Source organism: Photobacterium alginatilyticum (assembly GCF_009910675.1).
In the GTDB taxonomy this organism is placed as follows: Bacteria; Pseudomonadota; Gammaproteobacteria; order Enterobacterales; family Vibrionaceae; genus Photobacterium; species Photobacterium alginatilyticum.
Window position 1 is genome coordinate 1 of record NZ_RSEJ01000023.1, and the last position, 57671, is coordinate 57671.

General features: G+C 44.9%; 51 protein-coding genes and 1 pseudogene (1 of these 52 running past the window's edge). 24 read left to right on the forward strand and 28 right to left on the reverse strand.

Annotated elements, in window-relative coordinates:
• Positions 1-178 precede the first annotated feature (178 nt).
• Together EIZ48_RS19625 and EIZ48_RS19630 are read left to right on the forward strand one after the other, a co-directional pair.
• Positions 179-616, forward strand: a pseudogene (locus tag EIZ48_RS19625) (DUF4842 domain-containing protein); the annotation flags it as partial.
• A gap of 16 nt (positions 617-632) precedes the next feature.
• Positions 633-1067, forward strand: coding sequence for a hypothetical protein (locus tag EIZ48_RS19630; protein ID WP_160655110.1), 435 nt, complete (start codon positions 633-635; stop codon positions 1065-1067).
• Between the two features lie 74 nt (positions 1068-1141).
• On the opposite strand, the gene EIZ48_RS19635 is transcribed toward EIZ48_RS19630, so the two are convergent.
• The 5 genes from EIZ48_RS19635 to EIZ48_RS19655 form a co-directional block, all read right to left on the reverse strand.
• A complete protein-coding gene (locus tag EIZ48_RS19635; RefSeq protein ID WP_160655113.1) occupies positions 1142-3520 on the reverse strand; it encodes a helicase-related protein in 2379 nt (792 codons plus the stop codon).
• Positions 3521-3650: 130 nt separating this feature from the next.
• The gene (locus EIZ48_RS19640; RefSeq protein ID WP_160655116.1) at positions 3651-4991 is read right to left on the reverse strand and encodes a phospholipase effector Tle1 domain-containing protein; all 1341 of its coding nucleotides are present in this window, start codon (positions 4989-4991) and stop codon (positions 3651-3653) included.
• A 28-nt stretch (positions 4992-5019) separates the two neighbouring features.
• Complete coding sequence (locus tag EIZ48_RS19645) at positions 5020-5763, reverse strand: SH3 domain-containing protein (RefSeq protein ID WP_160655119.1); 744 nt, start codon at positions 5761-5763, stop codon at positions 5020-5022.
• Positions 5764-5926: 163 nt separating this feature from the next.
• A complete protein-coding gene (locus tag EIZ48_RS19650; protein ID WP_160655121.1) occupies positions 5927-8095 on the reverse strand; it encodes an EAL domain-containing protein in 2169 nt (722 codons plus the stop codon).
• A gap of 8 nt (positions 8096-8103) precedes the next feature.
• Entirely contained in the window at positions 8104-9120 is a 1017-nt protein-coding gene (locus tag EIZ48_RS19655) for a phosphate/phosphite/phosphonate ABC transporter substrate-binding protein (protein WP_160655124.1), read from the reverse strand.
• Between the two features lie 405 nt (positions 9121-9525).
• On the opposite strand from EIZ48_RS19655, the gene EIZ48_RS19660 reads away from it, so the two are divergent.
• The 5 genes from EIZ48_RS19660 (at position 9526) to EIZ48_RS19680 (ending at position 14867) form a co-directional block, all read left to right on the forward strand.
• Positions 9526-11214 carry an NAD-dependent malic enzyme gene (locus EIZ48_RS19660; protein ID WP_075768129.1) on the forward strand — a complete coding sequence of 563 codons (1689 nt, stop codon included), beginning with the start codon at positions 9526-9528 and terminating at the stop codon, positions 11212-11214.
• Positions 11215-11636: 422 nt separating this feature from the next.
• Positions 11637-11999, forward strand: coding sequence for a hypothetical protein (locus EIZ48_RS19665; RefSeq protein WP_160655127.1), 363 nt, complete (start codon positions 11637-11639; stop codon positions 11997-11999).
• A 10-nt stretch (positions 12000-12009) separates the two neighbouring features.
• Positions 12010-12819: a DUF2145 domain-containing protein gene (locus EIZ48_RS19670; protein ID WP_160655130.1), complete on the forward strand. Its 810-nt coding sequence runs from the start codon at positions 12010-12012 to the stop codon at positions 12817-12819.
• A 154-nt stretch (positions 12820-12973) separates the two neighbouring features.
• On the forward strand, positions 12974-13912 hold the full coding sequence (locus tag EIZ48_RS19675; protein WP_160655133.1) for an RDD family protein: 939 nt from the start codon (positions 12974-12976) through the stop codon (positions 13910-13912).
• A 232-nt stretch (positions 13913-14144) separates the two neighbouring features.
• Positions 14145-14867, forward strand: a complete 723-nt coding sequence (locus EIZ48_RS19680; RefSeq protein ID WP_160655136.1) for a SanA/YdcF family protein — start codon at positions 14145-14147, stop codon at positions 14865-14867.
• Positions 14868-14964: 97 nt separating this feature from the next.
• On the opposite strand, the gene EIZ48_RS29770 is transcribed toward EIZ48_RS19680, so the two are convergent.
• On the reverse strand, positions 14965-15090 hold the full coding sequence (locus EIZ48_RS29770) for a hypothetical protein (protein ID WP_275690381.1): 126 nt from the start codon (positions 15088-15090) through the stop codon (positions 14965-14967).
• Positions 15091-15627: 537 nt separating this feature from the next.
• On the opposite strand from EIZ48_RS29770, the gene EIZ48_RS19685 reads away from it, so the two are divergent.
• The gene (locus tag EIZ48_RS19685; protein ID WP_160655139.1) at positions 15628-16998 is read left to right on the forward strand and encodes an SLC13 family permease; all 1371 of its coding nucleotides are present in this window, start codon (positions 15628-15630) and stop codon (positions 16996-16998) included.
• A gap of 84 nt (positions 16999-17082) precedes the next feature.
• Here the strand turns inward: EIZ48_RS19685 and EIZ48_RS19690 are convergent, their stop codons facing one another.
• Positions 17083-18072, reverse strand: coding sequence for a Gfo/Idh/MocA family protein (locus EIZ48_RS19690; RefSeq protein WP_160655361.1), 990 nt, complete (start codon positions 18070-18072; stop codon positions 17083-17085).
• Between the two features lie 316 nt (positions 18073-18388).
• Between EIZ48_RS19690 and EIZ48_RS19695 the strand changes: the two genes are divergently transcribed.
• Positions 18389-19471, forward strand: coding sequence for a ketoacyl-ACP synthase III (locus EIZ48_RS19695; protein WP_160655365.1), 1083 nt, complete (start codon positions 18389-18391; stop codon positions 19469-19471).
• 76 nt (positions 19472-19547) lie between these two features.
• Here the strand turns inward: EIZ48_RS19695 and EIZ48_RS19700 are convergent, their stop codons facing one another.
• The 9 genes from EIZ48_RS19700 to EIZ48_RS19740 all read right to left on the reverse strand — a co-directional run bounded on the left by EIZ48_RS19700 (position 19548) and on the right by EIZ48_RS19740 (position 29797).
• Positions 19548-20141, reverse strand: a complete 594-nt coding sequence (locus EIZ48_RS19700) for a DNA-3-methyladenine glycosylase I (protein WP_160655141.1) — start codon at positions 20139-20141, stop codon at positions 19548-19550.
• A gap of 68 nt (positions 20142-20209) precedes the next feature.
• Entirely contained in the window at positions 20210-21508 is a 1299-nt protein-coding gene (locus tag EIZ48_RS19705) for a diguanylate cyclase (RefSeq protein ID WP_160655144.1), read from the reverse strand.
• 297 nt (positions 21509-21805) lie between these two features.
• Positions 21806-23074, reverse strand: coding sequence for a DEAD/DEAH box helicase (locus tag EIZ48_RS19710; protein WP_160655147.1), 1269 nt, complete (start codon positions 23072-23074; stop codon positions 21806-21808).
• 113 nt (positions 23075-23187) lie between these two features.
• On the reverse strand, positions 23188-24096 hold the full coding sequence (gene nagK, locus EIZ48_RS19715; RefSeq protein WP_160655150.1) for an N-acetylglucosamine kinase: 909 nt from the start codon (positions 24094-24096) through the stop codon (positions 23188-23190).
• Positions 24097-24300: 204 nt separating this feature from the next.
• Positions 24301-25017: a tRNA-uridine aminocarboxypropyltransferase gene (locus tag EIZ48_RS19720; RefSeq protein WP_160655153.1), complete on the reverse strand. Its 717-nt coding sequence runs from the start codon at positions 25015-25017 to the stop codon at positions 24301-24303.
• 75 nt (positions 25018-25092) lie between these two features.
• On the reverse strand, positions 25093-27147 hold the full coding sequence (locus tag EIZ48_RS19725) for a methyl-accepting chemotaxis protein (protein WP_160655156.1): 2055 nt from the start codon (positions 27145-27147) through the stop codon (positions 25093-25095).
• A 258-nt stretch (positions 27148-27405) separates the two neighbouring features.
• Positions 27406-27753 (reverse strand): DUF3802 family protein, encoded by a 348-nt coding sequence (locus EIZ48_RS19730; protein ID WP_075768142.1) that lies wholly within the window; start codon positions 27751-27753, stop codon positions 27406-27408.
• A gap of 128 nt (positions 27754-27881) precedes the next feature.
• Positions 27882-28880: a GGDEF domain-containing protein gene (locus EIZ48_RS19735; RefSeq protein ID WP_160655159.1), complete on the reverse strand. Its 999-nt coding sequence runs from the start codon at positions 28878-28880 to the stop codon at positions 27882-27884.
• Positions 28877-29797, reverse strand: a complete 921-nt coding sequence (locus EIZ48_RS19740) for a response regulator (RefSeq protein ID WP_192928651.1) — start codon at positions 29795-29797, stop codon at positions 28877-28879. The genes EIZ48_RS19735 and EIZ48_RS19740 overlap by 4 nt, the downstream gene beginning before the upstream one ends.
• A 466-nt stretch (positions 29798-30263) precedes the next feature.
• Between EIZ48_RS19740 and EIZ48_RS19745 the strand changes: the two genes are divergently transcribed.
• The 3 genes from EIZ48_RS19745 to EIZ48_RS19755 all read left to right on the forward strand — a co-directional run bounded on the left by EIZ48_RS19745 (position 30264) and on the right by EIZ48_RS19755 (position 32700).
• Positions 30264-30623 carry a glutaredoxin family protein gene (locus EIZ48_RS19745; protein WP_160655165.1) on the forward strand — a complete coding sequence of 120 codons (360 nt, stop codon included), beginning with the start codon at positions 30264-30266 and terminating at the stop codon, positions 30621-30623.
• A 183-nt stretch (positions 30624-30806) separates the two neighbouring features.
• A complete protein-coding gene (locus EIZ48_RS19750) occupies positions 30807-31487 on the forward strand; it encodes a DUF3334 family protein (RefSeq protein ID WP_160655167.1) in 681 nt (226 codons plus the stop codon).
• Positions 31488-31623: 136 nt separating this feature from the next.
• Positions 31624-32700 (forward strand): ParB/Srx family N-terminal domain-containing protein, encoded by a 1077-nt coding sequence (locus EIZ48_RS19755; protein WP_160655170.1) that lies wholly within the window; start codon positions 31624-31626, stop codon positions 32698-32700.
• A 42-nt stretch (positions 32701-32742) separates the two neighbouring features.
• On the opposite strand, the gene EIZ48_RS19760 is transcribed toward EIZ48_RS19755, so the two are convergent.
• Positions 32743-33639 (reverse strand): LysR substrate-binding domain-containing protein, encoded by an 897-nt coding sequence (locus tag EIZ48_RS19760; RefSeq protein ID WP_160655173.1) that lies wholly within the window; start codon positions 33637-33639, stop codon positions 32743-32745.
• Positions 33640-33746: 107 nt separating this feature from the next.
• Between EIZ48_RS19760 and EIZ48_RS19765 the strand changes: the two genes are divergently transcribed.
• Positions 33747-34358, forward strand: coding sequence for a LysE family translocator (locus EIZ48_RS19765; RefSeq protein ID WP_160655176.1), 612 nt, complete (start codon positions 33747-33749; stop codon positions 34356-34358).
• Between the two features lie 55 nt (positions 34359-34413).
• Here the strand turns inward: EIZ48_RS19765 and EIZ48_RS19770 are convergent, their stop codons facing one another.
• The 6 genes from EIZ48_RS19770 to EIZ48_RS19795 all read right to left on the reverse strand — a co-directional run bounded on the left by EIZ48_RS19770 (position 34414) and on the right by EIZ48_RS19795 (position 38023).
• Entirely contained in the window at positions 34414-34656 is a 243-nt protein-coding gene (locus EIZ48_RS19770) for a hypothetical protein (protein ID WP_160655179.1), read from the reverse strand.
• Positions 34657-34721: 65 nt separating this feature from the next.
• On the reverse strand, positions 34722-35201 hold the full coding sequence (locus tag EIZ48_RS19775) for a GNAT family N-acetyltransferase (protein ID WP_160655182.1): 480 nt from the start codon (positions 35199-35201) through the stop codon (positions 34722-34724).
• Between the two features lie 210 nt (positions 35202-35411).
• The gene (locus EIZ48_RS19780; protein WP_160655185.1) at positions 35412-35744 is read right to left on the reverse strand and encodes a YnfA family protein; all 333 of its coding nucleotides are present in this window, start codon (positions 35742-35744) and stop codon (positions 35412-35414) included.
• A gap of 46 nt (positions 35745-35790) precedes the next feature.
• Entirely contained in the window at positions 35791-36558 is a 768-nt protein-coding gene (locus tag EIZ48_RS19785) for a class I SAM-dependent methyltransferase (RefSeq protein WP_160655188.1), read from the reverse strand.
• Between the two features lie 169 nt (positions 36559-36727).
• Positions 36728-37144 carry a GNAT family N-acetyltransferase gene (locus EIZ48_RS19790; RefSeq protein WP_160655191.1) on the reverse strand — a complete coding sequence of 139 codons (417 nt, stop codon included), beginning with the start codon at positions 37142-37144 and terminating at the stop codon, positions 36728-36730.
• A 75-nt stretch (positions 37145-37219) separates the two neighbouring features.
• Positions 37220-38023 carry a GNAT family N-acetyltransferase gene (locus EIZ48_RS19795; protein ID WP_160655194.1) on the reverse strand — a complete coding sequence of 268 codons (804 nt, stop codon included), beginning with the start codon at positions 38021-38023 and terminating at the stop codon, positions 37220-37222.
• A 188-nt stretch (positions 38024-38211) separates the two neighbouring features.
• Here EIZ48_RS19795 and EIZ48_RS19800 point away from each other — a divergent pair, with 188 nt between their 5' ends.
• On the forward strand, positions 38212-38982 hold the full coding sequence (locus EIZ48_RS19800; protein WP_160655196.1) for a phosphotransferase enzyme family protein: 771 nt from the start codon (positions 38212-38214) through the stop codon (positions 38980-38982).
• Between the two features lie 52 nt (positions 38983-39034).
• On the forward strand, positions 39035-39550 hold the full coding sequence (locus tag EIZ48_RS19805) for a ClbS/DfsB family four-helix bundle protein (protein ID WP_160655199.1): 516 nt from the start codon (positions 39035-39037) through the stop codon (positions 39548-39550).
• Positions 39551-39748: 198 nt separating this feature from the next.
• Here EIZ48_RS19805 and EIZ48_RS19810 read toward each other — a convergent pair whose 3' ends face one another.
• Together EIZ48_RS19810 and EIZ48_RS19815 are read right to left on the reverse strand one after the other, a co-directional pair.
• Positions 39749-40204, reverse strand: coding sequence for a YaiI/YqxD family protein (locus tag EIZ48_RS19810; protein ID WP_160655202.1), 456 nt, complete (start codon positions 40202-40204; stop codon positions 39749-39751).
• 143 nt (positions 40205-40347) lie between these two features.
• A complete protein-coding gene (locus EIZ48_RS19815; RefSeq protein ID WP_160655205.1) occupies positions 40348-41943 on the reverse strand; it encodes an ABC-F family ATPase in 1596 nt (531 codons plus the stop codon).
• Positions 41944-42270: 327 nt separating this feature from the next.
• Here EIZ48_RS19815 and EIZ48_RS19820 point away from each other — a divergent pair, with 327 nt between their 5' ends.
• Entirely contained in the window at positions 42271-43095 is an 825-nt protein-coding gene (locus EIZ48_RS19820) for a sulfotransferase domain-containing protein (RefSeq protein ID WP_160655208.1), read from the forward strand.
• Positions 43096-43137: 42 nt separating this feature from the next.
• Here EIZ48_RS19820 and EIZ48_RS19825 read toward each other — a convergent pair whose 3' ends face one another.
• Entirely contained in the window at positions 43138-44286 is a 1149-nt protein-coding gene (locus EIZ48_RS19825) for a glycosyltransferase (protein WP_160655211.1), read from the reverse strand.
• 322 nt (positions 44287-44608) lie between these two features.
• On the opposite strand from EIZ48_RS19825, the gene EIZ48_RS19830 reads away from it, so the two are divergent.
• The gene (locus EIZ48_RS19830; RefSeq protein WP_160655214.1) at positions 44609-45562 is read left to right on the forward strand and encodes a glycosyltransferase family 2 protein; all 954 of its coding nucleotides are present in this window, start codon (positions 44609-44611) and stop codon (positions 45560-45562) included.
• A gap of 76 nt (positions 45563-45638) precedes the next feature.
• Positions 45639-47057, forward strand: coding sequence for a lipopolysaccharide biosynthesis protein (locus EIZ48_RS19835; protein WP_160655217.1), 1419 nt, complete (start codon positions 45639-45641; stop codon positions 47055-47057).
• Positions 47058-47123: 66 nt separating this feature from the next.
• On the opposite strand, the gene tdh is transcribed toward EIZ48_RS19835, so the two are convergent.
• Both tdh and EIZ48_RS19845 read right to left on the reverse strand, forming a co-directional pair.
• Entirely contained in the window at positions 47124-48155 is a 1032-nt protein-coding gene (gene tdh / locus EIZ48_RS19840; RefSeq protein ID WP_160655220.1) for an L-threonine 3-dehydrogenase, read from the reverse strand.
• Positions 48156-48278: 123 nt separating this feature from the next.
• Positions 48279-49472: a glycine C-acetyltransferase gene (locus tag EIZ48_RS19845; RefSeq protein WP_160655223.1), complete on the reverse strand. Its 1194-nt coding sequence runs from the start codon at positions 49470-49472 to the stop codon at positions 48279-48281.
• Positions 49473-49662: 190 nt separating this feature from the next.
• Here EIZ48_RS19845 and EIZ48_RS19850 point away from each other — a divergent pair, with 190 nt between their 5' ends.
• From EIZ48_RS19850 to EIZ48_RS19875, 6 genes are all read left to right on the forward strand, one after another.
• Entirely contained in the window at positions 49663-50586 is a 924-nt protein-coding gene (locus EIZ48_RS19850; protein ID WP_160655228.1) for a LysR family transcriptional regulator, read from the forward strand.
• Positions 50587-50790: 204 nt separating this feature from the next.
• On the forward strand, positions 50791-51234 hold the full coding sequence (locus EIZ48_RS19855; protein WP_160655231.1) for a DUF4174 domain-containing protein: 444 nt from the start codon (positions 50791-50793) through the stop codon (positions 51232-51234).
• Between the two features lie 156 nt (positions 51235-51390).
• Positions 51391-53241, forward strand: a complete 1851-nt coding sequence (gene malZ, locus EIZ48_RS19860; protein WP_160655368.1) for a maltodextrin glucosidase — start codon at positions 51391-51393, stop codon at positions 53239-53241.
• A 144-nt stretch (positions 53242-53385) separates the two neighbouring features.
• On the forward strand, positions 53386-54483 hold the full coding sequence (locus EIZ48_RS19865; protein ID WP_160655234.1) for an anhydro-N-acetylmuramic acid kinase: 1098 nt from the start codon (positions 53386-53388) through the stop codon (positions 54481-54483).
• Between the two features lie 186 nt (positions 54484-54669).
• Positions 54670-56379 (forward strand): GGDEF domain-containing protein, encoded by a 1710-nt coding sequence (locus EIZ48_RS19870; protein ID WP_160655237.1) that lies wholly within the window; start codon positions 54670-54672, stop codon positions 56377-56379.
• A 328-nt stretch (positions 56380-56707) separates the two neighbouring features.
• On the forward strand, positions 56708-57671 hold the 5' portion of the coding sequence (locus EIZ48_RS19875) for a glyceraldehyde-3-phosphate dehydrogenase (protein ID WP_160655240.1). The gene runs 476 nt beyond the window's last position; 964 of the gene's 1440 nt are visible here — the first part of the coding sequence; it begins with the start codon at positions 56708-56710; its stop codon lies off the right edge, out of view.

Below are 57671 nucleotides of genomic sequence, written 5' to 3' on the forward strand. Positions count from 1 at the left end.
ACAAAAACTGGAGTCTTTCCTTATGATTGATCATTTCAACTTCCTTATTGATACTTTCAAGTAGAATAAGCATATTGATTGAATGCGATTCATGCTAGTTTTTGCAAGTGTTATTTCTATATGAACAAGAAAGTGCAAGGTGACACTTTGATGTTGTACCGCAGATGCTGCCGACCAGTTTAGCTTTGTCGTCAGCGTACCATTTAACTCATCTATTGCAGCTGGCCCCGACATGCCGCTGAACCCTTTCCTTTTTGCTCCGGAAGGACGCTTCCACGGCGATAACTTCAACGTTGAATTCCCCGGTCGCGAGCTCGAAATCCACCTAAAGGGCGATTCACTGACCTCTCTCGCTTCTGATCGGTTCTTTTCAACGGCAAACGATACATCAGTCTATGACCCGAGCAACTGTCCAGGCCCTGACTGTGACAGCTTCCGCGGAGAGAACGGAACACCCTGGGGATTACTCATAGATTCTAACTGGTCTCATCCTGCTGAAAGAATTGATGTACTAGAGGCATACCCAAATCTGGCTGATTTTGCCCGCTCAGGCGGCGAGACAAACAGCAACTGGCACCAGCGTACTAACGCTATCGTCAGCAAACTTTTTGAATAATGTCTAAGAGGAAAAGATGATAAATAAATTGTGTATTTCCCTCGGCCTCGCCTTTGCTCTCACAAGCTGCGGTGGTGGCGGTGACTCTGGTGGTAGCAGCGGTGGAGGCGGGAGCGAGAACCGGGTGACCTTTGATCAAATTGTCATCCCTGAAGGATTCAACCTAAGAACCTCTTACCCGGTCATGCTCGACATATCACTCGGATCCAATGAGCTTATGTTCCTCAATGTTTATGGCAGCTACAAGCACGCAAGAAACGGAGAAGTTGTAGCTGATACCAGTAGCCGGATTATCGCCGGCGAGCTCAAAGACGGGCAATTCAAAGGGAGGTTTACAGCCACCTCAGGCTTAGACAGTGTACTCGTAGAAGCATGGTTTAGAGACGGAACTCGTCTCCCATTTCGTCAAGTTATCCAGCTTCCTCAAGAAACTATCACGATACGTAACTAGACATGGCAATATTTAAGGTTATTGCTGCTCGGCACAAACTGCTGGTGCCGAGCAGCAAAATTTCTATCGCAGTATTACTTAATGTCTATGGTTCGGCTGGCTTTTCGATATTGGATTCTCCACCCCTGCCAACGCGGCAACTCCCAGCGCTTCGGATCGGCTTTTCGTTTCCCGCTGACATGCACGGCCGTAACCAGCTTTCTTGCGATATGGTACTCGATTCGCATTGTTAAATCGGTCAATTCAACCTGATACGGATATGCCTGATCAAATTCGTCGCGCTCCCAGTCAGGAATACCATCAAAAGGGAAGTCATCAACACTAAACAGCTCCAGGTCTTCTGCTGTCTCAACCCCAAGTGCTTCCAGTTGTTCGCTGAACCACTCAGTCATATCCACCTGCGTTGCCGGACGCGAACAAACCTCTTGCTGGTAGCGCCCGAGCGCCACATAAAGATTCCATTGATGGATGTCGGCCGATATCTTATCAGCAAGCCCCGGTAAGGCCACTCCCTCAAGAATCATCCCGAGTAGTGCCTGTCTTGCTGACTGTCCCTGCGGCTCTTGCCATTGTGAACTGATCACGCGCCCTGCGTATACACGCTGTACTTCAACCAAGCATTGATCATCTGTCATCTGACTTTGACCCTGTACCTCCTCACCAAATTCCAGTGAGCTCATCATCTCCAGGCTGACAGGAGACATACAGGTTGCCAGTGACAATGTTTGCTTTACCCCTTTCCCCGGCAAAGCAAACTGATCGAAAACGATAGCTGCCTCTGCACTATCGGCAAATCGGCTGTCACGCCCTACAGTTACTTCGTTGTAGCCATTACCTAGTGCCTGACGACGTTTTTCGCGTCTGATGTACACCAACTCAGGCGCAGCTGTCATTACAGCCTGTAGCCAATTTTCGCGCTTAATTGATGTGGCAACTTCCAATTGCGGGAGCTCAAGAGCCTCACGAATTTGTTCGGATAGTTGCCTTGCTTCTTTAAGGACACTTTCGTCAACAGTAAGAAAGTCGGGGATCGGTTCTCGAAGCAGTTTTACCATCGTCATGGCGTCACAGGCCATCGGTAACCATTTTGACAGCAGTTCACGCCGCTCTTCACCGCTTGGTAATTGCCAAAGCCGCTGCGGCACACTAAGCGCAGCAGACAAGTCAACCATCATCTCCTGGCTGGCCTTATCAGGCATAACTGTTATCAGGTGTGCAAACAATGTATCAATCGGCAGCGGATACAAACGCTGGCCATGAGCAGTCACCTTCCCCTGCTCGTCAATCGCTCGCATTTGCAGTAGTTTGTCCTTCGCTTTTTCAAGCGTTTGTTGAGGCAAGCTGTCAACAAACTTCAGCTCTGCAAATGTGAAGCCACAACAGGCCGCTGCCAGCATCGGCTCAACCAACTCCTCCCGATGCAGCTCAGGCGGGGTCAGCCTCTCAAGCGGCGCGGCCTTACCGTATAAACGAATACAGCACCCTTCACTGACTCGACCAGCCCGACCTTTACGCTGCTCGGCACTGGCTCGTGATATTGCATGAAGCCCCAGCACTGTTCGGCCGTTTCGCTGGTGTGTTCTGCGCTCAAGGCCAGTGTCAACGATAAGAGTCACACCAGGAATGGTTAGCGATGTCTCGGCGACATTCGTGGCCAAAATAATCCGCTGCTTGTCGCTTTCAGTTAGCGCTCTGTGCCTCTCTTCGTCAGAGACAGAGGCATGGAGCGGAATAACATCCATCAGCCCCGAAGCAATTTGCTCGTTAAAAGCTTGTTTTAACTGAGACACGCATTGGGCAATTTCTTTGCGACCCGGGAGAAAGACCAGAATATCCTGATGCTGCTCATAAACTCCTAATATCGCTGCGCTGACTTTCTTCTCAACCCCTCTGATGTCAGGCATATTTCTGCTATCACTGGCAGAGTGGGTAACTTCGACAGAATAGGTTCGCCCCTTGGCCTGCAAGCGCTGAGCGCCGAGATATTCTGACAGACGCTGACCATCCATTGTCGCCGAAGTCGCGACCAGTCGGTGCCTGTTAAGCTTCATTAGCAAAGCTAGCAGCAAGTCGGTATCCCAGCGCCTTTCATGAAACTCATCGATGATCACCGTATCAAAAGACGCAAGCTGATCTTCGCTTAACCATCGCAATGCAACGCCAGGGGTCACAAAAACAATGCGGCTCAAATCTGTAAATCGATTATCAAAACGGATTGCATATCCTACGCCTTCACCCAGCGTCTCCCCCGCCAATTGCGCGACATATTCGGCTAGTGAAGTACATGCCACACGTCTTGGCTCGACGACCAATACCCTTCCCTTTTCTGCAGCCCATAGCGGCAAACGGGTCGACTTACCCGAACCGGTCTCGGCTTCAACAACCAAATGCTGCTGTGAAAGTTGGGAGAGGAATGTTTCTTTAAGAGAATCTATGGGTAACTTCTGCGACATGCCTGTTTCTGCTGCTAAATCCAATTCTTACGGTATTTTGTCAGCATTTGACGTCCATGTCATACTTTGCTGTGAGATTGGTGTTTGGACATGGGAGCCGTCAACGATGACTACAATGTCACTGCATTAGTCAGGGGCGATTTTGCCTCATGGCATCTTCAGCATGGACTGTTATTTTATCTTTAAGGCCTTTGTTGATCTTATAGTGAATAACAAAAATGACAGTAAACAGCCCCATAAGGAATGGCTGCTGATTAAAAGCACCGGTAAATACAGACAATAGTGAGCCCGTATCTGTTTCAGTCAAGAAGAGAATTATGATCGCAATGATTGATAGCGTTACCTGAGCAGACCAATTAATCACTTTCTTCTTATTAACAAGCTCTAATACTTCCTCACTTTTGGTATGCATGACGATATCATTTGGTTTCTCTACTAACTGATATTCAGAAGGCATGCAGATTGGCGAGTAACTAATATAGTTTTTCTCTATTCTTTCCACCACGCTATCATGAATTTTGGCCAGTTTAATATTCACTTTGCCCGTATTCATCAACTCGTCGATATTTCTCGGCGCGTAACGATACAGTGATTTCAGCCCGGCTCTCGAGTCATACATTGTGCCATGGCTATTGGCCTTATCGCGATATTGACCAAGAATACCGTTTTTGAGCCTTAGTCCATGTTGCTGCGCTTTTTCCAGCATCCATACCAGCGGCACATAAGAGAGGTCATCATCCGGATAGCCACCTCCCACATTAGAGTGAACACCGCTAAACCAGACCTGCTCGATACGATTACCATCTTCGTTGCTTTCATCCCAAAGCAAAGGGTGAAAGGTCTTTCGTTCATCATCGATCGCCAGGGCGTGCACTGCCTTCTCAACGGATTGCGATAACTGACGATCAGGTATGTAGAGTGGGTAAAAACGATTGATAAAGTCTTTTATCTCATCAACGGGTGCGCCATAGGCATCCACGGTATCCCACACACCAACAAATTTAATCGGAATGGGAGTGTTATTCCCTGACTGTGTATCTTGGCCCGTTCGCTTTTTCCAGTCACTCAAATAGGACTCATATTTATCCTTGGCATCCTGTTTGAGCTCAACGTCATTATTACCTTGTGCCAATCCCTGATTTGCCACAAGCCCAACTAATATTCTCACCGTAAAGGCACCACGACTAAAGCCAAAGCAATAAATATCATCACCCGCTTCATAATTCCTGCTGAGAAAAGAGTAGAGGTCAATCACGTTTTGCTTTAATCCCCAGCCAATCGCCCCACCAAGCAACTTGAGAGGCTTAAAGCTGGATGTGCCAACACCGTCGTCATAGAGGGCTATTTGTGTTTTGGCTACCTCTTCACTGTTTATATCTATCGCTTTATAGGTACGCCACACGTTTGTTTTGTGCAGCTTGGCCGCACTATTGCCGGTACCATCCGAGAGCAGAATAATATTCTTGGCCACATTCACATCTCCTTTACGATATCTGCAACTAAACCTGTCTCAGATAAGAACTATGACAATAACCATCAGCCAAGTTATCTCCTTCAAGATCAACCTGGCTCCAATCACCTTCCTGGCCAATCACATAAACAAATGAGTTAGGCTGTAATACTGATAACGTCGGAAAGTTCACTCCCGGACCGGCACGTAAGTTAAGTCCTGTACGTGCTATTACTTTAGAACGCACCATCTGCTCTTCGTCCGGATTATCGTTCAGGCTTGGTCTGTCAGGCAGTAAAGACGGAACAGGTGGTGCACCGCCGTCTCTCTGGGAACGGTAGATTTCACTGGCAAGGTTATTGGCCCAGCTCTCGTCGGCGTTTTCCGGGTAATACCCCCGACGTAGTTCCGATAAGGATAAATCAGGCAACTGCAAATGCGGCATTTCCCAAGATAATGGCTCAAGCCCCTCAGCCTTGGCAACTTTGTGCATCCGTTTCCACCATTTTCGCTTTTGCCCACTATCATCCCAACTCCAGCGGCCGTTCTCCCTCAACACTAAATCAGCTGCACATCCATATTGATGCATGGATTGCCATGGCCTAGCCCTGGTCACTATTGGACCAGCCACACCATTACGCCCTTTGCTGAAGAGGTAGGCTTGTCGAGACGGAGAGCGGTAGCCTTCAAAAACCTTAAATGGTAACCCTTCTTTATTTAAGATCGATACGACTGAAGCGACTCGAGTTCGTATCGTAGGATGAAGGTGTTGCATGTTTCGATCTACACTCATGTCAATATCACCCTTAATTTTGGTATTCTCAAATACACATCATTGGGCTTATCACGCTAAGCAATAAAGCATGCTCGAAGTAAACTACTGCGCATCAAATTAATAATGCCATACAGTATTGTAGTCTAAACTATACATCTCGCTATCTACGGCGAATAATCGTTTACATTTTCACTAGCGCTAATGTCGTCTTAGTCATTGTATTGTCTGCCAGGTATCTGTCCCTAAAGGCATCGGAAGTCAGTGGCTTGGAGTAATAATAGCCTTGCCCGATATTGCAAGATTTGGTTTTCAGAAACGCTTCCTGTGTGGCGGTTTCAATGCCTTCAGCAACCACAGACATACCAAGGTCATTAGCCATTGAAATAATTGCGCCAGACAAGGCCTGATCATAGGTATCTGTATCGATATCACGAATAAAGTCTCTATCAATTTTGACGCCATCAAAGCTGAACTGACGAAGGTACTTCAATGAAGAATACCCTGTACCAAAATCATCAAGCCATACCTGAACGCCAGCATCCGATAAAGACTTAAGGTACTGTTGTGCTTTCCTTTCATTTTTTATCAGCAAACTTTCCGTTACCTCAACATGCAACCTGTCGGCAGAAAGGTTATGCTTATCTAACATTTCTACAATTTTCTCGCAGGTATTTTGCCTGTAAAGCTGTTTGGCCGATATATTGATTGCAATATGGAACTTAGGCGGCAAATCGGCTGACCAATCCACCAGATGCTGACAAACGCTTTCTATTAACCAGTCACCAATTGGAATGATTAGCCCGGTAGATTCGGCGATGTAGATAAACTCGTCAGGGTGGATCAAGCCAAGTTTCGGATGACGCCATCGAATAAGGGCCTCAGCCCCTACTACTCTACCGCTGTTAAGATCAATCTGGGGCTGCAGCCAGATTTCAAATTGCTCCAGGGCTGTTTGAGCCTTCCTTAACTCTGTTTCTATCAAGCTTCGGTGCTCAAGGCGGTTGTTCATTTCAGCATTAAAATGACTGAATGTTCCCTTTCCTTTTGCCTTGGCCTCATACATTGCAATGTCAGCATTTTTAATCAAATCGTTGCCGGTATCAGAAGATGCCGACAAACTTGATATTCCAATACTGGCATTGATAAATAACTCCTTACCCTCAATGGTAATTGGCCGTTTAATCAATTTGATCAGTCTTTTTGCGACAGTCGATGCCTCGCTATCATTAGCCAACTGAGGCAAACAAAGCAGAAACTCATCCCCACCCACCCTGGCTAGAATGGCCTGACTCTCGCTGCATTCAGAATTGAAGTCGGTACGGCGAAGGCTGGTAATAATCCGCTCCGAGACCTGCCTCAGCAGCGCATCGCCTACCGGATGGCCAAAGGTGTCATTGGTGTTTTTGAATTCGTCAAGATCAATGAACATAACAAACAAAGGCGAGAAATGTGCCTTACGCTTTCTAATCAACGCGTTGAGCAACTGCAGGAAATACTCTCTGTTGGGCAACTTCGTCAATGGATCATGATAGGCAAGAAACTCCATTTCTTTTGTCCGCAGCTGTAATTTAATACTGAGATCGTTAAATGAGTTCGCCAGTATCCCTACCTCATCACTGGAGCTAACCTTATTCAGTCGAGAAAAATCCCCTTGAGACATGCGTTTCACATGATCTACCAGATCAGAAATGGGACCAGTTATCGAGCGCGTCAAAAAGACCGACAGAATAAGGCTCATTAAACAGACAAATAACACAGAGACGCCGGTTATCACTTGGATCTGCATCAGTTTCAACTGCGTAAAATCGGATATCAGTTGCCTTGAATTATTGATATCACCATGAATGGATGTAAGAGAAAATTGCAGAAATAAACCGCCCAGTAACTTATCACCAAGGAAAATTGGCGTAGCAAGCTCATAGTGCAGCTTGGTCTCATTTGAGTAATCTCTTTTATCGGTTAACACCGCATTCAACACATCAGTTCGATCAAACAGCTCACCGTAGCTAGTGATCTTTCGCTCGGCTTCATGGAAGATCTTTCCGTTATCATCAAAAACAACAATCACATCAACTTTCTTGGAACTTAATGCCGGATTCAAAAGCCGATATGTCGACTCTAAGTCATACATGTAAAGCGGGTTAACCAGGGCCTCGGAAAAATACTTCAGTGAATGATTGGCTCGTTCGTACAGTTGCTTCATCAATGTTTGGGAGGTCAACTTCGTCGTATCTTCTAAGACTTCTCTCGAGCTATCTTTAACAATCGCTATCTGAATCGTCGAAACCAACACAATACCACCGACGACAAGTAAGGTATTCCATAATGAAAAGCGGGTAAGCAAGTTCATTATCCCCCCTAGGGAACCAACTGCTGTTCAACAATTTCTCTAAGCTGTTCGGCATACGCGATGCCGTCTAATGCATCAGAGCTTAAATGCGTAAATTTTGCCGTTGACTGATACCGCCGCAGTGCCGCTTTCCCAGCTTCGCTGTCATTGGCATCAAGCAATAGTCGCTGGATCTCGTTCTTTAACCCGTTGTCGATCCCGGAGCGAATCAAAACAACACTTCTTGGAAACGACGGAGACTGATGGATAATAGTCAGCTCTTCCCGCATCTGCGACGGCAGATCTTCCTCATCGTTCCAATTCAAATCGCTAAAGGCGCCAGCCATAATCACCCCGTTACAGACCCATGATGAAATGTTGACTTCGTTATGCGAGGCCGTCATTTCATCAGAAAATAGGTAACCGACCCGATTCGCATCAGGTAACTCTCTCGGTGATTTTAACTCCTGAAGTTCAAAGCCTGACTGAAGCAAAATTGATGCAGGAATATAGAAAGCACTGGCAGAGCTTCTGTCTTCAAAAGCAATGGTTTTTCCAAGTAAATCATTCAATGACTTAATACCACTATCCTTCCGGACAAAGAACACCGAGCGATATTTATCCACTCCTTTCTTCCACCTAAGCAAAAGCAACTCGGCATAGGATTCGTTAACGAGTTTACTGGCTGTAAATACCGTTTCCGACAATACATCAACCTTGCCTTGCTCAAGAAGATTCATCATCTGTGCGGTATTTCTGGCGACGATCACCTCGCCTTTTTCGATACCGTAAGCATGAAGATTGCTGGCTAAGTAATCAGCCATCGGCTTAATGAATTTATATTGCTTCTTCGGATTGGTACTGATGACACCAACAGTAAGTACGCTAGAAAACAGGCTCGAGTCAGTTTGACTCACTGTCACAGCATTTGTTTCTATACCGACAAACAATAACGCCAGACACAAAGCCCTGTAGCTCATGACTCGACATAGTTGAACATCCTTCATCGACTGCCCTTCATGAAATTGCTCTAAAACAAATTTCATAATAGACCAACGGGAAAATTGTGTTATTCAGTTCTCAATTTTTCGATGAAAAAATGCAGCATTCATAACTAGCTGTTCCAACCTTCTATTAGTACCGGTCTTGTAATTTGTCAGTTATTTCTCTCACAAATACTTTCGGCTTCATTAACAAGCACTGCAGCTGTTCACAAACTCAGCATGACTCACTAACCTTCTTCCCCGGTCAGCACATTATTTGTTAACCCGTTACCTACGAGGAATGGGGAAAAATCCCCCCAAAATAAAGAAACATGATCATTTTCTCGAAAATAACCCTTACAGGCTTTGAAATAACTCGCTTATAAGCATACGATTAGCCCCTAAATGAAAATGTTGTATACAATTTTTATTGATAACTACCAAGTCCCCAAAAACAGAGTCTATTGCATGAAAAACGATAAAAGACCCTTATATATTCCCTACGCAGGCCCTGCGTTGCTTGAAACACCTCTGCTAAACAAAGGTAGTGCATTCTCTGTCGAAGAACGGATGTTCTTCAATCTGGAAGGTCTGCTTCCAGAAGCAATTGAAACCATCGAAGAGCAAACCGAACGTGCATATCAGCAGTATCAAAAATTTGATAATGATATGGATAAGCACATTTACCTGCGAAACATCCAGGATACTAACGAGACTCTGTTCTATCGCCTGGTTGAAAATCACATCACCGAAATGATGCCAATCATCTACACGCCAACAGTAGGTGCGGCATGTGAAGACTTTTCTAATATCTATCGCCGTGGACGCGGCCTGTTTATCTCGTACCCGAACCGCGACCGCATTGAAGACATGCTGAACAACGCCTCTCGCCACAATGTAAAAGTAATCGTTGTGACCGATGGCGAACGTATTCTTGGTCTTGGTGACCAGGGCATCGGCGGTATGGGGATCCCAATTGGTAAGCTGTCTCTATATACCGCCTGTGGTGGTATTAGCCCGGCATATACCCTGCCGGTTGTTCTTGATGTGGGTACCAATAATCCACAACGCCTGTCTGATCCTATGTACATGGGCTGGCGCCATCCGCGTATCTCCGGTCAGGAATACGAGAACTTCGTTGACGAATTTATCCAGGCAGTAAAACAACGTTGGCCAGATGCGTTAATCCAGTTTGAAGATTTTGCCCAGAAAAACGCCATGCCTCTGCTTGAGCGCTACAAGGACAAAGTTTGTTGCTTCAACGATGATATTCAGGGGACTGCAGCGGTTACTGTTGGCTCATTGTTGGCCGCTTGTAAGGCCGCAGGCAGCAAGCTATCTGAACAACGAGTCACCTTCCTGGGCGCTGGCTCAGCAGGTTGTGGTATCGCTGAAGCAATTATCGCGCAGATGGTTTCGGAAGGCATTTCCGATGAACAAGCCCGTAGCCAGGTGTTTATGGTTGATCGCTGGGGTCTGTTGGTAGACGACATGCCGAACCTGATTAACTTCCAGAAGAAGCTTGTTCAGCCTCGTGACGAAATTAATAAGTGGGAAGCACAGGATAACAACATCTCGCTACTTGATGTTATGCGCAATGCCAAACCCACCATTCTGATCGGTGTATCCGGTGTACCGGGACTATTCAGTGAAGATGTGATTCGTGAAATGCACCAGCATTGCGAACGCCCTATCATCTTCCCGCTGTCCAACCCGACTAGCCGCGTTGAAGCGACACCGGCTGATATAATTCGCTGGACAGATGGTAATGCGCTCGTTGCCACGGGCTCTCCGTTTGAACCTGTTGTACATAACGGTAAAACCTACCCGATTGCCCAGTGTAACAACAGCTATATCTTCCCGGGGATCGGCCTGGGCGTATTGGCTGTCGGCGCGCGTCGCGTCACTGACGAAATGCTGATGGAAAGTAGCCGCGCTCTGGCAGAATGCTCCCCGCTGGCTATCGATGGTAAAGGCGCCCTGCTCCCACCATTGGAAGAAATCCAGACAGTATCCCGTCATATTGCTTTTGCTGTTGCCAAAAAGGCAGTTGAGCAGCATAAGGCACCGAAAAATACTGACGAACGAATTAAAGAGAAGATTGACGCAAACTTCTGGCAAGCAGAATACCGTCGTTACAAGCGTACTTCTTTCTAATAAATACCTATCAATAGCCCGCGCAGATGCGGGCTTCTTCATTTTAGGCTACGCCCTCCCCTCCAATAAGTACACCCAGCCTCTCAGCACAACACAGACTAAGAAGCCCATAACTATTTTTCAGATAAGATGAATAGGTGTTGCATGGTTTCATTTATTTCCGTGATAGACCTCAAAAAAACACTGTTCGATTGTTGTGATAATGGCCAGCGCATATATATTAACTAATAACAAACACTAATTACTTTTAAACGGTGAATGCATATAAAATAAAATTTAGATTTATTTATAACAGCAGATATAAACACCTGAAATGTCATTTAATATGCATTTCTACAAATCGCTTTCCTATTATTTTACTACCACATCAGTTGTGGTTGTTTATTTTAAATATATTTGTAATTCATCTAACGGAGAGACACATGAACAAATCAATTTTATTCGCCATCGCATCCACTATCGCCTTAGCATGCTCTAGCAGTGCAATTGCCAGTGGAAACCACAGCGGGCAAGCATTGAAAGAAACAGGGAAATCAGGTTCACACGCCAGTGCAAGTGCTGGTCATTCTATTGCCGGGTCAGGGCAAGTGACTTCAGCCGCTTCAGCCATGCCACTCGCCGTTGTGGGCTCTGTCGGTACAGTTAGTAAAACAGTATCCAATGAACTGATGGAAGCCGCAACGGCACCTATTGGTACCCCATTAGAAATTACGGAAGAGTCAATTTCAGCAGGTCCACCACCGAGTGAAGCATTAAAGCCAAATTTGAATAACCAAGAAATATAGGAGATAACTAATGAAGGTTGTAAGGCTTTATATCCTAATATCCTCTCTGTTTCTATTATCATTTCCGAGCGCTTCGGCGCTCGCAGGTATGAGCCAGGCAGGATCAGAAACGTATTATACGACAGAAGAGATCTTATCCTTTTCTAAGAAAGTTGAAAAGATATTGGCCAAAAAAGGAGCCAGAGTTGCCATTATTGCAAGGGTAGGTAGTTCGCGTAGTAATTTACCGCCAGGAATAAGATTTACTCATACAGCCGTTGCCGTTTATTCTCAGATTACCACTGAAGATGATAGAGTTGTGCCTGGGTATGCAATATATAACCTGTACCAGACAGAACAATCACCAGATGTGAGTGAGCTGGTACAAGATTTTCCGGTCGATTTTTTTGCTGGTGTCGAAGATCTTGAAGCAGGTGTAATCATACCCTCTGCAGAATTACAAAGAAGGCTATTAACCATTATATCTTCATCAAGTTATAACAATTTACATAACCCCAATTACTCACTCATTGCAAACCCGTTCACAACGGACTTTCAAAACTGCACGGAGTTCACCCTTGACCTTATTACCGCCGCTATCTATCAGACTGACGATATAAAAGCGATTAAACTCAACCAAAGGGCTTACTTTAGGCCTCAGCCTTTGCGTGTAAGTCCTGTTAAGCTTGCGCTTGGCTCGATGTTTGTTGCAGATATCACAACGTCCGATCATCCGGGATCTCCTGAAACAGCCACCTTTACAACCATTGGTGATTTTCTAACCAACTACAACGCCGCTTCTGAGGTGTTTACTATCACACTTGACGCTCAGGATGGATAAGTTACCGCTACAAATATCGCTATTTCACATAACTAGAACCTACGCAGCAACATATAATGCAACGCATGATAGTATCGAGCCCCTATACAACAGTAGTGCAGTTTGCAATAACAAAAAATGAACAACTTAAGCTTGGTTCATTTAAGGACGTACGATGAAAGAAGATAATAAGAACAAAAGATGGATTGCTAGTTTTTGGCGAAGAATTGCAGCATTTTTAGTCGATATTGCCATACTTGGTACCAGTGGTTTCTTCTTGGGCTTCATGTTTCAAGACTTCTTTGTTCAAATTGGAAACTGGGGTAACTTGATTGGGTTTTCAATTGCGCTGCTTTATTACAGCATACTAAATAGTAGCCTTGGCCACGGACAAACACTAGGTAAAAAGCTATTTAAAATAAAGGTTGTTGATTCTAATAACAATACAATAACTGTTAATAGGTCATGTAGCAGATATTTAATTTTATATATCCCTGTATATCTTAATGGTGTCCAGCCTGATGGTAATATTACACCGATGCTATTAGAGTACTTATACCCTCTTATCATTTTTGGCGGGCTATTCTCTACCTACTACCTATACCTTTTTAACCGTACAACGAGACAGTCACTGCATGACCTGGCCGTTGGAACCTACGTTGTAAACATCAATAGTGAACAACAAGATATTGGAAAAGTATGGCGACCACACTTGGTTATCATTTCTCTGTTTTGCACAGCGATGCTTAGCTTACCCTTATTATTACAAGATAACGCTCAAGCAGAGCTCATTACAAAACTTGCTACAACTCAAGATGCTGTGATGGAAATTCCTTCATTACTCTCGGTAAACGTAACTGACGGGGAAACTGTTTTCAAAACAACAGATGGAGAAACGACCAACACTACCTATGTTGCCGCAGACGTATTCCTGTTAAAGAATAAAGTAGATGATGTAGAACTCGCTCGACATATTGCAGAGATAATCGTTCATACCTACGAGCCTTCATTAGATAAAGACATTATCAAGGTTCAGTTAATTTACGGTTATGACACGGGTATTTTTTCGAGTTGGAATAAACAAAACCACTCTTTTGAACCTTTAGAGTTATAGCCAAACTACCTCAAGATGCAGGATTCAGAGTGAGGCCAGCAGCAGAGTTGGCTGTTAACTATCACTTTCCAACCTAATGCACCTTCGATTCAAAGAGTCTGACCTTGCTCTCACATGACATTGACTATAATTGACAATTAACTAACAATTCAAAGGGTTGTGGCATATAGTACCTTGATAAGGTATTAGGGTACTATTGCCGATAGCATTTAATGGTTACACTTAGGTTTATATGAAACTGCTCTCCTTCATTCGCATTTCTGCAGTTCTCTGTATCGTTCTTACTGGAACGAGTTTGCTTATCGATCGTTGGATATCGGAATCAACTACGGATCGTATATTTTTTGATCCCTCTCTCATCCCTTCACGCTCTATTGGTCTGGTGCTAGGAACAAGTAAGTACATCGCCAAAAACCTCAATCCTTACTACGACTACCGCATGTCTGCCGCTCTTGAGTTATATGAGCTTGGGAAAGTCAATATTTTACTGCTAAGTGGAGATAACGCCCATCGCTCATACAACGAGCCTTGGACAATGAAGCGAGACTTATTGAAAGCCGGTATTCCAGATCAAGACATTGTTCTGGATTACGCCGGTTTTCGCACACTGGACTCCATCGTCAGAGCCAAGAACGTCTTCGAGGCCGACCACTTCGTTATCATTACCCAAAAGTTTCACTGTGAACGGGCATTGTTTATTGCCCAAAGCAATGACATTGATGCAATTTGTCTTGCAGTTCCGGAGCCCAGAGGCATGGCTGGATTAAAAATACGTGTTCGGGAAATTCTTGCAAGGGTGAAAGCTGTGGTCGACCTCTACCTGTTAGACATTCAACCCCGCTTCCTCGGACCCAAAGAGCCTATAGCCACCGAACAGGCAATCCTTGAAGGGCCCGTGCTTGAAAAGCAAGAAATTGAAGAACCAACGACAGAAGAACTACAAACCAGCGGATGAGTTTTTCCGTATCAGAAATACAACAAAGCCACTGCGATTCTTCAGTGGCTTTCTTATATCATCAGAAATTACGGTTTAACGATTGGAAGTAAAACTGTTAGTTCGCCTTTTGTTTTCCTTCCTTCTCGATATACGCTTTTAAAAACTTCATTCGCACACCTTTCATGTGCGCCTGTGCCTCGCTATGAACGCGCTTACGCAACCCCTGCGTTTTGGAACCCATAATGACCTAGCCTTATAATTTTATTCAATTTTATTAATTTAAAATTCCCTTTGGATTTATGATACAGAAGGCATAAATTTGCACCTAAAGATTTTTTGCCACCCTAGCTGACATCTGTGATCTAACACACATATTTTGAATAAATAATTACCCTATTGACTGAATCACAACCAATTGCAACAAGCTTCAAAACGAGCACTCTGTAAGCAGAGAAAAATTCATTTAACATTTCTTTTTATCTGTCAATATCACTGCCCCAGCATAAATATGATAAATTATGGGAGCCGTAGAAAATTCAACTACCAAGCCCAACGAGCTCCCCCTTTCGCAGCATGATTATCTAGCCGAGTTTCTGATGGGTACATTTCCACACATTCGCAGACAATAAGCTCACAAAAAAGATAATCAACAAGCCAAAAGCTCAACAAACAACCACCCAGTGGTTAACAATTACCAAAGTTTCTGTAACATTCAACTTAAGTAACATGTTGTGCATCACATTGCGCATTATTAATATAACTAGCGAAAGGAAAGCATATGACAGCCTTAACCCTGACACTGAAAAAGTGGCTGTTTGACCGGAATAGTATCATTCTACTGGCAGACATCGCCCTGTTTAGCATTTTGTTAAATACCCTTCCCTTCGAGGAAGACGTTGTGATCGGCTTGAGCATTCTGGCCTTTGTGGCTGTTTTATGGCTCACAGAAGCGGTTCATGTAAGTATTACAGCTATACTTGTTCCGATAATGGCTGTCGCATTTGGGATATTCAAAACACCACAGGCACTAAGCAACTTTGCCAATCCAATCATTTTCTTGTTCCTTGGTGGTTTTGCCCTTGCTGCTGCATTACACAAGCAAGAACTGGACAAAGCCATTGCCGATAAAGTTCTTCTTATCGCAAAAGGACGTATGTCAGTCGCCGTCTTTATGCTATTTGGTGTTACGGCTGCCCTGTCAATGTGGATCAGCAACACGGCAACGACAGCTATGATGCTCCCTCTCGTACTTGGTGTTTTGAACAAAGTGAATGCTAAAAGCGAACGTGGCACCTATGTGTTTGTGTTACTGGGTATCGCTTACTGCGCAAGTATTGGTGGTATCGCAACGGTTGTCGGCAGCCCACCAAATGCCATTGCCGCTGCAGAAGTTGGCCTGAGCTTTACCGAGTGGATGGCGTTCGGTCTGCCGGTATCGATGATTTTGCTACCAATCACTGTAGGTATGCTCTACTTCATGCTAAAACCGAACCTAAAGCATACATTTGAACTGGACCACAAACCGGTTGAGTGGGACAACGGTAAATTGATAACGCTAGCTATTTTTGGCCTGACGGTATTGATGTGGATTTTCAGCAAACCAATCAATGCATTCTTAGGTGGATTTAGCAAATTTGATACCCTAGTCGCGCTATCTGCAATCGTTCTGCTTGGTATCTCGCGTGTTGTTCAGTGGAAAGATATTGAGAAGTCAACAGACTGGGGTGTACTGCTACTGTTCGGTGGCGGCATCTGCCTAAGTAATGTTCTTAAAGCAACAGGCACCAGTGTTTTCCTTGCTCACAGCCTAAGTGGTTTCTTAGAGCAAGCTGGCCTGTTTTTCACAATATTGGTTGTTGCCGGGTTCGTGGTATTCCTTACCGAGTTTGCCAGTAACACTGCCAGTGCCGCCCTTCTGGTACCCGTATTTGCAACAGTCGCAGAAGCATTGGGTGTCTCACCTGTCATTCTGTCAGCCTTGATTGCGATTGCAGCATCGTGTGCCTTCATGCTTCCGGTGGCTACACCACCTAATGCAATTGTCTTCGGCTCTGGTCATATTAAGCAAAGCGAGATGATGAAAGCCGGTATCTATCTCAACATTGCCTGTATCGGTGCCCTTTCGGCCTTTGCATGGATGTTCTGGTAAGTTTTCGCCCTGCACTATTCTAACAATAAATAATCATTTCCTTTTAGGTGGCCAAAACTGGCCACTTTTTTTGTGCCTTTGTTATCAGACTAGTGGTTGTTCATCTGCCGGGAAGCGAACACCTATAATGTCACGGGCCTGTGTAATGATGGCACTAACAATACGGGCTCTATCCAACCCGGAGTGCGTTACCTGCTGCAACTCGACCAAACGAGCAAATTCAAGCGCTTCGTAATACATCACGTTTTCTTCTTGAGCAACACTCAAATCAACTGCGCCTTCACCCGGACGATGTAACGAAACAGACTTACATTCCGAAATCCCATCAACCAGCATGCTCGCCTGCTCACCCTGGAGTTCGCTCGGGATCAGGCCATCACTGACTTTTGAATGGCTGATAACAGCATCAAACCCGTTATAGTGAAGTACTAATGTACCATGCGCATCCACTCCTGAATCCAACAACGCACCTTGTGCGGTAAAGCTGTTCGGCTCACCAAACAACCCAATTGCAGCACTTAACGGGTAAATGCCAATATCCATCAGCGAGCCATTGGAAAAGGCCGGGTTAAAGGTATTAGGATTTTCGCCATTCAGGTACTTCCCGTAGCGAGAGGACAGTTGGCAATAAGAAAAGTACACTTTGCGCAGCTTCCCGAGCTTAGGTAGCGACTCACGTATGCGCAAAAAGTTCGGGGTATACGTCGTTTTCATGGCTTCGAACAGAACAACACCCTTATCAGCGGCGGCGCTAATTAATGCGTCGACTTCTGCATAATTTGACGCCAGTGGCTTTTCACCGACAACATGCTTGCCCTGCTCAATAAACTGCTTAGCCTGTGGGCCATGAAGTGAATTAGGGCTGGCAATATAGACGGCATCAATCTCATCGCTTGCAGCCATTTCATCAAGGCTGTCAAAGTACCTGTCGACTCCGTATTTTGCGCCAAACTGTTGAGCTTTATCCAGCTGACGTGAATACACAGCTGTCAGCTGGTATTTTCCTGTTTTCACAGCGGCTTCGATAAAACTATCCGTAATCCAATTCGTACCAATCACACCAAAACGGATCATAATCGTCACTACTACCTTATTGTTATTCCATGCTAGTGGGTTCAATCATAACAGATTGTACTCACCGTATTTAATCGCCAATTATTGCTCGCAAGGCAATACTCCACCATTTAAATCCGCTCAGCCTATAGAGATATTCACGTAACGAATGCATAATGTTTTCTAAGCCCATGATTGAGCTCGTAAATTTCGACTCGTTAACTATCGCTGCCGGGATGAGTTTGTTACAGTCTAGACATAACAGCAATCACAACCATTGATTGCTTTATCATTTTGCCCTCAATAACACGGTTCCATAATGACTACGAGACAGCCTATGTACTATGCCGAAATAACCGGCTGGGGGAAGTGTTTACCTCCAACGGTATTAACTAATGATGAATTAAGCCAATTTGTCGATACCTCTGATGAGTGGATCCGTACCCGGACAGGCATCGAGACTCGCCATATCAGCCATGTCAATACTTCTGAACTGGCGAGAGTTGCAGGTTCGCGGGCGCTGGCAGCTGCCGGGATTGATGCCAGGGAGTTGGACTTAATTATCATTGCCACCTGCTCACCGGATACACTAATTCCCAATATTGCCTCAAAAGTCCAGCGAGAGCTTGGAGCAGCCAAAGCCGCTGCTTTTGATATGAATGCAGCATGCACAGGCTTCCTCTACGGACTCGAGACAGCAACACGCATGATTCAGGCCGGCAGTTACGAACATATATTGGTAATCGGTGCCGAACGCTTGTCCTGGCTTCTTGATTGGAGCCAGCGCGATACGGCAGTCTTATTTGGTGATGGAGCCGGTGCTGTTGTGCTTAGCCGTTCAGAGCAAGAATCCGGCCTGTTGGATGCACAGCTTGGATGTGACTCCGAAGGTCGTGACGTTCTGGCTATCCCACAATTTGGCACCGGTATGGACCGGTTTAATCCCGACTCAGGCCATTTTGCCTTTGATTTTGTCGGACGCGAGATTTTCCGCCGTGCTGTTAGAGGAATGGATGCCGCTGCGCGAACGGTGCTCGAGCGAGCCCAACTAAGCAGTGAAGATATTGATATCGTCATTCCTCATCAGGCTAACAAACGGATTATTGAGGCGTTATGCGATCACGCTGGTATTCCAATCGAAAAAGCATTCGTCAATATCAACAAGTACGGCAATACTTCTGCAGCTACCGTGCCGATTGCACTGTGTGAAGCCGTTGAGCAAGGAAGGATCCAGCCGGGTAACACTATCTTGTCAGCCGCTTTTGGTGCCGGGCTAACCTGGGGCGCAAGTATTATCAAATGGGGAGAGCGCACAACACCAGTAGCCCTCTCTGATGCCAGTCTTACCGAGTGTAACCAGACAGCGACAGAGCTTCTTGCAAATGCCATTGAGCATTGTGTGAATAAGAAACCGGCCTAAATCTGGTATGTAGAGTTTTGAACCAGGTGTTACCCCTCGTATCAGCCAGCTAACTGGCTGATACAATTGCAACTAATTAGTTATCGACTTCGGCTTCCAGTATTTCGGCTCTGCGAAAGCAGTCAAGGCTGTGGTCATTGACCATACCACTAGCCTGCATGTGCGCATAAATTGTCGTCGAACCGAGAAACTTAAAGCCTCTCTTTTTCAGATCTTTGGCCAGTGCATCTGATTCCTGGGTCGTCACCGGGTAGTCAGATAAGGACTCAATATGATTTGTCTTCGGCTTTCCGCCAACAAAGCCCCAGATATACTTTGCAAAACTGCCAAATTCAGCCTGCACCTCCAAAAAACGCTGAGCATTATTGATGGCCGCCTCAATTTTACGGCGATTGCGAACAATACCTGCATTATCCATCAGTTGCTCGACTTTCGTCTCATCAAAAGTTGCAACTATCTTAGGGTTAAAATCGGCGAAAGCCCCACGATAATTTTCCCGCTTCTTTAAAATGGTGTACCAGCTAAGACCGGCTTGCGCTGATTCAAGAATAAGGAACTCGAAAATTTTATTATCTTCATACAGGGGAACGCCCCACTCTAAATCATGGTAAGCCACATAATCAGGTTTACTCGTATCGACCCATGGGCAACGTGTGAGGCTTTCAGACATAGGGAACCTTTGATGCAACATCATATTTATATGAACACCAACATAGAGCAGGCGAATAATGGTGTCAACTAAGCTGTCGCAACCTGGTTACGACCCAGTTTTTTCGCCTTATAGAGCGCGTTGTCTGCCCGTTGTAACAATGAATCAAAATTCTCGTGGCCAGAAAGTTGAGCAACACCAATACTACAGGTGATTGCCAAGCCATCATTCCAGTCGTTATTTTCGATTATTTGACGAAGTTCTTCACTGAACTCTGTAACTCCTGCCCTGTCTGTTCCTGAACAAAAAATAATAAATTCTTCACCGCCCCAGCGGACTAACACATCAGTTCGTCGAATTCGGTTATTAAGCAGTTGCGCAAACTCCCGAAGGATCTCATCCCCTTTATGGTGACCGAAGGTATCATTTATCAACTTAAAGTGATCAATATCGAGATAAATAATAGAGAAAGGTTGATGATTCATTCTCGCGTGCTCGAGGACTTCCTGCAGCCATCTATCAACCGCATTACGATTATTCGTTCCGGTCAGTGCGTCCTTATAGGCAAGCTCTTCAAAAAACAAGTTTTCCTGATGTAAGTTTTTATTTGCATTCACTAACTGAACTGTCTTTTTCTCTATCTCCTTAAGTCCACAATGTAGCTTCCATCGCTCCCAGACTAAAAAACCAATAGCGCTGAGCAACCATAAGAAAATATTAAAGCGCAACAGCATAGATTCCGAGAACCACTCACCGTAAAACACCAGTTTTTTCAATTTAAGGCTATAAGTTGTTGGTTTTACATTGCTGCCGGTCGCGATTTCTATAATCGTGACATTATTGAACTGCGGCCCGGAATACTCAATCGGCACTTCGTAGTCAGCAATCCACCAGGACAAGACCTGGAAAGCCTGCATAGGGATAACTTGTATTCCATTCCCTACCCCGGGAGCAAACTCGATCGCGTTAAACTTCGATGATACGGGATCACCTTTACTGGAGTATGCCGGATCAAAATTTCGCAAATACACTCGAATGCGCTCATCACTCAACGGGCTATTGTAGTCAATGTCCAGACCGATAGAGTGATATTGGCTAAGATCAATTCCTTTAACACCCGATGATAAGTTAATTGCCACTTCACAAAATGGCCATTTTGCCACATCGGCGATCTGACAACTTAAACTTAGCGACTTACCATCGTAATCAATCCACGACTGTGTATTTCCACCTTGGGTGGTATCGTCAATATTCTGGAAGGTCGCATTTCGTGGCGAAATAACAAACTCCCTGTCAAATACACCACATTGATATAATAGGTACGATGACGTTGTGATAATAATAAGTAAATAGGCAGTCGAGCGCAGTCGTTGGGTAAGCTCTGTCACATCTCTCACCTACAGCTAGCCTTATGAATAATAAGTGATTTATTTTCACAAACAGTAGCAAATAGCCTGAGCCAATGACAACAACTAATTTTTAATCGTGAATTAATTCGCTTTCTGGCACATATTTTCGCACTTTAGTTTTTATACAAATACCCATTATTGGCACAAAAAATCAAAACATGGCATCAAAACAAGCGTAACAGCACAACCGCCACTATAACAGAGAATAGAATGGCGGCTGATATGTACACTTATTTTTCGGAATAATGTTTATGGTGTCCGGCAGAGAGGCCGCTGTTATCGCATACGGCGACCACGATTTTTGTGGATCTTAGACTTTGCCTTTGCCCTTCGCTTCTCGGCTGAACGCCCGCGTCGATTATTGTCCGATAGATCGATAGTAGGATCCGGTTCATACCCTTCTAACCATTGCTGTGGCAATCGGGTATCAAGCAGTTCTTCTATCGCTCGTAGCGCCCACTCCTCATCCATGCTCATCAATGAGATAGCATGACCTGTTTGTCCTGCGCGCCCAGTTCGGCCTATACGGTGTACATAATCTTCAGCCTTAAACGGCATATCAAAATTGATGACATATTCAAGCTGTTCGATGTCCAGGCCACGAGCAGCAACATCAGTAGCAACCAGTACACGTGCCTTACCTTCTTTAAAGTCGTTTAATGCCCGTTGCCTTGCGCCCTGACTTTTGTCGCCATTGATAGAGACCGCCTTGATACCATCCAGCCCCAACTCTTTGGCCAAGGCATCAGAACCCTGTTTCGTCTTGGTAAAGACCAGCACTTGTTGCCAGTTTCTTGAGCCAATCAGGTATGAAAGTAGCTCGCGCTTTCTGTGCTTATCAACAGGGTAGACCATTTGTTCAACCGTCACCGCGGCACTGTTTGACGGAGTGACTTCTATCAGCTTCGGCTCATCTAAAATATCATACGCCAGTTTTTTGACCTGCTTCGAAAAGGTTGCAGAGAAAAACAGCGTCTGGCGGCTGGCTTTCATGCGGCGCATGATGCGTTTGATGTCATCAATAAAGCCCATATCCAACATTCTATCGGCTTCATCAAGAACGAAGTATTCCACCCTTGATAAATCAACGGTGCCAACATGAGCATGATCAAGCAGTCGGCCCGGTGTGGCAACCAGGATATCGGCACCTGCACGAATTGCACTAACCTGAGTCTTCATACTGGTACCGCCATACGCTACCGCTAACTTTATCTGCGTATTCTCGCTATACGAGGCAATACTGTCATAAACCTGTTGAGCAAGCTCACGAGTAGGTGTCAGTACCAGCGCCCTGATCTGAATGTCAGCCTTTTCGCTAACAGTAGCAGCCTCAGTCTGACTATCGGGTTTATCCAGTAATTGATGCAGCAGCGGAAGGCCAAAAGCCGCTGTCTTCCCGGTACCAGTTTGCGCGCCAGCCATAATGTCATGACCGGCCAGCACCTCAGGGATTGCCTGCTGCTGAACGGGAGTTGGCGTTTGAAACCCCAGGGCGGTAACGGTATCAACTAGCTGGCTTTGCAGCCCCAACGATTGAAATGACATTATGATTTTCCGGTTTTGAACTAAAGAGCGCGGATTTTAGCAAAGTTTTTGGCAAAAAATAAAAAAAGCACTGCTGAGCAGTGCTTTTTCTTAAAATGAGGTACTTTGTGGTATTACTTGATGTTCAAGAATGCAGCACCACGAACACCACCAGCATCACCATATTTGGCTTTCACGATTTTTGGCACTCGTGCTACAGACAGCAGGTGTTTAGGTAATCGCTTCGGCAGCTCTGTATATAGCAGCTCAAAGTTAGACAGGCCACCGCCAAGTACGACAACGTGCGGGTCAAGACCAGTAAATAGATTTGCAAGGCAGATAGCCAGCATTTCCATGAAACGATCAACATGTTCAACCGCCTTCTCATCACCGGCAGCGTGACGTTTGATCAGCTCAATCGCCTTCACTTTTTCGCCGTAATAGTGAGTATACAGTTGCTCGAAACCACGACCAGAAAGGTAGTTGTCGATGCAGCCCTTATTGTCACAGCCACACTCAAACAATGGTGCATTTTCGCCAAGGTGGAACCATGCATCGATAGGCATACGAGTATGACCCAGTTCGCCAGCTACGTGGTTTTTGCCTGAGAAAACATGACCATCGAAAACCAGACCTCCGCCGAATCCGGTGCCCAAAATCAGGCCCAGAACAGATTTTTCACCTTGAAGTTCCTCATCCCATGCTTCAGACAAGGCAAAACAGTTTGCATCGTTGTCGATAGAAACACTACGGCCTAATTTTTCCTCAAGATCCTTGCGAAGAGTGTGCCCTTTAGCTGCAGGAATGTTAGATGTAAGCAGAGAGCCATCCTCAGCATCTTCCATTCCTGGGATACCGATACCAATGTGGCCTTCACAAGAGAATTCCTTATCTGCCTTCTGAATAATGTCCACTAGCGTATCGACTAATTTGTCGTAATCATCACCCGGAGTCGGTACTCGTTCTGTCGCTACTCGCTCAAGTTTCTCATTAAATGCACCAAACTCAATTTTGGTACCGCCTACATCAAAGCCGTAGTACATCCTGCACACTCCGCAAAAAACATAAAAAAACAAAACTGAAAAAATTATCCACACATCTACACCTACTGACTGTGACTTGGCACAAATTTAGTAGGGATAGCGGTTGGCATAGCTCGCGTTTGACGAAAGAAACAGCAAATTGTTACATTTTATGACAATTAGCTGTTACTAAATTACCAAAACAGAAGATAACAAATTCAACAATTAAGCAGCAACATATTGTTTTAGTTGCTTCAAGGCTGAATCATCCGGCAATACCCGGTTCATTTTCCCTGTCAGGTAATTCTCGCGAAACACATCAAACCAGAGATCCAGTACATCTGCATTATGTTGCTCACCATAAAGGTCAATAATACGGGCAGCCACCTCGGCAGTACCAAGCTGGTTTTCTTTCGACGCTTCCCTGACTTTGTAACGAGACGGTTTGTCCGGGTTGATTGATAAGACTGGGAACTTATTCAGGTAAGGACTTTTACGAAACATTTTCTTAGCTTCGGCCCAACTGCCATCAAGCATAATAAACAACGGTCTCTTACCCGTCTCAACATCCACTTTCTCCGCGACACGCTCTGGTTGAGCATATTCGGCAGGAAAAACAACATAGGGTTGCCACTGAGGATCTTCTAACAACTCAAGCATGGCAGAGTTTGGCTCTGTACGCGACCAGATGTATGCGAATGTATCTTCAAACAGATCTGCGATAAGTCGACCGGTGTTACTCGGCTTTAATATCTCATCATCATACATAACCAATAAGAAAGCAGCATTTGAGCTTATCACGGGTTTTTCCGAGCAAATGCACAGGTGCTCACGGAGCATGCAGTAACTACAGCGTTCAACCTTGCAGCCTCGGGCTCTGAATGGGCGTGTAGAACGTGCTAGACGTTCTTCATATAAATCATGTACCGCGTGAATACGCATAGCAGCTATACCTAAAACAAGAAAACGCCAGCATTTTACTGGCGCTTAGCTTAGTTGCAATCAAAACTTATGTTTTCACTGGTGGCTGGCTAACGATGATAACTGATATCGAGAAAGAAGGGTTTGTTGCAGGTTAGCAATCTCCGCCACCTTGCTGGCTTCATTAACCAAGGTTTTCAACTGTTGATTGTTTGTCTGTGCCTGACCGGCAACATGCTCTACGCTTCGCCCAACCTCAACAGAAGCATTCTCCTGCTGCTGAGTTGCTGCAGCTATCGTGATCACCTTGTCGTTAATGGAAGCTATCATTTTTTGGATTTGGTCAATCGCCGCCTGAACCTCACTACTCAATTCAATCGACGAGGTCATTTCAGTTCGGCTTACTGCCATCGCTTCATTGGCATCCTTTGCTGCCTGATGAAGCTCGCCGATTGTCTTACGTATCGACTCTGTCTGCAGATTCGTCTCACTTGCCAGCTTCCTGACTTCATCGGCAACGACAGCAAAACCACGCCCCTGCTCACCTGCCCTGGCCGCCTCTATAGCGGCATTTAACGCCAACAAGTTTGTATTGTCTGCAATGGAACTGATCAACTCGACAACTTCGGTTATCTTGTTCACATGATTACCAAGCTCTGCCATACGCTGTTCGTTAACTATAAACTGCTGATCCAGAGAGCGAAGCCCGGAAGTACTGCGTTCAATTATTTCGACACCTTGCAGAGCTAGCCTGTTCGCCTGCTCGGCTTCAGATTCTGACTCGGTAGTACTGGCTACAATCTCCTTAATCGAACATTCCAATTGAGAAATGGCAGTTGCAATATTCGTAAGCTCACTGCTTTGTTGTTTCAGTGCAACGCGAGAGTTCGACGCTGCCTGCTGGCTACTCTCAGCGGCGATATTTAAGCTGTTGCTGTTTTCCACCAGCTTACCGAGTATCTGGCTATTATTGATATTCGACTGATTTAGCAACCCGCCCAGGATAGCAAACTCTTTAGGTGCATTTTGAGTCGCTCGGGCTGTCAGGTCGCCTTTACTGGTTGCATTTACGACATGATCAATCCGTTTAAGAGACGTCCTCACCGTACGACTTATCCAGCCGCTTGATGCAATAGCAAGTATCAAGCCTGCAATACTGATGGTAACAAACAGGGTTATCGCATTCTCACTGGCTGCCATTACCGCTGCCTCCCCTTCACTGACCATTACATTGGCACCATTTGTCAGGGTATCGAGCTCACTCATCACAGAGGCTATCACACCTTGAGTCTGTTCTACTTTCAACAATTGAGCATCCATTAGCTGCAGTGTTTTCAAATGACGTTCGACAATTCCCTGCTTGGAGAATAAGGCCTCAACCATTTCCAGAGGTACAGTAACACTGGTAAAGTCGGCGATGGTGCCATCGATTCTATTAAGCTCACGCCAAGCGTACTGCATTCCCGAGAGATTCGTCCTTTTCAGTTCACGTGCAATTTTCTTGGCTTTTACCGGATCTTTTTCAATGAGTAACGCGATTAGGTTGCTGGCCATTTCCAGCGAGTGATTGACAAAATTATTAACATGGCTCAAACCCTCGGGATTAGAACTATAGAGTTCCATTCCCAATCGGCTCATTTCAGCTCTCACCCCCGAGACAGCATAGCTCATCATTGCCTTGTCACCTTCAACTTTGGCCCGATTGAGCAATATCTGCTGTTGAGAATCCTTCAGGCTTAGTGACATTCCTTCTATCTGGTTTATTTCCTTCTTAAACCGAGCGACATCTCTGGTCAGCCAGTCAATTTTGTAGTTATCAGCTAGCGACTCCAGCTTACTCATTGCTGATAGAACGGACTGCTGATCCGTCTGAAGCTGCTGGTAAGCCACCTCTAGTACCTCAACGGAATCGCTGTTGATTATCTCCGCCAACCGCTGTGCCGTTTGTAACGAACCCTGAACAATAGCGGCATTGTTCATTGTAACTGGCAATGCCTGTCTACTTAATCGCTCAAACTCTTGTGAGACATTATTCAACCCTTTGTTGCCAAAATAGGACAAGAGCCCTCCTGTAGCGACAAGCAACAAAAATACAATCTGGATATAAGTAACGATCGAGAGCTTTGTCTTACCGAGCTTAGTCTGTTTCATTTTGAGAGATCCCTGATAAACCTTGCGCTATTATTCCTAGCTAAGATTTCAGTTTTAATAAGCGCACATGTTGATAACCAATTGTGGCGCTTCCATTTTTTAGCTCGGTAACTTACTGAGGATTTGTTACGGCAATATTTCAGATTTTTTATTTATCAATAAAATCAGGTGGGTATTTAATGTGTCAGAATTTCGCCAACAAATTTCAGGCACAAAAAAGGCAGCTCACGCTGCCTATAAATGCTGAATCGCTTTTTATTAGCCTTCTTGCAGGCTGATTGCACTATCAAACAGGTTTTTTACTAAGCCAATATAATCTTCAAGGAACGCTATCTGTTCATTGGTCGGGCAGCAGCGCCAAGCCCCCGCCAGCACTTCCGATAAATCTTCGACAACTCTATCGGCTTCCTGCATTAACTTGAAACGAAAATCGGCTTCAAGATCAGGATTTTGAGAGAACACTGCCATTAAATTCGTTGCTATCATGTCTGTCACAACATCTTCTACCGTTTCGCTACAACTGTCTTTACTGGCACGCTCGAACAAAGACAGGTGTTCGGTAAAATATTCTATAAGCGCATGATAACCTTCAGACTCAACAACCATAATTTATCTTTGGATTAGTAATAATTTTCTCCAATTCTAAGAAGAATCAAAAAAATTACAACAGTATCGACGGATGTTCTTGCTCTCGATCAAAGAGAATTCGCAACAAAACCGCAGTATATACTTTCTCAGCCACTAACAGCCCGCAAAGACTTTTCCTGTTCCTGGCATAGTTCCCGAGTATAGACAGTCGTTTGATTTCTGCCGTTCTGCTTTGATTCATACAAAGCACTGTCTGATAGTTCCAACCAGTTTTCATAGCTTGTCATCCAGGGGGCCCATTCACAAACACCAAGGCTGATAGTCACACTGATATTTCGGACATCGACTGCGACGGATGCTTCTTCGACGCGACTACGCAAACGCTCAGTAAAATACAGCCCTAACTCTGCAGACGTACCCGGTAAGATGACACCAAACTCCTCGCCACCATAACGTCCGGCGATATCGCTATGCCTTTTGGTCCTCCGCAGCAAGCTGGATACTTTCCGAATCACACCATCCCCGGCAATATGTCCGAATGTATCATTCACCTTTTTGAAATGGTCTATATCAAACATCACCAGCGTCGACGGAATATTCGCCTTTCGGCATCGTTCGAACTCTTCGGCCAGACATGCCTCCCAATGCCCACGGTTATACAGCTGTGTTAACCTGTCTGTCATGCTTAGGTGCGTGAGTTGCTCGTTTGATTCGCGAAGGTGTGTTTTATTCTTGGCTATGTCCGAGACATCAGTAATCGTCAGGCAGATATGCGACAGCTCACCACTAAGCGATTTTAGCGGCGTTAGGGTCATGTTCTGGAACATCAGCGAAGATCCGCCAGTGACCGGGCTAAAGTTGGAGAAGTTGAAAATGCTTGGCCTGTCTTCCCAGCAACTAAAGGAGCGCATTCGCAATTTGAAGGTGGATGCTATTTTATTTTTTAGCCATTCCACCGGCAGGTCATCGACAACGTCGAACAAATTATTGCCCATAATTTGTTCCGAGGTAATGCCGCTGTATGCCTGCATAAACGTATTCCACGCCCAGACGTTATATTCTTTATCAATGATCACTACACCAGCATCTATATTGTCCATTACCTGCATGGTTAAGTGAAAGTCAGCAAGTGCTACTTGATTCAATGTAGAGTTTCCATCATCTTCTTGATAACCTGCGTAGAGCTGTTATCCATCATAAATAAAACATCACATTCCAAGTCTAATGATTCAGCCTCATAGGTATACTCGACAGTGAAGAGTTCTGTTTTAATACTCTCACTATCACTCCATACCATATAATCTTCCAACACAATAGGCTGACGCACTGAAAAAGGAATATTCATTTGTTCAGACAGCGCAACTAAGAACGAAGACACCATAAGGTTGGCAATATCAATCACGATTTCGCTCTTGTGCTCATCAACCTGGCTAAAACCCATACGGGCTCCAAACACATCAACGTCCTTACCACGTAAGCAAACCAGCGCTTCTCCATGAATGCCTCCCCCCACAAAACGCTGTGCAATCGCAACTGACTCACTCTGTTGTTTAATATCATCAATCGCCATCTCCAGTTCCCCGGCACATAGCCTGGCAACATTCGGCAACGGCATCTTAATGAACTCTCCGAAGTGATCAGAGATAATTGCAGCACCTCGGCCCAAAGCGACATTGGCCACTTCTTTAAACGTCTGAATATATTCGTCGCCACTGCGATGAGACAAAGACGGAGCCAACGTTTCTGTTACATAAACACCGAACTTATTCAATATCGAGATAAGGTGTTCAGGATCAAAAGGCTTAGGTAGGAAATGATACGCACCGAGTTCGATACACCTTTCCATTGCCTGCCGCTGAACATCAGCAGACAATATGATTATTTTAGTCTGGTGCTCACGGTCAGATAAGGCCTGCAAGACCTCAAAGCCATCCATGACAGGCATCGTCAAATCAAGGAACATCACATCAATATCATGGCGAGAAAGGCACTCAAGCCCTTCTTTTCCGTTCTCGGTAAAAAACAGCGTCAAACCTACCTGCCCAGATAACATCTTGGACATGGCTCTGTGCACTACCGGCGAATCATCACAGATAAGAATGTTCTGCTTCCTTACCACGTTGATTTACTTCCTAAGTTTTCCATGGACTGTCTAATAATAATCAATATTCAATAGAATAATAATCACGGCGTATGAAATTTATTTAATAAGTGAGCTAGATCGTCTTTTTAAGCCTTATAGATCATTTAATACTAATTTATCCGGCTTATTTTTATGGGGCGCCCGGTAAATATCACACTGATATTTTTAGCTTTTATCGTCTAACAAACATAATGAATAGTTAAAAGTAACAATTAATGTGCATGAATTGTTGGTGTAATCATATTTCTCCTCCACATTATTCCATGCCAATAATATGAGTATGAAATGCTTTACACAATCATTCTGCTGTGATTTTCTAGTTATCAAATATCACTCGTTATAATACAATCTCCGCTACAAATCATAACAACATGGACAGCCTTCTATGAAAGTCATTCGTTGGATATTAGGCCGGGTAATTTTGCTGCTTAATACCATTTTTACACCAAAGTCAATCAAGCGCTCAGAAGCCGAACAAAAAGAAATTGACGATGCTGTTGCTCAACTCCATCTCTATCAATTCGATGCTTGTCCTTTCTGCGTTAAGGTAAGGCGCCACGCCAAACGACTCAACCTGCCGCTGGCGACCAGAGACGCGAAACAAGCGCAATGGGAAGAAGAGCTGGTTAATGGTGGAGGCCGAAGAAAAGTCCCTTGCCTGCGTATCGAAGGTGAAAATGGAGATGTCGAATGGATGTACGAATCTAACGACATCATTAACTACCTAGAGAGACGCTTCGCCTGATACATCTGCCTGCCTGAGCCGATTAAGCCTGCTTTTTGAGCTTAGGTGTGGCTGATTGAGCATTTTTTTGTGAGTCTCGCTATAAAACAGTGAGCCATATCAACCCGCTTTCTTTAAGGCTGTGCAATTAATAGCGTTTGATGACACACTGCCGATAAATGCAAGCTAGGTACCGAGTACACAATGAAAAAAACGAAAACCATCACTACAGACGACATCCTGCTAAAGCTTTGTCAGTCAATTTCTAATGTTCTATCCACTGCTACTGACAGCCAGATCGGTTACTCTGCAATGGTACAGAAAATCAATAAAACCAGCCTTAAGCCAGACATTGGCTGCTTTGTTCTTTTTGACGGCGGCTTTACTGGCCTGGTCGTTACCAACTTTTCTCAGCAAGCAGCACTAGAGCTCTATCAGAACTACATGCTTAAGATGGGCATACCGCAGGATGATTTAGCCATTCATCATACTTCCGATGAGGTGGCTGATGTATTGGGTGAACTGATGAACCAGGTTGTGGGGGATTTCACCAGCAAAATCCGTCGTGAGCTACGTATTTCCATTACACAGAACCAACCTAAGATGCTTGCGCTTAACAAGCAAATTTTGCTTTCTGTTGATACAAACCTGGATCGCCCTCAGGCCCGCCGCGTTAGCTTCACCACTGAAGACAACAACATTTTCTATCTCGAACTGGCCATGGATAAAACTGAATTTATCCAGCTTGAAGAGTTTGAGCAACATGATGAAGTCGATCCTGACACTATCATCGAAAATGCAAAAAAAGAACAAGCCCAAAAGAACAAGCAAGCAGTCCCTGTTGCCGAAGTTGATCTCGATTTGCTCGACGAATTAGGTATTTAAACCGCTTTGCTGCCAACCTGATCTCGTCTATCACACAAGATTAGATCAGGTTAGCTTTATTAATTCTTAAACACCCTCCACTTATCACTCTTTGCTAGACTCAGTGATGTCAGTTTTTGCCCGAGAGGCCTGATTTATGCTGAGATTCCGTAACACAGTCTGGCTGGCTATATTGTCACTCGCAGCCCTGTATTGCCCCTATTCTACCGCAGAGAAGGTAAGCTATGACGAGCTAAACAACGGTGACATCATTACTGTTACCTTAGATCAGCTACTTCCCACTCAGGCCGTTCTCAGCTATGACAGAGAGTATGCCCGGCTCAGTCGCTACAAAGACAACCTAAAACACATGTATAACGATCTCTGTCAGATCAATGGCGCCAAAGGAGTCAAGAAGTGGGGAGATGAGTCACAGCCTACCGATCCATCCAGCTATACCTGCTCTGACAAAACCGGCACACATACTGGTGCACTCAATACGGTTGTTGTTGGTCCCAAGAAAGGCAGCCTCTATCTCACGCAGGGCCATCATCTTTTTTCTACATTCTGGGATATGCCAAATGGTGGTACCAGTGTTCCGGTAACGGTAAAGGTTGCGCATAATCTATTTGGTTCTGGTGAAGATTTCTGGCCTGAAATGAGTAATGACCAAGAGGTATGGCTGTACGATTCAAAAGGCGAAAAAATTAAAGCCAGTGATTTACCGGAGTATATTGGTCAGAAACAGCTAAAACATGATAAATATCTTTCACTCGTCCATTTCCTAAATGGGATCAGCTATTCGCCCCCAGTGAAAAAGAGCAAGGATAATAAAGCCAATTCGGATTCGATCATTCCTTTTCTGGAGCTACATTGGGCACTTGAAGTTCGCAAACATATGAAAGTCTCGGACTACAACCTAAACGAGCCTGATGAGTATGCTGCAGCTCTCGCAGAAGCGGCGACCGTCATGGTTGATCTGCCTGACGATGCAGTTATCGGCCAATCAACACTAACCGCTAAGGAAATGGGAAAATTTAGCCAAGTAGACAGCAAAGCATTAGCCGCACTTATCAATGATAAAACGTCCAGCTTCAATCATGCTCTGGCCTATCGACTGGCGAAAAAAGAAAAATCGACCCCAAAACGGTTACTTGAAGAAGAAGCGGCAGCAAAAGAAAAATCCCAGCCAAGTGAGGCAACCAATGATAGTGAGCAGCCCCAATCAGACTAAGCTACCAACTTCTGACTTTAAGCCATTCTGCAACGAGCAAAATCAATCAAGGGACTGCTCGTCGCATGCCTTATCCGGAACACACCGCTGAAGGTTGTCTTGCAACCAATGAATGAACCTTTGTTCAAGCTGATCATCGGATGTTTTTTCCTGACTGAGTAACATATAACTATGTCCAGATAGCAGAAACCCGAATGGTGCAATAAGGTTGCCCCGTTTTAGATCATCAGCAACAAGCGGGTATGAGCCAAGAGCCGCGCCAAGCCCATCTACAGCAGCCTGAAAACAAAAATAAAAATGGGCAAAAGACTGGCTTGAATTATCTAACAAACCCATTTTTCCAGCGCTTTGACACCAACTAGCCCAAGCTTGTGGTCTTGTTTCACTGTGAAGCAACCTCACCTTACTTAAGTCGCCTTTCACCTGTTGCCAGTAACCTGGGGCGAACACCGGCCCTACCCACTCATCGACAAGTTTTGTACGTTTATAATCATGCAACAGCTCAAAGTCATCACGACGAATTGCCAACGACAAAGCGTTCACACCCAATGTAACAGGTCCGCCTGCCGTTGATAGCCTGACATCCGCATTGGGCACTTGGGAATAAAAGTCGCTTAGCCGTGGCATTAACCAGCGCATGGTTAATGTTGGTTCGCAAGAGACTTCAAGACACTTGTTCCTCACAAGAGTTAACTTATCGATCCCCTCATCAAGAGCGTCAAAGGCCTGTGCCGTGTATTTTTTTAACACCTCTCCCTCTTGCGTCAGGTATACATGCCTCCCTTTCTTGTAGAACAAAGGTTGAGAGAGGTAACTTTCCAGTACTTTTATTTGTTTGCTGACAGCTCCGTGCGTAATACACAGCTTGTCAGCGGCTTCACTATAACTTGATGAAGACGCGGCAACATGGAAAACGTGGAATGCTTTCAAGTGTCTCATATGTGAAAATTTCTCACAGTTCGATTGAAATTGTTTCGATTATAGTGGTCTCAATAGCTCGTTACAATCAGTCGCAGTCAATCAGCAAACATCTATTTGGAGTAATAATGGAAGTGTTGGGCCTTGCGTTCTTAGGGTTACTTATCGTTATCAGCCCTGGTGCTGACTTTGTTTTAGTGCTAAAAAACAGTGTAAATTTAGGAAGAACGGCAGGCATCTATACCGCCATAGGCATAAGTATTGCTATCTGTATCCACATCAGCTACTCAATGCTTGGCATTAGTTACTTAATCTCACAGAACGAATTTTTGTTCTCACTGGTTCGGTATACCGGCTCGGCGTATTTAATTTATTTGGGTGTAAAAGGCATCATTACAGCCGGAAGCGGTTTTGATATAAATGAAACAGCCAAAAGTGAAGCCGGACCGGCTCATTATTTGATACAAGGCTTTTTATGTAATGTTCTGAACCCTAAGACAATGCTGTTTTTCCTCAGTATATTCAGCCAAGTTATAAGTCCCGACTCTGATAATCAGCTATCAGTACTACTTTACGGTCTTTATATGATAATACTCCACGCAGTATGGTTTAGCCTCATTGCGATTTTATTGACCTCAAAAGTTTTTCAAACTCGACTAATGAACATGAAAAAAAGGCTAAATCAAGCATGCGGAGCCGGGTTAATTTCATTTGGTGCAATCTTAGCCATAAAATCGTAATTATACCCAAGTAACTGGTATAGCCACATCTGTTGGCTATACCATCGACTGATTTCTATTCTGGATGGCTACCATACCACTGGTCAAGTAGCTCTTTACCAAAAATGACTTCAGTTTGCATATGAAAATAAAGCAAAGCCAACATTGAAACTGCAAAAAATATATTTAGCCATCGAGTATATTTGGTTCTTAGATCTTTACTAAAAATGGCAATATTTAAAACAACTAGTACGAATGGGTACGATAGCAACAGTAAGATAAAAATACCGAGATAATTTGATATTGCCATTTCAGTCATAACTTTCTCCATTTAGTCTCATTTCATCTTACTTGCCAAATATAATTAGCTATCTAAAGTTTGATTCAAGATTTAAATGCCATATATAACAAGTTCCAGCTTTCACCATTAAATGTGCGTAATCCAGTTTCTTTTGCCGTCACTTTAAACCCGAGAGACTCATAGCAAGAGATTGCTCTTTCATTGTGCTCAAAAACAGCTAGCGTTACCGTCGTTGCTTTTAACGTATCAAGCGCATAATCAAGTGCCAGAGCCACGAGTTTCTTGCCATAACCCTTACCACGATCTGATTCACTGGCGATCAAAACCCGACATAAGCGATACACTGACTCTGACTCACGATGAAGTTCGATATAACCGATAGCCATATCATTATCTAGTAAGACAAAAGGGTTAACTTCAGGTTTACTAACATGATCGCGTATCTGTTCAATCGTCAACGGAAAGGTATAGACAGGCCCACCCCATAAATAGTTGAACGCCTCATTGGGTACCCATGATATAAGTTTTTCATAATCATCTTCGGAGAACTGAGCTAAATACATACATTACCTTTTCATCTGTTTTGGCAGTGACTGCTATTAAGGCCTGATTCACAACTACACTACAATGAGAAAACAAACAATACCATATGAGGCATTTATAAAAATAAAAAAAGCAACCTAAAGTAACCTATCAAGGTATTCTTCGGCACAGTTATCGTTTCAGCCAACTTGAATAGTATCCTTTTCAAAGCAATATTCACATAAGTCGATTTACCCTTGGCGAGGTGCAAACATTATTATTGTCATACCAAGCAACGCCACTGATGCACCAATAATATCCCACACCGTAGGACGGATCCCGTCAACTACCCACAGCCACAAAATTGCCACGAATATATAAACGCCGCCATAAGCTGCATACACTCGACCCGATGCGGTTGGATGAAGCGACAACAACCATGCAAATAGAGCCAAACTGATGGCTGCCGGTAATAAAAGCCATGCCGTCTTTCCTTCCCGCAGCCATAGGTAAGGTAAGTAACAACCAACAACCTCAGTTATCGCTGTAAGTAGAAATAGTCCAACTGTTTTAATTTCAGGCAATAGATTTCCCTCAGTTTCACCGAAAATATGCACCATTAGTGACACATCAGAGCTTTTTGCCTTTTACGGAATAAACAAGAGGTATTGCATTACCTTTGTGAAGAAGCTGATAACCTCCGCTTTCTCCTGCTACAAACCCTTCCAAGTAATATGGGCTGTATGGATATTCATTAAAGCTCTCAATACTGATTCCTGACTTAACTAAGGCATTGATCACATCACTGATCGGATGCATCCAAGTGACCATTTTAACTTTATCACCTGTGCAGTTTTCCGTATATGTTCCATCCTCTTCAACCAAAGGCTCATCGCTTGCAAAATATGCAGCTCCCAATAGCAATTCATCGAAAGGATGAAATTCAATTAAATGTATTTTCCCACTGGGTTTCAAAGCCTTTGAGACCGTTTCTGCCCATAGATTAAGATCTGGCAGCCAACACAGCGCACCATAAGAAACAAAGACGATATCAAATTTCTCTGGGCATACTTCATTGAACTGGTATACATCCGAGCAAATAAAACTTGCTTCAAGGTTGGCTTGTTTTGCTAACAATTTTGCTTGAGAGATCGCTTCCGACGACAAGTCGACTCCGGTAACTTTAGCCCCCAACCTTGCCCAAGACAGTGTATCTAACCCGAAGTGACACTGCAGGTGCAACAGGCTTTTCCCCTCAACCGGCCCAACTTCCTCTAATTCGATATTTTTGAGTGACGTCTTCCCTTGGAGAAAGCCATTTACATCGTAATACGATGACTTTACATGAACCGTTGTTCTCTTATCCCAAGCTTCTTTATTTATTGCCAAGTAATCCATTAGCCGACAACTCCAATACTGGTCACATTCAGAAGGCGATAAACTAGCAGAACGGGAACCAGGTTATAAATATAAATGACGTTTTATCGCACTTGTCATAAATATTTTCGATACATTCCACAACAAGCAACTAATATCAAGCCACATTAAGACTTATAGGCGCACGTTCTCAAGTAAGCTCTTTTGTCATAAAGTGCAGCTGTCCATCGGCTGGATACTCATCAAGCGTCATTTTACATTGGTAACCATTTTTTTCATAAAATGGCTTTGCCTGAAAACTCATCGTATCAACTAGGGAGAATCTACACCCTGACTCTTTCGCGTGATTTTCTAACGTTGCCAGTAACTGTGTACCCATTCCCTGCTTGTGGCAAGTTTCATCTACCCATAGGTATTTAATCAACAACCAACTGCCCCACGTACGACCGATAATCCCTCCTAGTTTGGCTCCATCATTACTATGAGTAAAACACGCAATGTGGCTCTCTTTAATATCACCAATGTATGGAATGTTATGCCGTTTTAACCCCTGATAAATTTCATCGATATCTTCACTGCTTGGGTTTTCGCTAATAATATATTCCATTTAATTCCTTATCATTCTATTTGTTTGTATTTCTGATAGTTCAGTGCATCCTCAGTTTCGCAACATGTCATCAAACTAGAGTTTCCACTCATAGCGAGTATTATTACAGACTTGGCGAAAACCTATATCTTTATACATCTTGAACCCTTCACCGGACGCCTGAAGTATCGCAAACTTATAGCCTGCTATATACGCATCTCTTAATACGATATTCATCAAGCAGCGGCCGATACCTCTCTCCCTAAAGGCAGGTAACGTTGATACCCAATAAATCCCGACTACATCATGTTCAAAGTAACAGCAGGCAGTTGCGACTGGCTCATCATCATATAGCCCCAGATATAGTCTTACTGGATCTCTAAAACCTCCATCCATGAGTACTTTTCTATAGGTTGACCTCAATCCCTGGTTCAACTCAAAGCCATCAAAAAGAGCTGCTATCCACTGCTCTAAACGTTCATCACTATCTACCCGCTTAACCAAAAGCTTATCAACGGAGGGGTTGGAAAATGTACAGCTAGAGAGTTCAATAGCCATTCCAGGGCTTACAGAACCAACAGTTAGACCCTGAGATTCCAGTATATCTCCGATGTTGCTTGGGCTTGAGGATGACCAAACTTTCCAGCAAAATTGCTCCTTACCAGAAGCTAACTTTTTAAGAAACTGGCTAATCGCTGGTGACGAGTTGTGCAATTCAACATTGGTTTCCAGCACACCGTTGAAAACTGGACTACGGTCAGCACTTTCAATCCAGATAAATTGTTCATTCCTGTTCAGGATAATCTCATCTGACTGAGCCAAGAACAAATCATATGACAGCTGATTTTTATCGACTAAACACCCCAAGTCCAGACGATCAAGACCATTATGAATCCCCATACCTACCCCAAAATTACAGAAACCTGTTCATTTAGCTTTGATTGAAGCAACACATCAAATGCTGAAACTGCCATGAAAGTACACAAACTTTGATACACGTCTACTTTGACAAATATCTCCAAGATATACAATCAGTTACTTATGAGGATTTATCGCTAGGAATGTTCGCATCGCACATAAGGACAATCATGGAAGAACTACAAGGTGGTCGTGAAGGGTTGATTCATCGGCATAAGGGTAAAGTATACCGACCTAGTGGCTTATGGTCTCAATCAGTACATCAGTTACTCGCTCACCTGAGAAAAGAACAGTTCTTTTCTGCACCAGAACCATTCGGTTTTGATACAAAAGGCTATGAGGTTTTGTCCTACGTATCTGGTGATGTTTACGACTACCCGTTAAGGGGGGCCATAGCGAGTATGGAAGCATTATGCTCAGCAGCAGAACTCCTACGTAAGTACCATGACGCAACCGTACCTTTTGCTCAAAGTGAACAATGTGAAAACTTGGATTGGATGTTGCCAGCAAGAAAGCCTTATGACGTTATTTGTCACGGTGACTATGCCCCCTATAACGTGGCACTAAATGGAAATCAAGTAGTCGGGATCTTTGACTTTGATACCGCGCACCCAGCACCGCGAATTTGGGATATAGCGTATGCGGTTTATTGCTGGGCACCATTTAAAACCAGTCCTAATGATGCTTTGGGTAGCTTACCTCAGCAGATTTCGCGCGCTAAACAGTTCTGTGACTCTTATTGTTTGCCCCAACAAGAGCGAAGCCAGCTTGTTGATATCATGATATTACGTGTTCAAACCTTGGTTGATTTTATGCGTAGCGAGGCTGAAAAAGGCAATCAAGCATTTATCAACAATATCAAAGATGAGCATCATCTTGCGTATCTAAATGACATTGATTACTTAAAACGTAATAAACATAAAATTTTAAGCAACCTGTAGTAAACAGCTATCAATGAACAAAACGAGCGACTAACCAAACAAGAAAGCATCTATGACATCAGTACCACAAAATAAAAATGAGTTAATCAATGCAATCACTTTAGCCTATAGTAAGCTGATTGAGGACTACCATTCTATTCCAGTTGAACTGTCTAGAACACATGGGATTGAGGGTAACGTCAAGGACACAACAATTAGCGTTTGCGATACACTTGCCTACTTAATTGGCTGGGGAAAGCTAGTCCTTAAATGGCATTCTTCAAAGTCTCAAGGTAAGCATGTCGACTTCCCGGAAACCGGCTACAAGTGGAATCAGCTTGGGCTACTGGCCCAAAGCTTCCAACATGACTACAAAGATTGGGATTATCAAAGTTTACAAAGAGAGTTCGCAAGGGTGACTCAGGAAATTCTGGTGTTAGTTAAAAGCATTGATGAGCAGGCACTTTACGGCGTTCCATGGTATGACAAATGGACACTTGGCCGTATGATTCAATTCAACACGTCATCACCAATGAAAAACGTACGTACTAAGGTCAGACGATTTAAAAAAACACAGGGAATCAAGTAGAGCCCACTTACAGGCACTCAGGCGAGTACATGAAAAAGTATATCTTTATCTTATTCAGCCTGCTGGTAATAACAGTTAGCTCATATATATCATTTGGCCTACATCGAAATTACTTGCTTGCCACAAATATTGCAAATGGTAGTTATAGTAAAGGAAAGGGAGGAAAAAGGTGACAACGGCTGTTATCACCCTTTCAAATCACTGCTTCTTATGATTCTTAGCCACAAAAGAATCAAGCTTGTTCGCGAAGTTTTGTCGGTCGGATTGGCTCAGCGGCGCAGGTCCACCTGTTTGAATTCCACTGCTTCGCATGGTTTCCATAAAATCGCGCATCTGCAGGCGTTGCTTGATAGTATCCTTGGTATACATCTCGCCACGGGGATTGAGGGCATGGGCACCTTTGGTGATGAGCTCATCGGCAAGCGGAATATCAGCCGTGATCACCAAGTCACCAGCTTCGACTTGCTGAACAATGTAATTATCGGCGACATCAAAGCCAGACTCTACCTGAATCGATTTAATATGCGGTGAAGGTGGAACTCTCACGTGGTGGTTTGCCACTAAGGTAACAGCAACCCCGACACGATTGGCAACACGGAACAAAATCTCCTTGATGACATTAGGACACGCGTCCGCATCAACCCAAATCTTCATCTCTAATCCTTTCTATAAAACAACAGTACCACTTTACTGTGTGCAGTCTAAAAAACAAACATAAGAAAGCCGCCAATTTGGCGGCTTTCTTCTATCAAGCTAAATCATTCATTGGCTTCATTAACTCACCAACGTAATTTTAATTAGCCCACAAGGCCTTGCTTGCGCAGGTACTCTTCGTAAGTACCGTGGAAATCTTCAACACCATCTTTGGTGATTTCGATGATGCGCGTTGCAATCGAAGATACAAACTGGCGGTCATGAGAAACAAACATCAAAGTACCTTTGAAGTTTTCAAGCGCCAAGTTTAGCGATTCGATAGATTCCATATCCATGTGGTTAGTTGGCTCATCCATCAACAGGATGTTTGGTTTTTGCATGATCAGCTTACCAAACAGCATTCGGCCTTGCTCACCACCGGAAATAACTTTTACAGATTTCTTGATATCGTTCTGTGAGAACAGCATGCGTCCAAGAATGCCACGAACCGTCTGCTCGTCGTCGCCTTCTTTCTTCCACTGGCCCATCCAGTCCAGCAGTGTCATGTCTTCTTCGAAATCAGCACTGTGATCCTGCGCGTAGAAGCCAATGTTGTTGTTCTCTGACCACTTGATCATACCTTCCATTGGTTCCATCTGGCCTGCCAACGTATTTAGGAAGGTTGATTTACCGATACCGTTTTCACCGATGATCGCAATACGCTCACCCACTTCAACCAACAGCTTCACGCCATTGATAAGGATGTTTTCGCCGTAACCCTGTTTTAGGTTTTCGACCTCAAGCGCGTTACGGAACAGTTCTTTCTCTTGTTCAAAGCGGATAAATGGCGACTGGCGGCTCGATGCTTTCACTTCGTCAAGCTGGATTTTATCAAGCTGCTTCTGACGTGACGTCGCCTGCTTTGCTTTTGAAGCATTTGCAGAGAAACGGCTAACGAAAGTTTGAAGCTCTGCCATTTGCGCTTTTTTCTTGGCGTTGTCAGCAAGTAGACGTTCACGCGAAGCTTCAGCGGCTGTCATGTATTCATCGTAGTTGCCAGGGAACAGACGAAGCTCACCGTAATCCAAATCAGCCATATGAGTACATACGCTGTTTAGGAAGTGACGGTCGTGCGAAATGATAATCATAGTGCAGTTACGCTCAAGCAATACCTGCTCAAGCCAGCTGATAGTGTGAATATCCAAGTTGTTCGTCGGTTCGTCAAGCAGCATAATGTCTGGGTCTGCAAACAGAACCTGAGCCAGCAGAACACGAACTTTAAGGCCAGGTGCAACTGCGCTCATCAATCCAAAGTGCTGCTCTTCCGAGATACCCAAGCCAAGTAGCAATTCACCGGCACGCGCTTCCGCAGAGTAGCCGTCCATCTCAGCGAACTCAGTTTCCAGATCGGCAACACGCATACCATCTTCTTCAGACATTTCAGGTAGCGAGTAAATACGGTCACGCTCTTCTTTAATCTTCCACAGTTCTTTGTGACCCATGATAACGGTATCAACCACTGTGTACTCTTCGAACGCGAACTGGTCCTGGCCCAGTTTTGCCATACGCTCGTTCGGATCTGTTGAAACAGTACCTGCCGACTGCTCAAGTTCGCCACCCAGAATTTTCATGAATGTCGACTTACCACAGCCATTCGCGCCGATAAGACCGTAACGGTTACCTTCACCGAATTTAACCGAGATGTTTTCAAACAATGGCTTATCGCCAAACTGCATTGTGATATTAGCGGTAGAAATCAATGTACTGTTCCAATAATGATTTATGTATCAAGCATTAAAAAAGCCGCCGGGTTCAGGCGACTTTAGCAACGAAATTGGCGGCAAGGATAACAGAATTCGTGAACTATATCACTATGATTCCCTACTTTCTGGCCTTTGATACGTACCACTATCAACACACAGATATGCACGCAAATACATAACCACATAGGCGCATGTGTTATAAATGCGACATGCAAACAATAGATTGATACTCACTTGAGAAAAGAGTGATTATTTTCATACTTTATCCAAACGGCAAAAAAACACTAAAGCTATTCAAGAATGCTTAAATAAGGGATATAAGTCATGGACAGAGTGTCACCCATCTTTCTTATTGGCTCGCAAAAGTCAGGAACGACTTCATTAGCCAAACAACTTGGCAATAACCCCAAAATATGCCTTTCCAGCCCTAAAGAGCCGGACTACTACACCGGCAACTATCACCGTGGTGTCGACTGGTACAACGACTGCTTTGATAAGCAACAGAAGATCCCTCTCGATGCCTCGACCAGCTATACCATGTGCCCGCTTAGTAATTTATCCTTAGCAATTTTGCCGAATCGCGACAAACTACTTGATGTCCCGAAGCGTATAAAACAGGATCATCCTAATGCTAAGTTCATCTATATTGTTAGAGAACCTGCCATGAGGATCTATTCTCACTACTGGCATGACGTTAAGTATGGCAGGGAGAAGCGCCCATTTGATAAAGCTATCAAGGAAGATTCTTTTTACCTTGAGCTCAGCCGTTACCATGAGCAGGTAAGCAAGTACCTTGAACACTTTGACAAGCGCAATTTTCTAATCATAAAATTTGAGGACTATGTGCAGGATCAGCTGAAAACTATCAATCAATGCGAAGATTTTCTTGGCATTCCCCGCAGCCCTGCACTAGAACAGCAACAAGCCAATAAAGGTCAGCAATATAATTCTATCGGCCTCTTTCTACTCAACAACCGGTGGACAAAAAATATTGATAAGCTTATTCCTAACTCATTTCGACAGTTAATTAAGAAAGCGATATCTAAAGAGATCCCCCGGATATCAGAGGATCAACGAAATCTATTGAACATAGCTTTTGAATTAGACCAAAGAAAGCTAAAAGAAGACTTTGGTGTTTCGTACCTGTAATACTCAAAGCCATTATAACCAAGCAACGTCAGGGAAAATAAGTTAATGAGCCGCTGCCTCTATCCACTTGGATAAAATTTTTGCTTGCTTAAAAGCATCAAAATTACGTTCAACATTACGACGTGCCTCCTGCCCCATTTGCTCCCGCTTTTCAGCCGGTAAACGCACGAACCGCTCAATGGCCTGGGCCAAAGCTGTTGCATCTTTCTCATTTACCATCAGGCCCGTGCCGGGAGCGACAATCTCTTTACACCCCATAATGTTGGTCGTTATCACAGGTACTCCCACTGCCATTGCTTCTTTTAATACTAAAGGCCCGGTATCTACCAGACCGGATTGTGCGACACAAAAAGGCGCCACTAAACAGTCATATTGGGGGAGGTTTTCCTTTACCCAATACGGCTCTTTCGGGCCAAGAAAATTGACATGTTTCGCAATACCTAAAGCTAAGGCTTGCTGCTTAAGCTCCTCGGACAGTTCGCCGTCTCCAACAATATCAAGAGTAACCGGATACGTTTCACATAAGCCTTGCATACTTTGAAGCAAATAAGTCACACCTTTAGGTTCGACAAGCCTCCCCAAGAAGACCAGTCGAATTTTGTTATGCTTTAGCTTCGACTGGGGCTTGAATAACGAAGTTTTCACTCCACAGTGCAGGAGTTTAATATTGTTATTGCCCAGCTTTAAAAAGTCTTCCTTCATGTCGTTGCACACTGCCACGGCAAAATCGCTTCTTTTGAGCTTTAGGGGGATATCAAAAGCATGCTCATAAATATCATGGCCATGGCTAACAAACGAACAGGAAATACCCAGTAATTTAGCCGCTGCAATGCTGTGAGAAGTCGTATGTTGAGCAAAGTGAGCGTGGACATGCTCGACATTTAGCTTCGCCATTTGAGATGCCAGTTTGACGCTGTAAGCAAATAGAGATCGCTTCGGCATCGATTGTTGTTCCATCACAAACTTAATACAGTTGTAAAGGTTACTTGGGCTGATTCTCGCCAAGAAGTTAAAGCTAAAGCTCTCTCCAATCTCATAGATTGGATAACTAAACTTCTGAGCTGAAAGATGTTTCTCAAAGGTCATCACACAAACATCGTGACCGCAGGATTCAATGGAATCAATTTCAGTTCGGATAAATGTTTCACTCAACACAGGAAATGTAGGTGCAACGAAGGCTACTTTTTTCATTATTACGCTCTCTATAGCAGATGTTTACACTATGAAAAGCAATAACTGTTCCTATCTTCTTCAACGTTATATGGCCGTTTATTCTCGCATTCTGCAATGCAGATAAGAAAATACTGGCAATAAGCAACATATCATCTGGCACACCATCTATTGCACTTCACCCACTCACACCTCTCTTCAGCACAGTATAAACACCACTTCCCTCTTTCAATATAACCCTTAAAATTCAATAATATAGAATTCAGCCATTCAAAAACTGATGCTATACGCACGATTTAGGTATGAATTCTGCTTCACCCTTTAAAACTAAAGGGAGCCAGCCATGGATAAAGTATCTGTAGTCATACCAACATATAATTGCCTACCTTATCTGCCTAAGGCGATTGAGAGCATTCTCGCCCAGGATTATAAAAATATCGAAATCCTTGTTGTTAACGATAACAGCAGCGATGGCACTGACAAGTATCTGGCTACCCTAAGCAAAACACGTAACAATATTATCGTCATAAACACAGACGGGGTCGGTGCCGCATCAGCCAGAAATATCGCCATCAAACAATCATCAGGACACTACGTGGCTTTTCTGGATGCCGATGACTATTGGTACAGTGGAAAAGTCTCCGAACAAGTCAGAGTTCATCAAGAAAACAAACACCTTGGAATGACTTTCACCAACTACGATCACCTCAACGAAAACAATGAATTAATTATCGACTGTCTGGCGTACTGGAATAAGTACAATAGTGACCAGCACACTGTTCACTTCTTTGACAACCCGCTCAATGATATTTTTGCCAACAACATTATCGGTACATCAACTGTCATGATTAACAAAGCTGTCTTTCAAAAGCTCGGCTTTTTCAATGAAGAGATGAGTTATTGCGAGGACTGGCATTTCTGGCTAAAGGTGTGCGAGCATTTTGATGTTGCACTATTGAAGCACTCTTACACCGGGTATCTCATGAGAGCAGGCTCAATAACCCAAACAGATTCTAAGCGATGGAATAATTTGCTTTCTGTCTCTGAGGTTATTTCACATTATCAGGATCGTAATACATCAATCAGTAAGAAGTCGTTATCACAAGCTCGGGCAAGGCTACAAGAAGGCTATGCTGACTATTTCAGAACCAAAGGTGATATATATACCGCCCTGCTGCACGACTTCCACTCTTTGCTGATTGATCCCCAAACCAGACGTGTAAAACATACGCTCGGCGACATGAAGAAATGTCTTATGCCATCTCAAAAGCACAAGCAATCAGTACCGATCAAGTAGTTGCCACCATTTCAATTTGGCGACATCGCCAGCGTAGAAATGGATTGGGAATTGATATAGCTAAATAGGGTTTATGATGAGTGCATTAAAACAGTCTGCCTATTATGGCGTCGGAATAATAATGATGAAGGGAGTGTCATTGTTCATGATGCCATATGTGACTTCCCGACTGACGCCGTATGAGTATGGTTCGCTAGAGTCACTCATATTGTTGACAGATATCGGCACCATCATTATCGGCTTTGGCATTATTGAATCTCTGTATCGTTATGTCGGCCCGAGCGACGGTCGAAAGCGCAGTGAACTGATTTCCAACTGCTTTCTGCTTAGCCTGCTCGTTGCTATAGCCGCTAGCTTTCTTATTTGGTTGATGTTGCCTTTGCTGCTGGCAAACTTGCCCCATGAATTTGCGCCCTACCAAATCGTACTCATTACCGTTCCGACCCTGCTGGAGGGATTAATTGCGATTCCGCTGACGTTAATGCGTATGGAAGCACTAGCCAAAAAATTCTGTCTCTACAACGTCGTCAAGGCCATTTTTCAGGCCCTGCTTATTATCATTTTACTGGAAGCTGGTTATGGCATTGATGCCTTACTGATAGCCGGAGCCTGCTCAAGCGTAATGCTACTTTTCTTCCTACTCAAATTCCAATGGACACAAATGGCAGGTAGTGTCAATTTGGGCTATTCCCTGCCGCTCCTAAAGTACAGTGTTCCGTTCGTTATCAGCAATATTGGGTTATTTGCCATTACCGGGTTAGACCGCTGGGTGCTCGCGGACAAAGTCGGTGTTGATACGCTTGCTGTCTACGCGATAGCCGCTAAATTTGCCATGATATGCGCATTATTGATGCAGCCCTTCGCGCTATGGTGGTACCCCAACCGAATCAAAATATTACAGCAAGAACAAGGGCGTGAGCTGTGCGCCAGGAATGCGATCCTTGGCACCAACCTGGGAATTTTCTTTGCCGTCTCTCTGATACTGACTGTACCCAGTTTCATCTGCCTCTTCTTACCCGAAGACTACCACCTCGCTGCCAAAGTTGTTGTTGGGCTCATTCTGGTGAGTGCATTGAAAAACGCCAGTGACTTATTAAATCTTGGCTGCTTCAGCGGTGATTCCAGCCAATGCCAGATGTGGATTCAGTGGTTATGTTCTGCCTTGGCAGTTACAGGTTATTGGTTGCTCATCCCGCAATACAACATATGGGCAGCCGTGTTTGTTCTGGCAGGTGTCTATACCGTTCGTTTGGCGCTGTTTTATTACTTTAGCCAAACGAAGCTTACACTGCCCTACCGCCATTCCGACTGGCTGGCCTGTGTACTGATCGGGGCTGCGTTATACGGCATCAGCCAAGTGATATACCCTGCCCTCAACCTCTGGGCACAGCTGATTGTTGGCGGGCTCTTAAGCCTTTCTATGCTGGTACTGCTTATCAGCATAAAGGTTTTCCCCAGCATAACGCCTTCTCGCTTAAATTTAACTGCCAGCTAAATCGCAGATATAAAAAAAGCGCTGATTAACAGCGCTTTTTAACAATAGAAATTATCGACTTATCGATTATTCCCAATCAAGGATAACCTTGCCGGAACGCCCGCTACGCATGGCGTCGAAGCCTTTTTGGAAGTCATCAATCTTGAAGTGGTGAGTGATGATTGGGTTCAGATCCAGGCCAGATTGGATCAGGCTTGCCATCTTGTACCAAGTTTCGAACATTTCACGTCCGTAGATACCTTTGATGACCAAGCCCTTGAAGATAACCTGATTCCAGTCGATACCCATGTCTGATGGTGGAATACCCAGCAGTGCAATCTTACCGCCGTGGTTCATACCAGTTAGCATGCTATTGAACGCCGATGGGTTACCAGACATTTCAAGACCGACATCAAAGCCTTCTGTCATGCCAAGCTCAGCCATCACATCTTCAAGCTTCTCGTTAGCCACGTTCACTGCACGGGTAACACCCATTTCACGAGCCAGATCCAAACGGTAGTCGTTAACATCAGTGATAACAACATGGCGAGCACCTACGTGCTTGGCAACAGCTGCTGCCATGATACCAATCGGGCCTGCACCGGTGATCAGTACATCTTCACCAACTAGGTCAAATGAAAGTGCAGTGTGTACCGCATTACCAAACGGGTCGAAAATTGAAGCAAGATCATCGGAGATTTCATCAGGGATCTTGAATGCGTTGAATGCAGGGATCACCAGATACTCGGCAAACGCACCTTCACGGTTTACGCCAACACCTGTAGTGTTACGGCAAAGGTGGGTACGGCCGCCACGACAGTTACGGCAGTGGCCACAAGTGATATGACCTTCACCCGAAACACGGTCGCCGATTTCGAAGCCACGCACTTCCTGGCCGATACCAACAACTTCACCTACGTACTCATGGCCAACAACCATAGGAACAGGAATTGTTTTCTGTGACCATTCATCCCAGTTGTAGATATGAACGTCAGTACCGCAAATAGCTGTTTTCTTGATGCGGATTAGCAGATCATTGTGACCAAGCTCAGGCTTGTCCACTTCAGTCATCCAGATGCCTTCTTCAGGCTTTAGTTTAGAAAGAGCTTTAATTTTCATGACCTTTATCTCAACAAATAGTATTGCAGTGAAATATTCAGAAGCGGGCTACCACTATTTTTATTCGAGTACATTCTACCCGCCCCTGTTGTTGCATTAGCTCGCTATCGCGACAGATGGCAATTAGATAATACCCATATCTTTACCAACTTCGATGAAGGCATCGATAGCTTTATCTAGCTGTTCACGATTATGCGCAGCAGACATCTGAGTACGGATACGTGCCTGTCCCTTTGGTACAACTGGGAACGAGAAGCCAATAACGTAGATGCCTTTCGCCAGAGCTCGCTCAGCAAACTCAGCAGCCACTTTTGCATCACCTAGCATAATTGGAATAATTGCGTGATCTGCACCGCCCATGGTGAAGCCAGCCGCTTCCATACGAGCACGGAAGTGCGCGGCGTTGTCCCATAGCTGGTCACGTAGCGAACCACTTTCTTCCAATAGATCCAGAACTCGGATTGACGCAGAGACGATGGCTGGTGCGACTGAGTTAGAGAACAGATACGGACGAGAACGCTGACGTAGCCATTCGATCACTTCTTTCTTACCAGAAGTATAACCGCCTGAAGCACCGCCCATCGCTTTACCCAAGGTACCAGTGATGATGTCGATACGATCGATAACATCGTGGTATTCATGCGTACCGCGACCATTTGCGCCCATGAAGCCCACGGCGTGAGAGTCATCAACCATCACTAGCGCATCGTACTTATCAGCCAGGTCACAGATAGCAGGCAGGTTGGCAACAACACCGTCCATCGAGAACACACCGTCAGTAACTATCAGCTTGTGACGTACACCCGCTTCGTTTGCAGCGATTAGCTGTTCTTCCAGCTCTTGCATGTTGTTGTTTGCGTAGCGGAAACGCTTCGCTTTACACAGACGAACACCATCAATGATTGAAGCGTGGTTCAACGCATCAGAAATAATGGCATCTTCTGCACCAAGAATTGTTTCGAACAAACCCGCATTAGCATCGAAGCAAGAAGTATAAAGAATTGTATCTTCCATGCCCAGGAAGTTAGACAGCTTTTGCTCTAACTCTTTGTGAGAATCCTGCGTACCACAGATAAAGCGGACTGAGGCCATACCGAAACCGTGATGATCCATACCGGCTTTAGCGGCTTCAATCAGATCAGGATGGTTAGCAAGACCCAAATAGTTGTTTGCACAGAAGTTTAAAACTTCTTCGCCAGTTTGGATAGAAACAGCAGCTTTTTGCGCTGATGTGATAACACGTTCTGATTTGTATAAACCTTCAGCTTTTACTTGTTCGATTTGCTGTTTGATTTGGTCGTAGAATGCAGCTGACATGATGTTCCTCTCAATTATGACTGTAGCGAATGTATGTTTAAGCATGCATTCGCCAGACGATAATCCATATAATCAGGTTAGGAGATCTGACTGAAAAAATGTTCAATTAACAGGATGTTTGAACTCTATCCATTCTAATTCAAGCGCATTCAGACTATTATCCCCTGACCTGGAAAAGGACTGTTGAACTATGGACACAAATAAACTGATTGCCCTTATGCCGGAACTGGCTGTTTTTAAAATTGTTGTCGATGAAGGCAGCTTCACAGCCGCTGCAAAAAAATTAGGGGTCACCCCATCGGCACTGAGCAAACAGCTCTCGCGTCTCGAACACACGCTTTCAGCCAAACTTCTTGAGCGCACCACCCGAAAACTCGTGATCACCGAATCGGGCAAAGGGATCTATGATCAATGCTGCGCAATGCTTGACGCAACCAAACAAGTGGTCGAGTTCACAAGCTCGGAGCATGCAACGCCCTCTGGTGCGCTGACGGTGGCGGCCCCTAAAGCATTTTTAAGTATCGTGCTCCAGCCTTTAGTGACCCCCTTTCTCACCAAGTACCCCGATATCCAACTCAAGCTCAAAGCATCAGATGGTGATATAGATCTCGTTTCAGAAGGCATCGACGTGGTCTTCAGACTGACAGAGAAACCGACAGAAGGTTTGGTACTAAAGCAGATTGGCAAGGTGAGCTTGAGCCTTTGCGCCAGCCCAGACTACTTGGCTCGACGTGGTACCCCTACCGTACCAACCGATTTACTCCAGCACGATTGTATTTTTCTTGGTGAAACGGCCACGGATCATATCTGGGACTTTGTTAAAGGGGATGATTTCCACACCATACCCGTCACCGGCCGCTACGCCGTTAACCATTCGCAAATGCGCCTGAGAGGGGTGCTTGATGGATTGGGGATCGGCATTTTCCCAGACTTCGTAATCAAGAAACCGCTCGAAGAAGGAACGGTAACTGAAGTGCTTAGTGACTGGACAATCAAAGGAAATTACCAGGGCGATATTGCACTGCAATTTGCCCAAACCAAGTTTATGCCTGCTCGTCTTCGGGTATTTATTGACTACGTCTCGGAACATTTATACCAGTACACAGTACATTAGCCACATTGCCTTACCATAAGAGCTGACATAGCACATAATCATCCAAATGAGGTTCTCAAGCCATAGACTATACTGGTTTTAGTACTTATGGCTTTGATACTAGGCGGCAGACACGTGATTGATCCAATCTGACATAACTGCCGTTTATATTGATACAAGTCCAACCCACTCTCCTATGGTATAGCCGGGAGCAGGAGAGCTAACATGAAAGCTCTGATTAGTTGTTTATACTCAGCCGTTATTCTCTTTTCGACCAGTGTTGCCTCTTACCCTCTGGATTCGCTGCACTGGAATCACCGCAGTATTCTTTTCTTTGCTCCCGAGAAAGATCAGTACGTACAAGAATTCATGAAACAAACGCTAATGAACGGTTGCCTGCTGCAGGAAAGAGATATCGTAACTATCATTATTACCCGCGACGGTTTCAACCAGCCCGAAGACTTATTCAGCCCTGAAGATATCCGCTTTCTTCAGCAAAAATATAACATTACCCAAGATAGCCACACGGCCATTCTGATTGGCAAAGACGGCCTTGAAAAGCATCGCTGGGGGGAAGAAACCAACTGGCGACATATCACCGACCTGGTCGACAAAATGCCACTCCGTCAGCGAGAAATGACATACCGCCAAAGCCGCTGCGCCATTTAAATCTATACCGTCCACACATCGAGATACTGAGCAGACATAACTGCTCTACGCCTCTCGTCTACGCCGTCGCATTTTTTGACGAAGGCTGATTTTTTTTGGTGCTTGAAGCAGTATCTTGTTAGCCATTGACCTTCCAACTGGCCAGTTATAACAATGATGAAGACACCCTACTTATATCACGGTCAAGATACGGCTTGGGTAACTCCCTCTGAGCACAGCTTGAAACTGACCCTGGTCAGCGAGTCTGACCTACTTATCTCTGCTATATTCATTCGCTGCGAGCCAGACAACGAGGAAAAGCTTGTTGATATGGTACGCGGCAACGCCCATGGCCGGCTTCAATACTGGCATGGTGAAATCCCGCTAAACACAGATAGATCGCTAACCCACTACTGTTTTAAGGTAATGCAGAACAGTCGCCAGTGGTGGTTACACGGTAACGGGGTGTCGCCACGCGTTCCCGGCAAAGAGGCCCACTTCAAGTACAATAAAGACGATCAGCCGCCAGCCTGGGTTAAAGAACAGGTTTTCTATCAGATATTCCCCGACCGTTTTGCAAACGGTGATCCGAAAATCAGTGTCAAAACCGATGAATATTGCCTCAAAGGCAATGAGAGGCCAACTATTGCCAAAGAATGGGGAGAGCCCGTTTCGCCACACGGCAGCAATGGCCCGAACGAATTTTATGGCGGCGATCTCAAGGGCATTCACGATAAATTCGATTACTTCGAAGATCTAGGTATTACCGCCCTGTACCTTAACCCGATATTCTCAGCTCCCAGCAACCACAAATACGATACGACCGATTATCGAAACGTTGATCCACACCTGGGAACCAATGAGCAATTCGCCGAGATGGTCGCCGACCTGCATCAGCGCAATATGAAGATCATGCTTGATGCCGTGTACAACCACACCTCTGTCAATCATCCCTGGTTCGATATGTACCAAAAGAACCAGAATGAAGCCGGTGCGTATAACCATCCAGAGTCGAAGTACCGCCATTACTACCAGTTCAATGGAGAAAGCAACGATTATATTGGCTGGAATGGCATATCGAGCCTGCCAAAGCTTAACTTCTCAACCCCCGACGTGCAGGAATACATCTACTCGGGACAAGATGCCGTCATCAAGCACTGGCTTCGCCCACCGTACAATGTCGATGCATGGCGATTTGACGTTATTCACATGCTGGGTGAAGGCGCTGGTGCAACCAACAATGCCCACTATGTCAAAGCATTCCGTCAATCGGCCAAATCTGAAAACCCTGACTGTTATGTACTAGGCGAGCATTTCTTCGAGGCGAGCCAATGGCTCCAAGGCGATCAGGAAGATGGCGCGATGAACTACTACGGTTTCGCCCACCCAATCCGTGCTTTTTTTGCCCACAAAGACATTGCCTACCACAGTTGCCAAATTGATGCCGACGAACTGGTGGATTGGCTCAACGAGGCCCGTAGCAAAGTGCCTTGGCTCAATCAGCTTTCCCAGCTTAACCAATTGGATAGCCACGATACGATGCGCTTCCTGACCATGCTGGAAAACGATCAGGAAACCATGCAACTGGCATTGTTAATGTTATTTGCTTATGTGGGCACACCTTGTATTTACTACGGAACTGAAGTGGCACTGGAAGGCGGGCAGGATCCTGACAATCGCCGCTGTTTCCCGTGGGAGCGAACCGAAAAGCCTCATACGATGTTTAACTTCCTCAAACAGCTAATCGCTATTCGCAGAAATCATCACTCCCTCCAGGAAGGCAGCATCCAATGGCTCGTTGCCGAGCATAAACAGCTCGTATTTGCCAGAACGTTAGGTGAAGAAATCACTCTCTGCCTGATGAACAACAGTGAGCACGCCAAGACGATTGAAGTTCCCGTCTGGCAACTGGGTATTGAAAACGCTCAACTTAAGGATCTGCTTACCGGCGACGAATGGCAGTCCAAACAAGGCATACTCACACTAACTCTGGCAGGTAAAGAGGGCTTATTGCTAAGCCACGCCTAGCCTTCCGCACCAGCTAACCTACTACCCAGCTAATCTAACCTGGATTAGCCGGGTGGCGTTGACAGCCTACCCAATTAAGGTTTGCCGTGCTTCTTAGTTCCATGTAAATATAGGACTTATACCCTGCACATAACCGAGGCAATAATGGGATCTGAACGTTACATTGGAATTATGTCCGGAACCAGCATGGACGGTGTCGATACGGTTTTAGTTGACATTAACGGCAGCAAAATAGAGTTACTTTGCGAACATGCTTTTCCTATGGGCGAGAACCTTAAACAGTCCCTGTTAGATGTTTGTATGGGTCAGCCAACCAACTTAAAAGCGATCGGCGAGCTCGATCATCGCCTCGGGCACTTATTCGCCGATGCCGTCCTCGCGCTCTTGGAAAAAGCAAACGTTGATCCGGCAACCATCGCAGCAGTTGGTAGTCATGGACAAACGGTCTATCACTCTCCTGAGTCCGCCTATGCTTTTACCATGCAGCTCGGCGATGCCAACATTATCTCGGCCAAAACAGGCATCACCACGGTGGCCGATTTCCGCCGCAAAGATATGGCTTACGGCGGCCAGGGAGCACCGCTTGTCCCGGCTTTTCATCAGCAGCTTTTCAGTCAACCGGATCTGACTCGCGTTGTGCTCAATATTGGTGGTATATCCAACATCACCATCCTGACGCCCGAAAAACCGGTTACTGGCTTTGACACCGGGCCCGGCAACATGTTGATGGACGCCTGGATCCACAAACACAAAGGCCAGCGCTACGATAATAACGGTGCCTGGGCACAATCCGGAGTTGTACACCCAGCGCTACTCGAATCGCTGTTAAGTGATCCATTTTTCGCTCTTTCTGCACCCAAGAGCACGGGACGCGAACTGTTCAACCTCGCTTGGCTTGATAACCACCTCACTAAGCTCAACGTCAAACCAGAAGATGTGCAACGTACACTGGCAGAACTGACAGCCATCACCATTACCGATGATGTTCGCACTGAAACCCCTGGCGAATTACTGGTATGCGGCGGCGGGGCTCACAACCCTCTGCTCATGCAAAGACTCGCAGAGCTCTTGCCAGATTGGACGGTTGTTACAACGGCCGAGCGCGGGGTGGATATAGATAATATGGAAGCCATGGCATTCGCCTGGCTGGCTTATCGCACTCTGCATCAACTACCCGGCAACCTTCCGGAAGTAACAGGTGCCAACCAGCTAACTAGCCTGGGGGCAATCTACCCCTCATAATCGTTCCCATTACACAGCGAAACGGCTATCTCCTTCATCTTTGGCAACGGAGTCTCTTTTAGGTAAACTCCGCTGCCCTAAGAACTTCATTTAAAAAATCTATACTTGTAGAAATCCTTAGCTGCAGTTTATCCAACTGGATAAGTCGTTGTTCAGATATTGGTATTAGATAAGGTCTCATACAAGATGGCTGTAAAGTTGATATTGTTTATACTTTTTTCTCTTCCTCTATTGGCGTGGTCCAAAGAGGAGCCTATTGTGCTCCTTGTTAATTCATATCATCCCCAGTACCAATGGACAACTCAGCAAACTCAGGGCATCAAAGATGTACTGAGAGATACCGTTCATGCGGAGAATCTTCATATTGAATACATGGATGAAAGACGATTCGTGGATGATCAGGTTTATCACACCAAACTCATAGAACTGCTCAAACACAAGTACCAAGTGTATGAACCCGATCTCATCATGACTACCGATGATCATGCGTACAATTTTATACTCGAAAATGGCAAAGACTTATTTCCTGGCAAACCTGTTGTCTATAGTGGTGTCAACGTGCCCAATACGGAATTGATGGTGCACCACGATAGCATTATCGGCATAGTTGAAGGCATGGAAATTGAAGGAAACCTGGATCTGATTTTACAGCTTCAGCCCAGAACGAAGCAGATCATAATGCTGAGCGACACCACAGGCCTTGGTTTGAACATGGGTAAGAGAGCAAGAGAGATCAAAGCACAGTGGCAAGCTGATCCGCATAAAAAGCACGTTACATTGGAGGTTTGGGATCAATTCTCACTTCCGGAACTTTACCAACGGGCAGAAAATGCAGAATTTAACTCCGTGTTCCTGATGCTAGCTATCCATAAGGATAAACTAGGTACCTATTTCTCCTATGAGCACCATCTGCCTATCCTAACTCGAAAAAGTAAAGTGCCAGTATATGGCATGTGGGGAACGATCATTATCGGTTACGGGGGAACAGGTGGCCTCATGAATAACCCTTATGAGCACGGTAAAAGTGCCGCCAAAATAGCCATCAAGATTCTTGATGGTGTTCCGCTGAAAAACATCAAAGTACCGGATAAAGCAAATTATTCACCCTCTTTCGATTATCACCAACTAATACGGTTTGGTATCGACCTAAGCCGCCTACCCGCACAGAGCACCATTATTAACCGCCCAGTCTCACTCTATGACGAACACGCAAAGCTGATTAACAGCACGATTGCTCTGTTTATCTTTATGCTTATCGTTATCTCAATACTCACAATCAATATTAAGCGGCGGATCACGGCACAACGTAGACTGCACCAGTTTAATCTGGAGCTAGAATCCATCGTCCGGCAACGCACTAAAGATCTGGATGAGCGCAATAAAGAATTACAGGCAGCCTCAAAAATCTTACGGGCACACGCCTATTCCGACGAACTCACCGGACTGCCTAACCGAAGAGCTGCCTCCCGTGAAATCGTCGCCCACATTAAGCGTTACAACATGGATTATCAGCCATTGGCGGTCGCCATTTTAGATATCGACTTATTTAAGAGTATCAATGATACCTACGGCCATCAGGCGGGCGATGAAGTGCTGTGTGCGGTTGGAGAAACGTTAAAAGAAACGCTCCGCCCTAACGATCGGGTCTACCGCTGGGGAGGGGAAGAGTTTCTTATTGTCTTGCCTGATACCTTGGCTGACTATTCTGTCATTGTCTGTCAGAGACTCACTCAGAATATCAGCCAACTCAATATCAGTAACATCGGCACCATCACCGCGAGTATCGGAGTTACCAATTTCGCCAGCGGTGATTCTTTCGAAACCATTTTGCAAAGAGCAGATACCGCGTTATACACAGCCAAAAACAGTGGTAGGAACCAGGTTGTTGCAAGCTAATGCAACAATAACCCACATTTATCGCAGGATTACCGTCTAGTTCTGCCCTTGAAAACAACACAGACTACTAATTGTTTGAATTCATCACAAAAAGTGAATAAATCGTTAAAAAATAAGTTGCTATATCCAGTCGGAAAAAAGCAGAACAATCAACTTAAAACTTGATGAAGATCACCAATTCAGCCCGACAAAGATCACATTTACAAGTTATTAATTTTACTAGGATAAAAACGACGCAAACGTTACACTTGCGCCCCATAAGAACGATAACAGTACACAGGATATAGTCCTGTTTCTCTTCCCTAAACGTGAAAGGTCCTAAGTAAAGATGAGTCCGGAAAAATATCTTCTAGACTGGCAAACAAGCCAAACCAATGCAGAATCCATCTCACCACTTCTTGGCCAACTATACCGTCAGAAAGGCGTAGAAATCCTTCTGTTCGGTCGCCAAATTGTCAACGCCTCTGTAATCGATATCATTAAGGCACACCGCGTTGCCCGCCGCTATACCGGCAGCGAGCTCTCTCCTTCTCAGACATTGCCGCTGATCCAGGCGCTGACCGAACTTGACCTGTCTCCTTGCCGGATTGATGTCGGCCAACTGGCTTACGAGTACTGGAAAAACCAAGACGATGTAAGCAACCTGAATGACTTTTTAAGTACAGCCCTTATCGAATCACTCAACAGCTCGCAGTCTGTCGAAACTCAGGATGTGGTTCTTTATGGCTTCGGCCGAATCGGTCGTCTGCTGGCTCGCCTGCTTATTGATAAGAGCGGTCAGGGCTATCCGCTTCGCCTGCGTGCGATCGTTGTTCGTGGCGGCAAAGACGGAGATCTGGAAAAACGAGCCAGTCTGCTCCGTCGTGACTCTGTTCACGGTCAGTTCAATGGCAGCATCACCGTTGACGAAAACCGTAAAGCAATCATCGTTAACGGCAACTATATTCAGGTTATTTACGCAAACAGCCCGGCTGAAGTTGACTACACCACTTACGGTATCAATAACGCGCTTGTTGTTGATAACACCGGTATGTGGCGTGACGCCGAAGGCCTTGGCAAGCACCTTGAATGTGCTGGCGCGAAAAAAGTACTGCTGACCGCTCCGGGCAAAGGCGATCTCAAGAATGTCGTATTCGGTGTTAACGAGTCTGTTATCCTGGATGAAGACCAGATCATCTCGGCCGCCAGCTGTACAACCAATGCTATTACACCGATTCTGAAAGCGGTAAATGACAAGTACGGTATCCAGTCGGGCCATATCGAAACCGTTCACTCGTTCACCAACGACCAGA

What these genes read in the sequence shown, in the direction of transcription:
- EIZ48_RS19870 (WP_160655237.1), top strand. Translation starts at nt 54,670, where the DNA reads ATGGCTGTAAAGTTGATATTGTTTATACTTTTTTCTCTTCCTCTATTG.
- tdh (WP_160655220.1), bottom strand. Translation starts at nt 48,155, where the DNA reads ATGAAAATTAAAGCTCTTTCTAAACTAAAGCCTGAAGAAGGCATCTGG.
- EIZ48_RS19795 (WP_160655194.1), bottom strand. Translation starts at nt 38,023, where the DNA reads ATGGGGATTCATAATGGTCTTGATCGTCTGGACTTGGGGTGTTTAGTC.
- EIZ48_RS19730 (WP_075768142.1), bottom strand. Translation starts at nt 27,753, where the DNA reads ATGGTTGTTGAGTCTGAAGGTTATCATGCGCTTATAGAATATTTTACC.
- EIZ48_RS19710 (WP_160655147.1), bottom strand. Translation starts at nt 23,074, where the DNA reads ATGTCATTTCAATCGTTGGGGCTGCAAAGCCAGCTAGTTGATACCGTT.
- EIZ48_RS19695 (WP_160655365.1), top strand. Translation starts at nt 18,389, where the DNA reads ATGTACTATGCCGAAATAACCGGCTGGGGGAAGTGTTTACCTCCAACG.
- EIZ48_RS19800 (WP_160655196.1), top strand. Translation starts at nt 38,212, where the DNA reads ATGGAAGAACTACAAGGTGGTCGTGAAGGGTTGATTCATCGGCATAAG.
- EIZ48_RS19855 (WP_160655231.1), top strand. Translation starts at nt 50,791, where the DNA reads ATGAAAGCTCTGATTAGTTGTTTATACTCAGCCGTTATTCTCTTTTCG.
- EIZ48_RS19810 (WP_160655202.1), bottom strand. Translation starts at nt 40,204, where the DNA reads ATGAAGATTTGGGTTGATGCGGACGCGTGTCCTAATGTCATCAAGGAG.
- EIZ48_RS19720 (WP_160655153.1), bottom strand. Translation starts at nt 25,017, where the DNA reads ATGCGTATTCACGCGGTACATGATTTATATGAAGAACGTCTAGCACGT.
- EIZ48_RS19745 (WP_160655165.1), top strand. Translation starts at nt 30,264, where the DNA reads ATGAAAGTCATTCGTTGGATATTAGGCCGGGTAATTTTGCTGCTTAAT.
- EIZ48_RS19750 (WP_160655167.1), top strand. Translation starts at nt 30,807, where the DNA reads ATGAAAAAAACGAAAACCATCACTACAGACGACATCCTGCTAAAGCTT.
- EIZ48_RS19830 (WP_160655214.1), top strand. Translation starts at nt 44,609, where the DNA reads ATGGATAAAGTATCTGTAGTCATACCAACATATAATTGCCTACCTTAT.
- EIZ48_RS19690 (WP_160655361.1), bottom strand. Translation starts at nt 18,072, where the DNA reads ATGATCCGTTTTGGTGTGATTGGTACGAATTGGATTACGGATAGTTTT.
- EIZ48_RS19845 (WP_160655223.1), bottom strand. Translation starts at nt 49,472, where the DNA reads ATGTCAGCTGCATTCTACGACCAAATCAAACAGCAAATCGAACAAGTA.
- malZ (WP_160655368.1), top strand. Translation starts at nt 51,391, where the DNA reads ATGAAGACACCCTACTTATATCACGGTCAAGATACGGCTTGGGTAACT.
- EIZ48_RS19770 (WP_160655179.1), bottom strand. Translation starts at nt 34,656, where the DNA reads ATGACTGAAATGGCAATATCAAATTATCTCGGTATTTTTATCTTACTG.
- EIZ48_RS19725 (WP_160655156.1), bottom strand. Translation starts at nt 27,147, where the DNA reads ATGAAACAGACTAAGCTCGGTAAGACAAAGCTCTCGATCGTTACTTAT.
- EIZ48_RS19850 (WP_160655228.1), top strand. Translation starts at nt 49,663, where the DNA reads ATGGACACAAATAAACTGATTGCCCTTATGCCGGAACTGGCTGTTTTT.
- EIZ48_RS19680 (WP_160655136.1), top strand. Translation starts at nt 14,145, where the DNA reads ATGAAACTGCTCTCCTTCATTCGCATTTCTGCAGTTCTCTGTATCGTT.
- EIZ48_RS19660 (WP_075768129.1), top strand. Translation starts at nt 9,526, where the DNA reads ATGAAAAACGATAAAAGACCCTTATATATTCCCTACGCAGGCCCTGCG.
- EIZ48_RS19670 (WP_160655130.1), top strand. Translation starts at nt 12,010, where the DNA reads ATGAAGGTTGTAAGGCTTTATATCCTAATATCCTCTCTGTTTCTATTA.
- EIZ48_RS19835 (WP_160655217.1), top strand. Translation starts at nt 45,639, where the DNA reads ATGAGTGCATTAAAACAGTCTGCCTATTATGGCGTCGGAATAATAATG.
- EIZ48_RS19820 (WP_160655208.1), top strand. Translation starts at nt 42,271, where the DNA reads ATGGACAGAGTGTCACCCATCTTTCTTATTGGCTCGCAAAAGTCAGGA.
- EIZ48_RS19760 (WP_160655173.1), bottom strand. Translation starts at nt 33,639, where the DNA reads ATGAGACACTTGAAAGCATTCCACGTTTTCCATGTTGCCGCGTCTTCA.
- EIZ48_RS19635 (WP_160655113.1), bottom strand. Translation starts at nt 3,520, where the DNA reads ATGTCGCAGAAGTTACCCATAGATTCTCTTAAAGAAACATTCCTCTCC.
- EIZ48_RS19775 (WP_160655182.1), bottom strand. Translation starts at nt 35,201, where the DNA reads ATGTATTTAGCTCAGTTCTCCGAAGATGATTATGAAAAACTTATATCA.
- EIZ48_RS19650 (WP_160655121.1), bottom strand. Translation starts at nt 8,095, where the DNA reads ATGAACTTGCTTACCCGCTTTTCATTATGGAATACCTTACTTGTCGTC.
- EIZ48_RS19740 (WP_192928651.1), bottom strand. Translation starts at nt 29,797, where the DNA reads ATGTCCAAGATGTTATCTGGGCAGGTAGGTTTGACGCTGTTTTTTACC.
- EIZ48_RS19865 (WP_160655234.1), top strand. Translation starts at nt 53,386, where the DNA reads ATGGGATCTGAACGTTACATTGGAATTATGTCCGGAACCAGCATGGAC.
- EIZ48_RS19765 (WP_160655176.1), top strand. Translation starts at nt 33,747, where the DNA reads ATGGAAGTGTTGGGCCTTGCGTTCTTAGGGTTACTTATCGTTATCAGC.
- EIZ48_RS19755 (WP_160655170.1), top strand. Translation starts at nt 31,624, where the DNA reads ATGCTGAGATTCCGTAACACAGTCTGGCTGGCTATATTGTCACTCGCA.
- EIZ48_RS19665 (WP_160655127.1), top strand. Translation starts at nt 11,637, where the DNA reads ATGAACAAATCAATTTTATTCGCCATCGCATCCACTATCGCCTTAGCA.
- EIZ48_RS19805 (WP_160655199.1), top strand. Translation starts at nt 39,035, where the DNA reads ATGACATCAGTACCACAAAATAAAAATGAGTTAATCAATGCAATCACT.
- EIZ48_RS19825 (WP_160655211.1), bottom strand. Translation starts at nt 44,286, where the DNA reads ATGAAAAAAGTAGCCTTCGTTGCACCTACATTTCCTGTGTTGAGTGAA.
- EIZ48_RS19700 (WP_160655141.1), bottom strand. Translation starts at nt 20,141, where the DNA reads ATGTCTGAAAGCCTCACACGTTGCCCATGGGTCGATACGAGTAAACCT.
- nagK (WP_160655150.1), bottom strand. Translation starts at nt 24,096, where the DNA reads ATGTACTACGGCTTTGATGTAGGCGGTACCAAAATTGAGTTTGGTGCA.
- EIZ48_RS19785 (WP_160655188.1), bottom strand. Translation starts at nt 36,558, where the DNA reads ATGGATTACTTGGCAATAAATAAAGAAGCTTGGGATAAGAGAACAACG.
- EIZ48_RS19630 (WP_160655110.1), top strand. Translation starts at nt 633, where the DNA reads ATGATAAATAAATTGTGTATTTCCCTCGGCCTCGCCTTTGCTCTCACA.
- EIZ48_RS19790 (WP_160655191.1), bottom strand. Translation starts at nt 37,144, where the DNA reads ATGGAATATATTATTAGCGAAAACCCAAGCAGTGAAGATATCGATGAA.
- EIZ48_RS19655 (WP_160655124.1), bottom strand. Translation starts at nt 9,120, where the DNA reads ATGAAATTTGTTTTAGAGCAATTTCATGAAGGGCAGTCGATGAAGGAT.
- EIZ48_RS19675 (WP_160655133.1), top strand. Translation starts at nt 12,974, where the DNA reads ATGAAAGAAGATAATAAGAACAAAAGATGGATTGCTAGTTTTTGGCGA.
- EIZ48_RS19685 (WP_160655139.1), top strand. Translation starts at nt 15,628, where the DNA reads ATGACAGCCTTAACCCTGACACTGAAAAAGTGGCTGTTTGACCGGAAT.
- EIZ48_RS29770 (WP_275690381.1), bottom strand. Translation starts at nt 15,090, where the DNA reads ATGGGTTCCAAAACGCAGGGGTTGCGTAAGCGCGTTCATAGCGAGGCA.
- EIZ48_RS19645 (WP_160655119.1), bottom strand. Translation starts at nt 5,763, where the DNA reads ATGAGTGTAGATCGAAACATGCAACACCTTCATCCTACGATACGAACT.